We start from the raw sequence: 57,671 nt of genomic DNA, 5'->3' as shown, positions 1-57,671 counted from the left end.
CTGCCGCGTCGGCCATGTCATCGGGGCAGCGGTGGTCCGGAAGATGGCCGTCGACGGGGAAGCGCTGTCCGCCCGGCGGGGCGGAGTTGTCTGTAGGTGTCATAGCCGGGATGGTCCCGCACCACGGTGGGAGAAACTCGGGACGCCGCTGGCATGTTCCTGCCAACAGAGTTCTCTCCGGACACCGGTACCCCGCCCCCGGCCACCCGTCAGCGCAACTGCACCGAATTCCCCGCGGACCGGCAGGTCACGTACAGGTTCGGCAGAGTCTCCGGCACCCCGGCGGATTCCGGCACCGCCGGGTCACTCCTCTACGACGGAGTTCGCGCCCACGGCGTGGCTGAACAACCGGGGCAGGGTGCCCTCCCAGGCGGCGCGCGCCTCGGACACCGGCAGGGTGAACTCCGCTCCCCCGGTGGTCACGGAGATCACCTGACCTTCGACATCGGCGGCGTCACCGGTGACGACTGCGACACCTGCACGGAACACGGGCACGCCGTGGGCGGAGAGGATCTCCTCCGCCCCGGATACCCGGTCGTCACGGACAGTGAGGAGGACCCTCGTCGCGGTCTCCGAGAACAGGGCGGTGAACACGTCGGTGACCGGGTCACCGGTGGTGGCCTCCCCGGCCAGGACCGCGGTCGGGTCGACCGACACCCCTGCACCCGACTGCACGGCGAACTCGACGAGAGCCTGGGACAGTCCGCCCTCGGACAGGTCGTGGGCGGATGCCACGGTCCCGCGGAGCCGGGACAGTGCCTGACTGAGACGCCGCTCGGCGGCGAGGTCGACGCGTGGGGGAAGCCCGGCGAGAGTGTCATGCTCCACCTGCTGCCAGATTGACCCTCCGAGCTCGTCCAGGGTCGCGGCGCCGGCCAGCAGGAGGACGTACTCGCCTGCGGGGGCCTGGGCCGGGATCCTGGTGGCGACGTCGTCGACGGTTCCGAGCACGGCGATGACCGGGGTGGGGAGGATCGGTTCCGTTCCCGTCTGGTTGTAGAACGAGACGTTGCCGCCGGTGACGGGGATCCCGAGTTCCGCCGCCCCGTCGGCGAGCCCGTGGACCGCCTCCCGGAACTGCCACATCACGCCGGGGTTCTCCGGGGACCCGAAGTTCAGGCAGTTCGACAGTGCGACCGGGGTCGCCCCGGTGACCGAGACATTGCGGTACGCCTCGGCCAGTGCCAGGCGTGCCCCCGTGTTGGGGTCAAGTTCCGTGTAGCGGCCGGAGGCGTCGGTGGCCACGGCGATGCCCCTGCCGGTCTTTTCGTCGATCCTCAGGACGCCGGCGTCGGCGTCCTTCGCGAGCACTGTGTTACCCCGGACGTAGCGGTCGTACTGTTCGGTGATGTACGCGCGCGAGCACAGGGCCGGTGATGCCGCGAGGTCCAGAATCGTCCGCCTGAGCTCGTCCACGGTGGCCGGGCGCGCCAGGTCGACGTCCTTGTTGAGGGCGTCCTGGGACTCTGGCCGGGCGTAGGGGCGTTCGTACACGGGGCCTTCGTCCGCCATCGATGCGGCGTCCGCGTCGACGACGACCTGTCCCAGGTGCTCAATGACGAGGTGCTCGCCGTCGGTGACCTCGCCCAGGTCGGATGCGATGACCTCCCACCGGGCGCAGATCTCCATGAAGGCGTCGACGTTGTCCGGGGTGACCACCGCCATCATGCGTTCCTGGGATTCCGAGGACAGGATCTCCGCGGCGGTCATGTTCTCGGCACGCAGGTGCACGTTGTCCAGGTTGATGTGCATGCCACCGTCACCGGCCGCGGCAAGTTCCGCGGTCGCGCACGACAGTCCGGCTCCGCCCAGGTCCTGGATACCCACGACCACACCGGCCCGGTAGAGGTCGAGGCAGCATTCGATGAGGACCTTCTCGGCGAAGGGATCCCCGACCTGGACGGCGGGGAGCTTACGTTCGGCGCCTTCCTCGAAAGTGTCGGAGGCGAGCACGGATACTCCGCCGATGCCGTCGAGTCCGGTGCGTGACCCGAAGAGGATCACCCGGTTGCCGGTGCCGGACGCGAAGGCGAGTTTCAGGTCCTCGACCTTCAGGGTGCCCACGCAGAGAGCGTTGACGAGGGGATTGCCGGCGTAGGAGGGGTCGAAGACGGTCTCTCCGCCGAGGTTGGGCAGGCCGAGGCAGTTGCCGTACCCGCCCACTCCCGCGACGACACCGGGCAGTACCCGCTGGGTGTCCGGGGCGTCTGCCGGACCGAAGCGGAGCTGGTCCATCACGGCGACGGGCCGGGCGCCCATGGCCATGATGTCGCGGACGATGCCGCCGACACCCGTGGCCGCACCCTGGTAGGGCTCGACGTAGGACGGGTGGTTGTGGGACTCGACCTTGAAGGTGACGGCGTTGCCGTCCCCGATGTCGATGACGCCGGCGTTCTCACCGATGCCGGCCAGCATCCTGGACCGCATCTCCTCGGTGGTGGTCTCACCGAAGTAGCGGAGGTGGATCTTGGAGGATTTGTAGGAGCAGTGCTCGGACCACATCACGGAGTACATGGCGAGCTCTGCCGCGGTCGGGCGTCGGCCGAGGATCTCGCGGATGCGGAGGTACTCGTCCTCTTTCAGGCCGAGTTCCGCCCAGGGCTGCTCGAGATCGGGTGTGGCCAGGGCATCGGCGACGGTGTCGTTGACGACTGTGACGGCTTGTGCGTCGGTCATTGTGGTGCTACCTCGGTGCGGGTTCTAGGCGGCGACGGAGCCGACGGCGGACAGGAACAGCTGCAGACCGTCGAGCGACGGGCCGGTGAGGGTCTCCACGGCGTGCTCGGGGTGCGGCATGAGGCCGACGGTCCGGCCGTCGGCGGAGGTGACGCCGGCGATGGCGTTCACTGACCCGTTGAAGTTGTCTGTGTAGCGGAAGACCACCCGGCCCTCCGCCTCCAGTTCCGCGACGGTGTCCGGGGACGCCTGGAAGCGCCCTTCGCCGTGCTTGGCGGGGATGAGGATCTTCTGTCCGCTCTCCAGGCCGGAGGTCCACACGGTCCTGTCGTTGACTACTTCGAGCCAGGTGTCGACGCAGTGGAAGTGCAGGCCTTTGTTGCGTGTCAGGGCACCGGGGAGCAGTCCCGCCTCGGTGAGGATCTGGAAACCGTTGCAGATCCCGAGGACCGGCATTCCGGCTGCCGCCCGGTCGATGACGGACCGCATGACCGGGGCCTGGGCCGCGATAGCGCCTGAGCGGAGATAGTCACCGTAGGAGAATCCTCCGGGGACAATGACGGCGTCCACCTGCTTCAGGTCCGAGTCTGCGTGCCAGAGGGGGACGGGTTCTGCTCCGGCGACGGTCACGGCACGGGCCGCATCGACGTCGTCGAGGGTGCCGGGGAAGGTGATGACACCGATTCGGGCGGTCATTACTCTGCCACCTCGGTGACGACCCGGTAGTCCTCGATGACGGTGTTGGCCAGGAGGGTGGATGCGATGCGTTCGAGGTCCTCGGCGGTGACTGTGCTGTCGACCTCGAGCTCGAAACGCTTCCCCTGGCGGACATCGGACACCCCGCTGACGCCGGTGCGCCCCAGAGCTCGGACGACGGCCTGGCCCTGCGGGTCCAGGATCTCCGCCTTCGGCATGACATTGACTACGACACGGGCCACGGTGATTCTCTCCAATACGTCAGCGGTTGCTGTTCGGGTAGCTGAACGGGCACAACCTTACCGGGTGGTCCGGACAGTGCGAACCGGGACCGCCCCCTGCCCCTGACACTGTCAGGTGGCGGCGGGACGGCCCCGGTTGGCGGGGTCGGGAGCTGCGTCAGGGACGCCATACCTCGGTCGCCGGTTCCTGGACGGCGGGCTGGGGGTTCGCACCGACGATCTCGGGGACATCGTCGTCGTCGACGTACTCGAATTTCTTCTGTCCGTCGAGCACGGCATTGGCCTGTCCCAGGTCCAGGGACTTCGTCCACTTGCCGACGAGGAAGGTCGCCACGGCGTTGCCGGTGAAGTTGGTCAGTGACCGGGCCTCGGACATGAACTTGTCGATGCCCTGGATGTAGCTCACACCTGCGAGCAGTTCCGGCTTCTGGGACTCCAGACCGACGGCCAGTGTCGCCAGTCCGGCCCCCGAGACCCCGGCGGCACCCTTGGACGCCAGGATCATGAAGACGAGCAGTCCGATCTGCTCACCGATGTTCATGGACATGTGCATGGCGTCCGAGATGAAGATCGCGGACATGGTCAGGTAGATCGCCGTTCCGTCGAGGTTGAAGGAGTACCCGGTCGGGACGACGATACCGACGGTGGCCTTGTCGACTCCGGCGAACTCCATCTTCTGCATGAGCTGAGGAAGCGCGGACTCGGAGGAGGAGGTGCCCAGGATCAGCAGGTACTCCTGACCGAGGTATTTGAGCACCTTGAAGATGTTGAGTCCGGTGACCACCTTGAGCATGGTCCCGAGGATCACCACGATGAAGACGATGCAGGTGATCCAGAAGGCGAGCATCAGGGTGAGCAGGTCCAGGATCGCCTTGGCGCCGGAGTTGGCGATGAGCGCCGCCATGGCACCGAATGCGCCGACCGGGGCCACCCAGAGGATCCAGGACATGATCTTGAAGACGACCTTCTGCAGAAGCTCGATCGCGTAGAGGCAGGGACCTGCCACCTGGTTCGGCATGGTCTGGAGGACGAATCCGACGAGCAGGGCGACGAAGAGCGCCTGCAGGATCGACCCGCCGGTGAGGGAGGACATCAGGGTCGTGGGGATGAGGTCCATGACGAACCCGGCCACGCCGTCAAGATCGTGGGTCTTCTCCGAGTTCCCGATGAGCGCGCGGGCGGCACTGTCGTCTGCTCCGATGTTGAGGTGGCCACCGGGCTGGATGATGTTGCCGACGACCAGGCCGATGGCCAGGGCGAAGGTGGACATCACGATGAAGTACACCAGGGCCAGACCACCGGCCTTGCCGACGGTCGTCGCCTCACGGACGTGTCCGATGCCGATGACGATCGTGCAGAAGATGACCACGGGGATGACCATCTTGATCAGCGCGATGAACATGTCGCCGAGGAACTTGACTTCCTTTGCCGCCCCCGGTGCCACGAGCCCGAAGATCACGCCGGCGACGACGGCGATGATCACCGATATGTAGAGCCAGTGGGTGGCCCGGTTGGATTTCTTCTTCGGCACGGTGGCGACAGGTGTGGTGTCCTGTGCGGAGGACTCTTGACGGCTCATAGTAGGTGAAAGGTACCCCCGATCTGACCCCGCTCCAAAAGATTTTTCGCCGACCGCTCCCGCTCCCCCCACCGTTCAGGTATAAGCGGCGTCACATTGTTCATGGTTAACAGTATTCACACGCAAGGTCATCCCACAGAGCGGACCAAATACCCCATCCCGTGGAACCCCCGTCGCGGGTAAGGGTGGGCGGGGGTGGCTGAGGGCGTCCTTCTCAGGGCAGAAGTTCTGTCGCCCCCATGCGGTCGAGCTCCCATGCGATCTCGAAGGCGGTCTGCCGCCACTTCGCGTACCTGCCCGACACTCCCCCGTGCCCGGAGGACATGTCGGTCTTCAGCAGGATCTCCCCCGAGTCCGGGGACGCCGTGGCCCGCAGCGCCGCGACCCACTTCGAGGGCTCCACGTAGAGCACCCGGGTGTCGTTGAAACCGCTCACCGCGAGAATCGCCGGGTACCTCTGCGCGGTGACGTTCTCGTAGGGGGAATAGGACGCCATGTAGTCGTAGACCTCGGGGTCGTGGAACGGGTCACCCCACTCCTCCCACTCCGTCACGGTCAGCGGCAGGTCCGGCCGCAGCATCGACGTCAGGGGGTCGACGAAGGGCACCACCGCCTCGATCCCCGCGAACCTGTCGGGAGCGGCGTTCGCCACCGCCCCCATCAGCAGTCCCCCTGCCGATCCTCCCTCGGCGACCATGCGGTCGGGAGCGGTCATTCCGGAGTCGAGCAGATCGTCGGCCACAGCGATGAAGTCCGTGAAAGTGTTCTTCTTGTGCAGTCCCCTGCCCTGCTCGTACCAGGTACGTCCCATTTCTCCACCACCCCGGACATGGGCCACCGCGTACACGACCCCGCGGTCGAGCATCGACAGGCGGAACACGGAGAAGTACGGGTCCATGCACGCCTCGTAGGAGCCGTACCCGTACAGCAGCACGGGGTTGACCCGGTCCAGCGGCACATCGGTGCGGTGGACCAGGGACACCGGGATCCGTGCACCGTCCGACGCCGTGACCCACCGGCGGGACGCCGTGTACCGGGTGAGGTCCACATCTCCGAGGACCTCCTGCTGCCTGCGCAGCACCCGTCGTCCGGTGGACAGGTCGATCTCCCACACCTGTGCCGGTGTGACATAGCTCGTGTAGCTGATCCGGAGTACCGGGGACTCCCACTCCGAGTTGCCGGTGGTGCCCGCCGAGTAGAGCTCTTCATCGAATTCCACGGGTTCGAAGGTGCCCCAGTGCGCACCGTGTTCACCGAGTGTCATCAGCGACAGCTTCTCCACCCCGTTGTCGCGGGTGGCGAGCACGATGTGGTCGGAGAACACGTCGACCCCCTCCACACGCCGGTCGTCACGGTGGGGGACCATCACCTCCAGGGCGTCGAGGTCCCCTACCGTGCCGACCCTGCAACGTCCGAGCTCACCGTTGGGCCTGTGGGCGAGAGAGTCGTGGAGCACCAGCCACCAGTCTTCACCGTCGACCACGGCGTGGTCGACGTCGTACTGCACCCCCTGTTCCCGGGGACGCACACAGGTCAGTTCGCCCCCGGCCGAGTCTCCGGATGAGTCCCCGGCCGAGTCTCCGGCCGAGTCTCCGGCCGAGTCTCCGAGGTCGAGGTACCAGGTCTCGCTGGTGGTCTTCGACGCCGTGGACACCAGAAGGTAGCGTTCCGAGCGGGTCACCCCCACCCCGACCCAGAAGTGCTCGTCGTCTTCGTGGAAGATCCTCACGTCCTCGGAGACCGGGGTGCCGATCCTGTGACGCCACACCTCGTGGGGACGCCACGCCTCATCGACCCGCTGGTAGAAAAGCCACGAGTCCCCCACCCACGTCGCGCCGTAGGAGATTCCGTCGATCCGGTCGTCGAGAAGTTCCCCGGTGGAGAGGTCCTTCACACGCAGGTCGAACCGTTCGTCACCGGTCACGTCGACGGAGTAGGCCAGGTAGCGTCCGTCGAGTGTGACGGAGGCCGCCCCGAGGCTGAAGAACTCGTGTCCCTCCGCCAGGTCATTGCTGTCCAGGATGACCTGCTCGTCGGGGGCCGCATGCCCGGGGATGATCTCCGGGGGTGTCCAGGGGTCGGCGTCCCCGCTGTCCCGTACGGGGATGCGGCACATCGTGCCGTAGCTCTTCCCTTCCTCGGTCCTGGAGAAGTACCACCAGGGGCCCGAGCGCACGGGAAGGGACATGTCCGTCTCCCGGATACGTGACTTCACCTCGGTGAAGACGGCGTCCTCCAGGGGAGTCAGGTGACTGGTGCGGGCCCGGGTGTAGGCGTTCTCCTCGTCGAGGTAGGCGCGTACCGCGGGGTCGCCCTTGTCCCGGAGCCATTCGTAGTTGTCGACGAAGTCACGGCCGTGGAAGGTGCGGGTGTACGGGACCTTCGCCGCGACCGGCGGCTCCGGGGACGGTGTCGGGGAACTGTCGGGCCGGTGTTCGGAATCCATGGATCCCGATCGTAGCCCCGGACTCTGCACCGACCTCTGCACCGGCCTCTTCCCCGGAGTCCGCCCCGGCCCCTTTCTGGGCCTGCGGTCAGTATCCTGCGCAGGTGCCGATCCAGTCGGCGAAGCGCTTCCCCGAGATCCTCTCGTAGGCCTCGATATAGCGTTCGCGGGTGGCCTCGACGACGGATCCGGGCAGTTCCGGAGGGGGTGTCTGGGATTTCGGTGACCAGCCGGACTTCGGTCCGGTGAGCCAGTTGCGGACGTACTGTTTGTCGAAGCTCGGCTGGACCTTCCCCTCCTCGTAGGTGTCGGCCGGCCAGTAGCGGGAGGAGTCCGGGGTGAGGACTTCGTCGCCGAGGACGAGGTTGCCCGCGGCGTCCAGCCCGAACTCGAACTTCGTGTCCGCGAGGATGATCCCGTGGTCGGCGGCGATGGCCGCAGCCTGGCTGTAGATCTTCACCGACGCGGCGCGCAGTTCCTCGGCCCGCTCCCTGCCCAGGTCGGAGACGACCCTGGCGAAGGTCACGTTCTCGTCGTGGTCGCCGATCTCGGCCTTGGTCGCCGGAGTGAAGATCGGTTCGGGGAGCCTGGAGGCCTCGGTGAGACCCTCGGGGAGTTCCACCCCGCACACGGCACCGTTCTCCCGGTACTCGGCGAGGCCTGATCCGGTGAGGTATCCACGGACCACGCATTCGAAGGGGAGCATGTCCAGTTTCCGGCAGACCATGGCCCGCCCGACGACCTTTTCGGGGATCCGTTCGTCGTCCGCCCCGCCGGCGAGGTGGTTGGGGAAGTCGAGCGCGTCGAAGAAGAAGTCGCTCATCGCGGTGAGGACCCGCCCCTTGTCCGGGATGTCGGTGTCCAGGACGTAGTCGTAGGCGGAAATCCGGTCGGTGGCCACCATCAGCAGAGTTGTGTCGTCGATCTCGTAGATCTCGCGCACTTTACCTGCGGAAAAGTGCGTGTACTCGGACAAGTCAGGTCGCATGGGGGCAAAGTCTAGCCCGCCTGTGGACTGAACTCCACGTGGACACTCTCCGGTGGCGTGGCGGCCGTCACATCTTGTTCTCCCGGATGAATCCCCGGTGACTCCCTGGTAACTCTAAGGTGGCTGTGGTCCGCGTCTCACCACTGTCGGCGTCTCACCGCTGTCGGCGGCGCTGCACCGGAAGTCCAGTAACCCCTCACCAGATCCCTCCGACCTCTCCCACCCATGAAAGGCACACCATGAGTCACACCCGGCTCCCCGGGCACATACCCCGCCTCATCACGGCACTTTTCGCCTGTCTGTCCGTCGTGTTCGCCACCGCGGCCTGCGCGGACAACTCCGACCGGGTCCCCGACGAGTACATCAGTTTCTTCGGCGGTGAACCCCAGAACCCGCTGGTCCCGTCCAACACGAACGAGGTCAACGGCGGGCAGGTCATCGAGAACCTCTTCACCGGCCTGGCCGAATACACCCCCGACGGGGAGGTTCGCATGGGCGTGGCCGAGTCGATCACCCCCAACGACAACTCGACCTCCTTCCGTGTCAGGCTCCGCGACGACTGGACCTTCACGAACGGGGAACGGGTCACCTCCGACTCCTTCATCAACGCCTGGAACTGGGCGGTCCAGCCGGAGCACGCGCAGCTGCAGTCGGCCTTCTTCGCACCGATCAAGGGCTACACCGACGTTGCCGGGGAGACAGACGCCGACGGCAACGTGACCGTCGAACCGACCGCGGAGACCATGTCCGGCCTGCGGAAGATCAGCGACACCGAGTTCACGATCACCCTCTCCGCCCCGGACTCCTCCTTCGTCTCCCTCCTCGGTTTCTCCGCCTTCGCCCCACTGCCCTCCGTCGCCTTCGAGGACATGGACGCCTTCGGCGCCCACCCGGTCGGCAACGGACCGTACATGATGGACGGGGATGACGCCTGGCAGCACAATGTCTCCATCACCCTGCGCGCCAACCCGGACTACCCCGGTGACACCCCGGCGAAGAACCCCGGGATCGCGTTCGTCATGTACTCCTCACTGAACACCGCCTACGCGGACCTGCAGTCCGGGGATCTCGACCACATGCGTGAAAGTGTGTCACCGGAGGCGTACCCGACGTACACCGAGGATTTCCCCGACAGTCACGACGACAAGCCCTACGCCGCGATCCAGAACTTCACCATCCCGGAGAGTCTGCCCGGTTTCGGTCCCGACGAGGAGGGCAGGCTGCGACGCGCCGCGATCTCCATGTCCATCGACCGGCAGCTCGTCATCGACAAGGTGTACTTCGGTACCCGACGCATCGCCGAGGATTTCGGCGCCCCCACACTCGCCGGCGGACTCCCCGACATCCCGGGCAAGGAGGTACTGACCTACCAGCCCGAGAAGGCGAAGGAACTGTGGGCGCAGGCCGACAGGATCAGCCCGTGGGGCGGACAGAAGTTCGAGATCGCCTACAACGCCGACGGCGGTCACCAGCAGTGGGTCGAGGCGGTGACCAACAGCATCCGGCAGAACCTCGGTATCGACGCCGTCGGCAAGGCCTACCCGACCTTCAAGGCCATGCGTGACGACGTGGTCAACCGCACCGTCGACGCGGCGTTCAGGTCCGGGTGGAACGCCGACTACCCGTCGATCGCGTCCTTCCTCGTGTCCAACTACCGGACGGGGGACTCCTCCAACGACGGTGACTACTCCAACCCCGAGTTCGACCGCCTCCTGGCGGATGCCGCGGCACAGCCCGACGCGCAGCAGGCCCAGCCCGTCTACAACCGGGCGCAGGCGATCCTCATGAAGGACCTGCCCCAGATCCCGCTGTGGTACTACGCGGCGTCCACCGCCTGGAGCCCGAAACTGCACAACGTGCAGTCGGGTTGGCTGGGCATGCCCGTCTACACCGAGATCACGAAGGACGTGAACTGACATGTGGTGGTATCTCGGAAAACGTCTCCTCCAGCTGATTCCGGTCTTCCTCGGAGCGACATTCCTCATCTACGCGATGGTCTTCCTCACCCCAGGTGACCCGGTTCTCGCTCTCGCGGGGGACAAGGCCGCGGATCCCGCGGTGCTCGACTCCATCCGCGAGCAGTACCATCTGGACCGGCCGTTCATCGTCCAGTACCTGCTCTACCTCGGCGGAATCTTCCAGGGTGACCTCGGACTGACCTTCTCGGGCCGACCGGTCACCGAGGTCCTCGCCGAGGCCTTCCCCATCACCGTCAAACTTGCGGTGATGGCACTGGTCATCGAGACGGTCTTCGGCGTCGGCTTCGGCGTCGTCGCCGGTCTGAAGAAGGGCGGCTGGTTCGACTCCACCCTGCTGGTCGTCTCCCTGGTCATCATCGCCGTACCGGTGTTCGTCCTCGGCTTCGTCGGACAGTTCCTCTTCGGTATCCAGTGGGGCATCGTCCCGCCGACCGTCGGCTCCCACGGTTCCTTCACCCGCCTGTTGTTGCCGGCGTTCGTGCTGGGGCTGGTGTCCTTCGCCTACGTTCTCCGGCTCACCCGGTCGGAGGTCGCCCAGAACCTGCGCGCCGACTACGTCCGTACCGCCTCGGCCCGGGGACTGTCCCGCCCGAAGGTGATCACCGCGCACGTGCTCAGGAACTCACTGATCCCGGTCGTGACCTTCATCGGCGCGGACTTCGCGGCCCTGCTGGGCGGCGCCATCGTCACCGAGGGCATCTTCAACATCCACGGTGTCGGCGGACTTCTCTTCGAGGCCGTGAAGCTCGGGGAGTCCCCGACGGTGGTCAGCGTGGTCACCGTCCTGGTGATCATCTTCGTGCTCTCCAACCTTCTCATCGACCTGCTCTACGCCCTCCTAGACCCCAGGATCCGCTATGTCTGACCCGCACAGCACCACCACCGGTACCGGTCCCGGCAGTTCCACCGGTGCCGGAAGTTCCACAGCAACGACGCGTCCTGACCCGCTGCCCCGTGGGGGCAGATGGGTCGCCGAGGTCGAGACCTCCGACGTCCTCACCCGTGACCAGCGACTCCCCGACGAGGCCCCCCGGGGCTTCTGGGGGTCGGCGTGGCTCAGGCTGCGGCGCCGGCCCATGTTCTGGGTCTCCGTCATCATCATCGCCGTCGTCCTTCTCGTCACGGTCTTCCCCGGACTGTTCTCCGGGACCGACCCACGTGCCGCCCGGCTGGAGGATTCGTTGGAGGGCGCGGCCCCGGGCCACCCCTTCGGGTTCACCCAGCAGGGCTACGACGTCTACGCCCGCACGGTCTACGGTGCCCGCGCGTCGGTGACCACCGGCGTCCTCACCACACTCGCGGTGACCCTCGTCGGTATCATCGTCGGTTCCCTGGCCGGGTACCTCGGCGGCTGGGTGGACGCCCTGCTCTCCCGCATCACCGACATCTTCTTCGCCATCCCGCTGCTGCTCGCCGGCATCGTGCTCATGCAGGCCTTCGAGGTCCGCACCACCTGGACGGTGGTGCTGGTGCTGTCGCTGTTCGGCTGGCCGCAGATGGCGCGCATGGTCCGTGGGGCGGTGATGCAGGCGAAGAACAACGACTACGTCCAGGCGTCCCGCGCCCTCGGACTGTCCCGGGTCGCCATCCTCGTCCGTCACATCCTGCCGAACTGTCTGGCACCGATCATCGTGATGACGACGACCAACCTGGGTATCTACATCGTCGCCGAAGCGACCCTGTCCTACCTGGGCATCGGTCTGCCACCGGAGACGGTCTCCTGGGGCAACGACATCTCCACCGCCCAGTCGACCCTGCGGATCGCCCCGGAGATCCTCTTCTACCCGGCCGGCGCCCTGGCCCTCACCGTGCTGGGGTTCATCCTGCTCGGTGACACCCTCAAGGACGCCCTCGACCCGAAGGAGCGCACCCGATGAGTGACGCCACAGTCAACGACCACAGCACCTCCGGCGACTTCCCCCTCCTGTCGATGCGCGATGTCTCCATCGCCTTCGGTACTCCGAAGAACCCGCTGCCTACGGTCGCCGACGTCAGTTTCGACATCTGGCCCGGGGAGACCGTCGCCGTGGTGGGCGAGTCCGGTTCCGGGAAGTCGACGACCGCCATGAGCATCATGGGGCTGCTGCCGGGCGGCGGGCGGGTCACCGGGGGGACCATCACCTTCGACGGCCGTGACATCACCCATCTCAGTGAGCGTGGTTTCACGGAGATCCGTGGCTCGGAGGTGGGCCTGGTCCCCCAGGACCCCATGAGCAACCTCAACCCGGTGTGGTCGATCGGCCACCACATCAAGGAGGCTCTGAAGGCGAACAACGTCGCCACCGGTTCGGCCGCCCACACCCGGGCCGTCGAGCTCATGGAGGAGGCGGGTCTCACCGATGCGGAACGCCGGATCAACCAGTACCCCCACCAGTTCTCCGGTGGTCAGCGGCAGCGTGCCCTCATCGCCTGCGGACTGGCCGCCCGTCCCCGCCTCCTCATCGCCGATGAGCCGACCTCGGCTCTGGATGTGACGGTGCAGCAGCAGATCCTCGACCATCTTCAGGGGCTCACCCGGGAGCTGGGTACGGCTGTCCTGCTCATCACCCATGACCTGGGCCTGGCCGCAGAGCGCGCCCAGCGGATCATCGTGATGAGCCAGGGCAGGATCGTGGAGACCGGTCCCTCCCTGGAGATCCTGCAGGATCCACGGCACCCGTACACGAAGAAGCTCGTGGCGTCCGCCCCGTCGGTGGCGGCCCGCCGCGTCGACCTGAAGCTGGAGGAGCCGCTGAAGGACGCTGCCCCGGTGGCGCCGTCAGGCCCGGCAGGCACGTCAGGCACGTCGGGCACGTCGGGCACGTCAGGGGACAGCACACCGAACCTCATCGAGGTGTCCGGGCTGACGAAGATCTACGAGGTCGCCGGGGACCGCCCGTGGCGGAAGAAGCAGTTCACCGCGGCGGAGGACGTCAGTTTCTTCCTGCGGCGCGGACGCACGCTCGCGCTGGTCGGCGAGTCCGGGTCGGGTAAGTCGACCGTGGCACAGATGGTGCTCGGTCTGCTGGAACCGACGCGGGGCACGGTGACCTTCGACGGTACCGACGTCACCGGACTGGACAAGGCGGGGGAACTGGCGTTCCGCCGTCGGGTGCAGCCGGTGTTCCAGAACCCGTACGGCTCGGTCGACCCGATGTACTCGGTGTTCAACACCATCGCGGAGCCCTTGAAGGTCCACGGGGTGGGGTCTGCCCGGGACCGGGAGAAGCGGGTCCGTGAGCTGCTTGACCGGGTTGCGATGCCGTCGTCGATGTTGTCCCGGTACCCCGGCGAGCTGTCCGGCGGGCAGCGGCAGCGTGTCGCCATCGCGCGGGCGCTGGCCCTGGGCCCGGAGGCGCTGATCCTCGACGAGGCGGTCAGTGCACTGGACGTGCTGGTCCAGTCGCAGATCCTGGCACTGCTCAACGAGCTGCAGCGGGACACCGGGCTGACCTACCTGTTCATCACCCATGACCTTGCGGTGGTCAAACAGATCGCGGACGAGACCCTGGTCATGCGTAACGGCAGGATCGTGGAGAGAAGGGAGACGGACGCCCTGTTCGAGACGCCGGAGCAGGAGTACACGCGTCACCTCATCGACTCGATCCCCGGCAGTTCCCTGCCGCTGTACCAGGGCTGAACCGGGGGACGGCCGGCCCTCAACGGGTGCCGGCCGGCGGTCGTCACTTACCAGAGCACCTGCATTGTCCACCACCCCCGGCGCAGGAAAAGTGGGGAAATTCCGGCTCCGGCGATCTCGCCGGTGTCACCCGGTCAGGGCGCAGGGGTGGGACGCCACCGCACAGCGAGCGCACCGCCACCGCACCGCGAGCACAGCCCGAGCGCACCGCCACAGTTCCATCTCCCGGGTGAACATTCTCTGACCTGCACTGACATGGCACCTGGAATTCCCGGTCGGCGGTGTACGCGGCGGTGTGCCACCGTCCTCCCACCTTTTTCCACCACTCCCGACACCACACTTCCACAGCCCGGTCACAGCCCGGCCGGCGGCTGGCCGGTCCGGAAAGCCACCCGCAAAAGTGTGTGGCGCAACACTGTTAAAGCCCCTCTGTGACGCGTACTTCACCCCCGTGCTTATTTTCCCGGACAATTCTTTCGACAGCGGTGGCATAGTGGGATCCACATCACAGCATGTGTCACCCGTCACAAAGGAGAATCTGTTCCGTGGAGAATCACATCGTCCGCGTCCACCCGTCCGCCGAAGACTTCCCCCGAAGCGAACACCTCGCCTGGAAGATCGCACAGGTCGCCGCCGATCCGGTGGCCGTGCCCGCCGAATCAGCGGACATGGCGGTCAACCGCATCATCGACAACGCCTCCGTCGCCGTCGCCTCGGTACTCCGCCGACCGCCGTCGACCGCCCGTAACCAGGCCATGGCCCGCCCCATGAGCCCGGGCTCCACCGTCTTCGGCGTCCCGGGGACCTATGCACCGGAATGGGCGGCCATGGCCAACGGTGTCGCCGTGCGCGAACTCGACTACCACGACACCTTCCTCGCCGCCGAATACTCCCACCCCGGAGACAACATCCCCCCGGTCCTCGCCGTCGCCCAGCGGCAGGCCGCAGCCCGCGGCCTGACCGGTGAAGACCTCATCCGCGGTATCGTCACCGGTTACGAGATCCAGGTCGACCTCGTCAAGGGCATCTGCCTGCACGCCCACAAGATCGACCATGTGGCGCACCTCGGGCCCTCCGTCGCCGCAGGTCTCGGCGCCCTGCTCAGGCTCGACCCCGAAACCATCTACCAGGCGGTCGGCCAGGCACTGCACACCACCACCGCCACCCGGCAGTCGCGTAAGGGACTCATCAGTTCCTGGAAGGCCTTCGCCCCCGCCTTCGCCGGGAAGATGGCGGTGGAGGCCGTCGACCGCGCGATGCGTGGCGAGGGAGCCCCCGCCCCCATCTGGGAGGGTGAGGACGGCGTCATCGCGTGGCTGCTCGACGGGCCGGACGCCGAGTACACCGTCCCGCTCCCCGCACCGGGCGAGGGCAAGCGGGCCATCCTCGACACCTACACCAAGGAACACTCGGCGGAGTACCAGTCCCAGGCCCCCATCGACCTGGCCTTCCTCCTCCGCGACCGGATCGACGACCTCGACAAGATCAGGTCGGTCGTCCTGCACACCAGCCACCACACCCACCACGTCATCGGCACCGGTGCGAATGACCCGCAGAAGTTCGACCCCGACGCCTCCCGTGAGACCCTCGACCACTCGGTGATGTACATCTTCGCCGTGGCCCTCGAGGACGGTGTCTGGGACTACAGCACCTCCTACTCCCCCGAACGCGCCCACCGCCCGTCCACCGTCCGACTGTGGCGGAAGATCTCCACCGTCGAAGACCCGGAGTGGACCCGCCGGTACCACTCCAGTGACCCGGCGGTGAAGGCCTTCGGTGCCCGGGCGGTGGTCACCATGGAGGACGGGACCGTCATCGAGGACGAGCTCGCCGTCGCCAACGCCCACCCGCTCGGCGCCCACCCCTTCGACCGCGCCCAGTACGAGAACAAGTTCCGCACCCTGGCCGAGGGACTGGTACCGGACAAGGAACAGGACCGTTTCCTCGACGCCGCCCGCAACACGGCGTCCCTGGGCCCTGACGAGCTCGACCAGCTCACCGTGACCTTCGACGCCGACACCCTGGCCAAGGCGCCCGCGATCCCCGACGGGATCCTGTGATGTCCGGCCTGTACTCGAGCACCGTCCCTCCCACCGACCGTCGCCGGGCGCTGAGGGACTCCCTCACCTCGACACGGATCACCCGGCTCCCCGGCGCATTCTCCCCGCTCGTCGCCCGCGCCGTCCAGGACAAGGGCTTCGAGGGCGTCTACGTCTCCGGGGCGGTCGTCGCCGCTGACCTGGCACTTCCGGACATCGGCCTGACGACCCTCACCGAGGTCGCCGGACGCGCCCGCCAGATCGCCAGAGCCACCGACCTGCCCGTACTGGTCGACGCGGACACCGGGTTCGGCGAACCCATGTCGGCGGCCAGGACCGTGTCCGAGCTGGAGGACGCCGGGATCGCCGGCTGCCACCTGGAGGACCAGGTCAATCCGAAACGCTGCGGCCATCTCGACGGCAAGGAGGTCGTGCCTACCGAGGTGATGCTGCGTCGCATCGGCGCGGCGGTGAAGGAACGCCGGGACGACCAGTTCGTCATCTGCGCCCGGACCGACGCCGCCGGGGTCGAGGGCATCGACAGTGCCGTGGAACGGGCGAAGGCCTACGCGGACGCCGGTGCCGACCTCATCTTCACCGAAGCCCTCCGTACCCCGGCGGAGTTCGAGAAGTTCCGGGCCGCGGTCGACGTCCCGTTGCTGGCGAACATGACCGAGTTCGGGAAATCTGAGCTGCTCGGCGCAAAGACCCTGGAGGACCTCGGCTACAACGCCGTGATCTTCCCCGTGACCACCCTGCGTATAGCCATGGGCCAGGTTGAACAGGCACTGGGCGACATCGCATCCACCGGAACCCAGCGTGACTGGCTGGACCGTATGCAGCACCGGTCGCGACTCTACGAACTGCTGCGCTACCGGGAATACAACGAGTTCGACACCAGCGTCTTCACCTACTCCCCCGACACCTACGATCCCACCGCCTGACCGGCACACCACTTCCGTGAGAGGAGCCACCACCATGAACGCCACAGATTCCACCGCCACCGAGGTCCGCAAGGGTCTCAACGGCGTCATCGTCGACTACACCGCCGTCTCCAAGGTCGTCCCGGAGACCAACTCCCTGACCTACCGGGGCTACCCGGTCCAGGAGCTCGTCGAGCACTGCACCTTCGAGGACGTCGCCTACCTGCTGTGGAACGGGGAACTTCCGACCCCCGAACAGAAGGAGGAGTTCGAGAGGACGGAACGGTCCCTGCGCGGGATCCCGCAGGCCCTGGTCGACCTCGTCGACGGTCTGCCGCAGGACTGCCACCCCATGGACGTCTGCCGCACCGCCGTGTCCTGGATCGGTGCCCACGACCCGCAGGCCGGTGACCGGTCGGGCGACGGGGTCCGACGTATCGGCCTCAACCTCCTGGCGAAACTTCCCACCGTCGTCGCCTACGACATGCGCCGACGCCGGGGACTGGGCTTCATCGCCCCCTCCCCTGACCGTTCCATCGCCGAGAACTACCTGTACATGGCCTTCGGGGACGGCGAGGGGTCCCCGGCGACCCGTCCCGACGATGTCGAGGCCTTCGACCAGTCACTCACCCTCTACGCCGAGCACTCGTTCAACGCCTCGACCTTCACCGGCCGGGTCATCGCGTCGACGACCTCGGACACCTACTCCGCGGTCACCGGGGCGATCGGTGCGCTGAAGGGCCCGCTGCACGGTGGCGCGAACGAGGCCGTGATGCACAACTTCCTCGAGGTCGGTGACCCCGACCGGGCCGAGGCCTGGGTCCTGGACAAGGCGGACCGCAAGGAGAAGATCATGGGCTTCGGGCACCGCGTGTACAAGCGCGGTGACTCCCGGGTCCCGTCGATGGAGGCCGCGATGCGGCGCACCGCGGCCAACCACGACGGAGCGAAGTGGGTGGAGATGTACGAGAAGATGCAGGACGCCATGGAGAAGCGCACGGGAATCCTGCCGAACCTCGACTTCCCCGCAGGACCGACCTACTACATGCTCGGTATCGACATCCCGTTCTTCACACCGATCTTCGTGATCGCCCGGGTCGTCGGCTGGACCGCGCACATTGCGGAACAGAACGCGGACAATGCGCTGATCCGCCCGCTGTCCGCCTACAACGGCGAACCCCAGCGGTCGGTCAACGACCGTCCGGCCGCCTGAAAGGACCGGCCTCAGATGGCACTCCCCTCCTTCGACAGGATTCTCGTCGCCAACCGTGGCGAGATCGCCGTCCGCGCCTTCCGTGCCGCCTACGAGACCGGCGCCCGCACTGTCGCGGTGTACCCGCGGGAGGACCGCAACTCCTTCCACCGTTCCTTCGCCACCGAAGCGGTACGCATCGGGACGGACGGTTCCCCGGTCAAGGCCTACCTCGACGTCGACGAGATCATCCGGGCCGCAGAGCAGACCGGGGCGGACGCCGTCTACCCCGGCTACGGCTTCCTGTCGGAGAACGCGGCCCTGGCCCGCGCCTGCGCCGACAACGGCATCACCTTCATCGGGCCGTCACCGGAGACCCTGGAACTCACCGGGGACAAGGCGGCTGCGGTCCGGGCTGCCCGACGGGCCGGACTTCCCGTCCTCGACGACTCGGAACCCTCCGAGGACATCGACGACATCGTCTCCATGGCCGCGGGCCGCGCCTACCCGCTGTTCGTCAAGGCCGTGGCCGGTGGCGGGGGCCGGGGAATGCGGTTCGTGGCGTCCCCCGGAGAGCTGGCCGAGAAGGCGGCGGAGGCCTCCCGGGAAGCTGCGGCGGCCTTCGGCGACGCCAGGGTGTACATCGAACAGGCCGTCACCGATCCCCGGCACATCGAGGTCCAGGTGCTCGGTGACCGTGACGGCGGCGTCATCCACCTCTACGAGCGTGACTGCTCGCTGCAGCGACGGCACCAGAAGGTCGTGGAGATCGCGCCCGCCCAGAACCTCGACCCTGACCTGCGCGACCGTATCTGCAGGGACGCCGTGACGTTCTGCCGCGCAATCGGGTACCAGGGGGCCGGGACGGTGGAGTTCCTCGTCGACGCCGCCGGCAACCATGTCTTCATCGAGATGAACCCCCGTATCCAGGTCGAGCACACGGTCACCGAGGAGGTCACCTCGGTAGACATCGTGAAGGCCCAGATCCACCTCGCCGCCGGCGCCACCCTCGATGAGCTGGGACTGCGGCAGGAGGACATCGTGACCCGGGGAGCGGCCCTCCAGTGCCGGATCACCACCGAGGACCCCGCCAACGGATTCCGGCCGGACACCGGGACGGTCACCGCCTACCGTTCACCGGGCGGGGCAGGTGTCCGTCTCGACGGGGCGGTGAGCCTCGGCGGAGAGATCACGGCCAACTTCGACTCCATGCTGGTGAAGCTGACCTGCCGCGGCACCGACTTCGCCCAGGCTGTCGCCCGTGCCCGACGGGCCCTCAACGAGTTCACCGTCTCGGGTGTGGCGACAAATATCGGGTTCCTGCGCGCACTGCTGCGCGAGGACGACTTCCTCCACCGCCGGATCTCCACGTCGTTCATCTCCACCCACCCGTGGCTGCTGCAGGCGCCGCCGGCCGACGACGAGGCCGGACGACTGCTCGACTACCTCGCCGACGTGACCGTCAACCGGCCCAACGGTGACCGGCCGGCGGAGGTCATCCCGGCGCGCAAACTTCCGCCGGTGGTGAGGGAGAAGGACGCCCGCAACGGCAGTGACACCAACGGTGCCTCCCCCCTGCCCCGGGGTTCCCGGGACCTGCTGCGTGAGGTGGGGCCGGAGGAGTTCTCCCGTCGGCTCCGGAGCCGGGCCTCCCTCGCGGTGACGGACACGACCTTCCGGGACGCCCACCAGTCACTGCTCGCCACCCGGGTACGGACCAGTGCCCTGGTCGACGCCGCAGAGGCTGTCGCACGGCTGACCCCGGAACTGCTCTCCGTGGAGGCGTGGGGCGGTGCGACCTACGACGTCGCCCTGCAGTTCCTCCACGAGGATCCGTGGGAGAGACTCGACAGGCTGCGGACGGCGATGCCGAACATGAACATCCAGATGCTCCTGCGGGGCCGGAACACCGTCGGCTACACACCGTACCCGGACGTGGTGTGCCGCTCCTTCGTCGCGGAGGCGGCGGTGTCGGGTGTGGACATCTTCCGCATCTTCGACGCACTCAACGACATCGACCAGATGCGCACCGCCGTCGACGCGGTCCTGGAGACCGGGACGGCGGTGGCGGAGGTGGCGATGGCGTACTCCGGGGACCTCTCCGACCCTGCCGAGGACCTCTACACGCTGGACTACTACCTGCGCCTGGCCGAACAGATCGTCGCGACGGGGGCACATGTACTGGCCGTCAAGGACATGGCCGGGCTTCTCCGCCCCGCCGCGGTGTCCACCCTGGTGACCGCACTGCGGAGGAACTTCGACCTGCCGGTGCACATCCACACCCACGACACCGCGGGCGGGCAGTTGGCGACCTACCTCGCCGCAGCGCAGGCGGGTGCCGACGCCGTCGACGGGGCCAGCGCCGCGATGGCCGGGACAACATCCCAGCCCTCCCTGTCGGCGATCGTGGCGGCGTTCGCGCACACCGACCGGGACACCGGCATCGGGCTGGACGCCGTGAACTCGATGGAACCGTACTGGGAGGCCGTCCGAACCGTGTACCGGCCCTTCGAGTCCGGGCTTCCGGGCCCCACCGGACGGGTGTACACCCACGAGATCCCCGGAGGGCAGCTGTCCAACCTGCGCACCCAGGCTGTCGCCCTCGGCCTCGGTGACAGGTTCGAACTCATCGAGGACGCCTATGCCGGGGTGAACCGCCTGCTCGGACGCCCCACGAAGGTCACCCCCTCGTCCAAGGTCGTCGGCGATCTGGCGCTACATCTCGTCGGCGCCGGTGTCACTGTCGGGGAGTTCGCCGCCGACCCCCGCCGGTACGACATCCCGGCGTCAGTCATCGCGTTCCTCCGCGGTGAGCTGGGGACACCTCCCGGAGGCTGGCCGGAGCCCCTGCGCACGCTGGCCCTGGAGGGCAGGGGGTCCACCGCGTCCCGGGTGGTCGAGGTCCCCGCCGGAGAGGAGGAGAACCTGCGCGGTCCGGCCGATGCACCGTCCCGGGCGCGCAGGAGCGCCCTCAACCGGCTGCTGTTCCCCCGGGAGACGGAGGGATTCGAGGAGCACCGGCGCCGATTCGGTGACGTCTCCGTCCTCAGTGACAGGCAGTTCCTCTACGGGCTGAAGGAGGGTGAGGAGACTGCCGTGAGGATCAGAGGCAACACCGCGATGGTGGTACGCCTCGACGCGGTGGGCGAACCCGACGACAAGGGGATCCGACGGGTCGTCACCACCGTCGACGGTCAGATCAGGCCGGTCCGGGTACGCGACCGTGCGGTGGAATCTGTGACGGCTGCGGCGGAGAAGGCCGATCCTGCAGTCCCCGGCCAGGTTGCCGCACCGTTCGCCGGTGCGGTCACGGTCACCGCGAAGGTCGGCGACGAAGTCTCCGCCGGGGACGCCGTGGCCGTCATCGAGGCGATGAAGATGGAGGCCACGATCACCTCTCCGGTCGACGGGACGGTCACCCGGGTCGTGACGACCCAGCCGACGAAAGTCGAGGGCGGTGACCTGCTCGTCGTCGTCGAGTGACGGGCAGCGGAGTGACGGGCAGCGGAGTGACGGACCTGCCGTCAGAGCCTCTTCATGACCATGGTCGAGGTCAACCGCTCCACTCCGGGCAGCGTCCCCAGCACCGAGTCATAGAGTTCCTGGTAGCCGGTGAGGTCGCGGGTCAGGGTGCGCAGGATGTAGTCGGTTTCGCCGAAGACCCGCTCGGCGGAGACCACGGCGGGTTCGCGGGACACGGCGTCCTCGAAGGCGGCTACCGTGGCCTGATCGGTCCTGCCCATGGTGACGAAAACGAGCGCCTCAAAGGCCAGTCCGAGGGCGGCCCGGTCGATCTCGGCGTGGTAGCCCAGGATGACGCCGGTGCGCTCCAGTTCCTTCAGACGCCGGTGGCAGGAGGACACGCTGAGACGGACTGCGCCGGCGAGGTCGGTGACACTCATTCTCCCGTCATCCCGGAGCAGTGCAAGGATTTTCCTGTCGACGGCGTCCATGCGGAATATTATTGCACGGACAGGCGATGTCGGACGCAAAGTTCGAAACACATTCCCCTCATCCTGAAATAAGCTTGTGAGCTGTGGAAACAGCTCTCGTGCTCCAGTTCGCGCTCACGGCCGGCATCTTCGCCGTCATGCCCGGCGCCGACTGGGCCTACGCGATCACGGCCGGACTGCGCACCGGATCCGTGGTGCCCCCGGTCCTCGGACTCGCCGGCGGGTACATCGTCGAGGTCACCGTGATCGCCGGGGGTGTCGGAGCTGTCGTCAGCTCCCACCCTGACCTCCTCACCGTACTGACGGTGGTCGGGGCGACCTACATCGTCTGGCTCGGCGTGACCAACCTCCTCGAACTGCGCCGGGGCGTCCCCGCCCTGGTCTCTCCGGCCCCTGCCGCCGGCACAGGGACCGGCACAGGCGTGCCCTCCGACGGACTGCACCAGTTCCTCCGCGGCATGGGCGTCAGCGGGATCAACCCCAAGGGGCTCATGCTCCTCCTCGCACTGCTGCCGCAGTTCCTGACCCCCGGAGGATGGCACTCCGGGGTACAGATGGCACTGCTCGGCGGGATATTCGTACTCGAGATTCTCGTGGTCTACTCCGGCGTCGCGGTACTGGCCCGCTCCCTGCTGCGCAGCCGGCCACGCCTGGCGACGGCAGTCACGGTATGCTCCGGAATCTTCCTCACCGGCTTCGGAACCTGGATGCTCCTCGACGCACTGTTGTGAGGTGGGGGCCGTCCCCGGCGTGGAAATCACACCCGGGGACGCCTGGGGCGGTGACGCCTAGAGGATCTCACCCGGAGTGTAGGCCGCCGCCTCCGGATACTTCGCGACCACGGCGTCCACCCGTGCCAGGACGCGGTCCACCTGGTTCTCCGCGGCACCGATGAACGCGTGACGGTCAGCCAGAGCCTCCCTGAGCTGCTGCTCGTCGAGCGGGAAACGCTCATCGGCGGCAAGCCGTTCAACGAGGTCCTGACCCCCACCGTTCTCACGCATGTTCAGTGCGACGGCAACCGCGTTCTCCTTGATGATCTCGTGGGCGGTCTCGCGCCCCACCCCCGCACGCACCGCGGCCATGAGAATACGGGTCGTGGCGAGGAACGGCAGGTAACGCTCGAGCTCGCGGTCGATCATCGCCGGGAACACACCGAACTCGGACAGGACGGTGAGGAAAGTCTCGCACTGGCCGTCGAAGGTGAAGAAGGCGTCCGGCAGGGCGACCCGCCGCACCACCGAGCAGAAGACGTCACCCTCGTTCCACTGCGAACCTGCCAGGTCAGACACCATCGTCATATATCCGCGCAGGATGATCTGCATGCCCCCGACACGTTCACAGGACCTTGCGTTCATCTTGTGCGGCATGGCCGATGACCCGACCTGCCCCTCCTTGAACCCTTCGGTCACGGTCTCGTTGCCCGCCATCAGCCGGATGGTCATCGACAGGGAAGACATCGCGGCACCGGTCTCGACGAGAGCTGACAGGGCGTCGAAGTCGAGGGAACGGGGGTACACCTGCCCGACGGAGTCGAAGATGCGGGTGAATCCGAGCTCATCGGCGATCCTGCGTTCGAATGCCTCCAGCTTCCCGACATCTCCGCCGAGCAGGTCGAGCATATCCTGACTGGTGCCCATCGGGCCCTTGACTCCGCGCAGCGGGTAACGGTCCAGCAGGTTCTCGATCCGCTCGATGCCGATCATCAGTTCATCGGCGGCTGAGGCGAACCGCTTGCCGAGGGTGGTCGCCTGTGCTGCGACGTTGTGGGAGCGGCCGGCCATGACGAGGGTCCTGTACCGGGCGGCCCGCTCGCCGATGCGGGCGAGGACGGCGACGGCCTTGTCGCGGGCGATCTCCAGGGAGCGGCGGATCTGCAGCTGCTCAACGTTCTCGGTGAGGTCCCGGCTGGTCATCCCCTTGTGGATGTCCTCGTGGCCGGCGAGGGCGTTGAACTCCTCGATGCGGGCCTTGACGTCATGCCGGGTGACCTTCTCGCGCTCGGCGATGGAGACGGTGTCAATGTCGTCGATGACCCGTTCATAGTCTTCGATGACGCCGTCGGCGATGTCCACCCCCATCTCCTTCTGGGCCTTCATCACGGCGATCCACAGGCGGCGCTCGGCGAGGATCTTGTCCTCCGGGCTCCAGATTCGGGTCAGCTCCGGGGAAGCGTAACGGTCGGCCAGGACGTTGGAGATCTTCTTCTTGTCAGCCACGGCGTCCAGTATCCCACACCGCCCTCCCCTCGCCGGCCCGGTGCCTTCCCCTGCGCCTGTGGCAGGGATCCACGGGCACCCCACATTAGAACAACTGTTGCATTACATCAGAATTTCCTGTACAGTTCACCCCAGTGAACCACCGGGGGAAGGACGCCACCATGACCACCGCAGTACAGTCACCGCACATAGGCGGTGCCGAAGTCGCCAGACACGTCCGCGACAACATCATTCCACTGGCCAACCTGGGGGACATGCTCACCGTCGTCGGGCTGCTCGCCACCCCTGTGGAAGCCCGTATCGCCACCGCCCTGGCATGGCGCGGCCGTACCCGGGCAGATGCGGTCCGGTTCGGTCACGCAACAGACGTCGCCGAACGTATGCCCGAACTGTTCACCCTCGCCCAGGAATCCGGACGGCTGGCGGTGGACCATCTCGATCTTGTCTGGTCCAGGATCAACCGCCACATGTCCACTGTCCCCGTCAGTCTGACGGAGGAGACCCGTACAGGACTCGACCATGTCGTCGAGCCTGCGGTGGTCTCCTGGTTGTCGGAGAACGGCGAGGGAACCTGCACCGTCAACCTCGCGGATCTGCGGGATCTCATCGATGCGGTCCTCCTGGACAAGGCCCCCGGACTCTACGCCGAGACCGCCAGAGCAGAGAGAGATTCGGCGACACTGCACCGTCGGGGCAGGGTACTCTCACTTCACTGCGGCAACGAACTGACCGCCGCCGGCATCGACAGGGCACTCACGGACAAGGCGAAGCAGATGATCGCCGGCCTGCGGCACAGTCGCGACGAGGCCGATGACCCAGGGGCTCTTCCCCCGCTCCCGACCAGAAACGAGATCAAGGCCCAGATCCTGATGGGCATGCTCGGTGACGACCCGGAGACGTTGACCGTACGGGTCAATCTCTTCCGGGCCACCGTCGACGACGTCCACGGCACCGGTGCCGCCTACTCCCCCGAAGTCGGCTGGCTCGACGTGGAGGCGGCAGAACGTCTCGAAGATCTCGCACGCACCTCCCCGAACGGGACGGTTCAGGTCCTCCCCACCCGGCGCGTCGAACTTCCCTCCACGGAGGCGTACCGGTGGCCGGTGCTGGTGCAGATGGCCGCGGAATCCCGTGACGGTCACTGCAGGTTCCCCGGATGCACCGTTCCCGCGGTCCGATGCGAGAAAGACCACATCGAGAACTCACCCCACACCGATCCCACGTCCGACGGGGCAACTGAGCTGGAGAACGTCCAGAACCTCTGTCCCGAACACCACAGAGTCAAGACCACCCGGTTGTGGACATGCAACTCCCCCGACGGCGGTCACACAGTCTGTTGGACGGGGCCGAACGGGGAGGAGCACACCACCTACGCTGCAGGCCCCCTGTCACACTTCTACCGTGACGATCCCGACGGACCGGTCAACTGAACAGGCTGACAGACCGGGCACCAGTAGATCTTCCGCCCGGACAGCACACCGGTCTGCACCGGCGTGCCACACACCAGACAGGGCTGACCGGCGCGCCTGTACACATACACTTCGCCGCCGTGGTCATCCCTGCGCGGAGCCCTGCCCATCGCCTCCGGTGTGTGCCGGGGCCGGACCGTGTCGATACGACCGGTACGCTCACCGGCCTCCATGAGCAGGACCAGATCATCCCAGACAGCGGTCAACTCCCCGGACCGCAGCTCGCTGCCCCGGCGCTGCGGACAGATACCCTGCCGGAACAGCACCTCCGTCCGGTAGATGCTGCCCACCCCGGCAAAAAGACCCTGGTCCATCAACAGTGCGCCGACCGGTCTCGACGAGCACAGGGTCCGCCGCACCGTCGACTCCAGTTTCCCCCGGTTGAGTACGCCGACCCCCGCCGAACCGTGGACCGGCAGCAACGGGTCAGCTCCCAGTTTCGCGATCACGGCGTCCTCCTCCTCCGGAACCACCAGGGCACAGCTCTGCGGCCCACGGAGGTCGGCGACCTCGTGCCCGTCACTGATCCGCAACCGCACCTGACCATGGGGAGGCGCTGCAGGCCCGAAGCCCATGGTGCCGATCAGTCCGAGATGGATGTGCACCGTCCCCGCGGAGAAATGCACGAACAGATGCTTTCCCCAGGCCGTGGCGTCAGACAGGACTGAACCGTCGATCAACGCCGCCTCCGTGGCAAAACGCCCCTGCGGCGAGCTCACGGACACCACCCGACCACCGAAAGTCCTGACCAGTGCTGCGGCGAGCCGGTGGACCACGTGCCCTTCAGGCATCAGCTTCACCGGAGATCTCGGCCGCCATCAACCGCAGCATCTCACCGACAGCCCGACGGTCGCGGGAGACAGCGTCATCCAGTTGGGCGTCCGACAACCCGGAACCCACCGGACGGTGCACCGCACAGGTGAGAGTTCCCCGGTCGAAGACCGCGACGACCCCTCCTGGCAGCGTGTTCACCCGGTTGCACAAAGCTCTCAGCCACTCCTCCACGTCGTTCGTGTCATCGTCACTTTCCGGGCCACCTGATCCCGGCGAGCCCAGCGTCACACCATCCGTCACGGACAGAGTGCCGTCGTGAAGTGCCACGTCAGCCCCGGCAGCGAACCTGAGGTAGCCGTTTCCACGGCGTCCTGACGCCCCGGGTTCCCTGTGCTCGGTCCTGCCTTCCAGTGATGTCCCGATCCTCGCGAGCAGAACTGCCGGAGTCCGACCGCCCACGAGACCGAACCTGTTTCCCGGGGTGACGGCAGCCGTGACGTCACCGTGGGCGACCTCCTCCAGCACCGCGTCCACCAGCACCGCGTCCACCGGCACCGCGTCCACCGGCACCGCGTCCGGCTGGCGGTCTCCGGACTCACCGGCCCTGTCACCACCGGCCCTGTCACCACCGGCCACGGTCTGCAGTCCACGTTCGGCGAGGAAGCTGCCGAATGCACTGAATCCTGCCAGTGCGCGGCGCAGCCATTCGTCGAGCTGCTGCACGGTCACCCCGACCCCGCACACCAGTTCACTGTCCGCTGTGACCGTCACCCGGCCGGAGCGGTCGACGCCGACCTGCGCCCGCGGTACCGTGTGCCCGGCGTTCCAGGTGCCCGCCAGCGTGAGCAGCTTCCCGGAGTCGCTGTCACTCTGTCCTTCCCACAGCCCTTCGAGTGCGAATGTGAGCGGGGCCGTGCGCACTGTGGTGGCGACCGCGAATCCGCCGACCTGCGTGACGGGCCGGTCACCTCCGATCTCGGCGAGTACCCGGTGGAGCACTGCGGAGGCGGCGTGGGGGTCGACCTGTGGCGATGGGAGTATCTCTGTCTCGCCGGGGTCCGGGGCATGTCTCCACTGGCGGACCGTTCGCCGTGACCGGCCCGGGGCTTTTCTCCGACCGAACATCTAGTCCTGCCCCTCCATGACCTCGATAATGTGTCTGACCTGCTTTTCTGCCAGGTCGGTGAGGATCTGTGTGTCGGTTACCCCGGATGCGGCGATGCGGAAGTGGACTCCGTCGACGGTCCCTGTGATGGTGGTGACCAGTTCTTCCCCGGGTGTCACCGAGTCGCTGAGGACGGTGATGACTGTTGTGTCGTCCGGGGATGCCAGTGATGCTCTGCTCGAGTCCGCCCGGAAGTGTGTCACTGATCCGTCGTCCCTGGTCCTGGTGAAGTCACTGCACCGGTCCGCGCTGACTCTCCCTGAGGCGAGGCTTGCGGTGTCGCCGTCGTCGGAGGTGGAGACGACTGCGTCGACGACGGCGGGGTCGTTGGAGTCTTCGGGGAGGAACTCGACGGCCCCGGTGGTGTCCCCGTGGTCGTGGAGTTCGGCGATGATCGAGGTGGAGGTCGGCACGAGGGCGGCACAGTAGTCCGGTTCCACTTTCACGGATGCGGCCTCGGCGTCGATCTGCTGGCCGAGGTCGTCACCGGCGTCCCGCAGGACTTCGGCGACACTGTTCCAGGTGTATCCGGGTGGCGTGTCGTCCCTGGTCATCAGCATCGTGGACACTGAGGAGGTGTCCACCATCCGGTCACTGTCGGAGCCGCAGGCGCTGACGAAGGCGCAGGCGGTGCAGGTGAGGAGACCGGTGCATATCTCGGGAACGGTGGGGGCTCTGCGCGTCCTGGGCACTTCGGTTCTACTCCGGTACCTGTATGCGGCCTTCGACCGCGGCGAGGCCGATGTCCGACCGGTAGTGTCCGCCGGGCAGGGACACTGTCGCGAGTTCGCGGTAGGCGGCGTCCCGCGCGTCCTCGAGGGTCGCCCCGGTTCCCACGACGTTGAGCACCGGTCTCTTATTGGCGGCGACACCGGCGGCACGCACTCCGCGGGCTTCGTCGCCGGCGGCGGCACCGTCGAGGGGTACGCCTGTGACCGGGGCTTCCGGGTATCCTCCGGCGGCGAGTACCACGGTCACCGCGTACCCGTCCCTCCATGTCAGCGGGGGGAGTTCGGCGAGCCGGCCTTCCGCCACGGCGGAGAGCACTCCGCCCAGCGGGGTCTCCAGCAGTTCGAGCACCGCCTGGGTCTCCGGGTCCCCGAACCTGCAGTTGAACTCGACGACTGCGGGGCCGTCATGGCCCCAGGCCAGTCCCGCGTAGAGGAGTCCGGAGAACGGGCATCCCTCTTCGACCATCTGCCTGGCCACGGGGGTGCACACCTCGTCGACGATGCGCTGCACTCCGTCGGCGGGCAGCCACGGCAGGGGTGTGTAGGCTCCCATGCCACCGGTGTTGGGCCCCTCGTCACCGTCTCCGACCCGTTTGTGGTCCTGGGCCGGCAGCAGCGGAACCACTGTCGGTCCGTCGACGAGGCAGAAGAGGGAGATCTCGGGCCCGTCGAGGAAGCTTTCGAGCAGTACGGGGTTGCCTGCTGCGTGGACGGCGCGTATGTGTGCCCGCGCCTCGTCCCTGTCGGTGGTGACGACCACCCCCTTACCCCCGGCCAGGCCGTCGTCCTTGACCACCCAGGTGGGGCCGAACCGGTCGAGGGCGGCTTCGATGTCGGCGTCTCCGGCTCCGGTGCCCACGGTTTCGGCCCGTGCCGTACGGACACCGGCGGACGCCATGACGCCCTTGGCGAAGGCTTTGGAGCCCTCGATGCGGGCGGCTGCACCCGAGGGACCGAAAACGGCGAACCCTGCCTCACGCAGGGCGTCCGCCACTCCCGCGACGAGGGGGATCTCCGGGCCGACGACCACCAGGTCCGGGGCCAGGGCGCGGGCCAGGTCGACCACGGCCGCGGCGTCCTCCCCCCGTGTCTCCGGGTGCAGGGTGGCGACTGCGGCCATTCCGGGGTTGCCGGGGGCCACGTGCACCTCCGTCACCTGGGGGTCCTGCGAGAGCGAGTAGGCGAGGGCGTGTTCACGGGCTCCGTTGCCGATGACGAGTGTGCGCATGGTCAACGATCTTAACGGGTCGCTACGATCGGACCCATGGCCTCCGTCTTCAGCAAGATCATCGCCGGTGAACTTCCCGGCCGTTTCGTGTACCGCGACGACACCGTCGCAGCGTTCCTGACCATCGAACCCGTCGCCTACGGGCACACTCTCGTCGTCCCGGTCGAGGAGGTGGACCGGTGGACCGACCTCGACCCCGCTCTGTGGGCCCACCTCAACGAGGTGGCCCAGCGCATCGGCGCGGTCATCGTCGACGCCTTCGACGCCCCGCGTGCCGGCTACCTCATCGCCGGGTTCGAGGTCCCCCACACCCACATCCATGTCTTCCCTGCCGCGGACATGTCCGGCTACAACCTCGCCACGGCCCTGGGCATGGACGAGACCGACCCGCAGAGGATGGATGACGCCGCGGAGAGGATCCGCGCGGGTCTGCGGGCCCGTGGTGTGGAGAACGTCCCGGGATAGGACTGTCACCGTGAAGGACAACGGGAACAGTGACGGGGTCCCTGAGGACCTGACCTCCTACATCGACGCTCTCACCGCCGCTGCGGCCGCCGAGGCCGCCGACCCTGGCCAGCATTCCTGGTCTGAGCAGCTCGCCTCGTTCTCCGACGGGTTGCGCAACACCCTGGGTTTCACCTCCCGGCTGGTGAAGCTGGCCCCCGCCCCGCCGGGTGAGGACGCCGTGCCCATCGGCGCGCGGCAGAGTTTCGCCGGCTACGTCGACGACCTCTGGTGGGCCCGGCCTGTCGACCGTCGTCCCTGGCCGGTCGTTCTGGTGCACGGCACCATTTCCTCGAAGGCGGTGTGGCAGAACCTCGTCACCCGACTGCGTGACGACGGTTTCGTGGTCTTCGCCCCGGACTACGGACGCCACGGTACCGGTGAGATCCGCCAGTCGGCGATCGACGTGGGCGCGTACATCAACCAGGTGCTGCGGGCCACGGGGGCGGAGAAGGTTGACATTGTCGCCCATTCCCAGGGTGGGCTTCTGTCGCGCTACCTCATCAACGAGATGGGCTTCGACGACCGGGTCCACCATCTCGTCACCTTGTCGGCCCCCCACCACGGTACGTCGTTGAACGCGCAGCTGACGTCCCTGCTGTCCACCAATGAGCTGGCGGCGAAGGTCGCCGAGGCGACGGTGGTCCGGATGATGGGGGTCGCCGGGATGCAGCAGGTGGTCGGTTCCCCCCTGCTCAACGACCTGTCGTATTCGCCGGAGACCCGGCCGGGGGTGCGTTACACCTGTCTGGTGACGAGGGTGGACACGACGGTGGTCCCCCCGGAGTCGGGGTTCCTCACCGGGGACAGCGGCGGAGAGACCGAGGTGACGAACCGTTATGTGCAGGACCTGGGGGCCGGGCGTGTGCTGCACAATGAGATGCCCTCCGACCCGGAGGTGCAGCGCATCGTCCATGAGGTCCTGGTCGCGGGTCTCGGATGACTGTCGGGGCGCGCGTGGCACAGTAGGTGCCGTGACTGACCCTGAACGTGTTCCCTGGATCGGCCGGCTCCTCGACCGTCTCCCCGACGACGCCTGGGAGGAGTCGCCTCACCGGCGCCCCTACCCGCGCAGTGACGACCCCTCCACCCGCCCGGTGGTGCTGGTCCACGGGGCTGCCGGGTCCCGCAGCAACTTCACCGGAGTGGTCCCTGCTCTCCGTGCAGCGGGTCACCCCGTGCTCTCGGTGTCCTACGGCCACCACGGCACCACCGGTCTCCGCACCAGTTTCACCCGCGTCCGCGCCCTGCTCACCGGGATCGTCGCGGACGCCGGCAGGGTCGACCTGGTGGGTCATTCCCAGGGCGGACTCATCGCACTCGCGGCGTCCGGCACCCCTGAACTCCGTGGGAAGGTCGGCAGGGTGGTCGGTATCGCCGGCAATTTCCGTGGAGTGTGTCGCCCACGGTTCCTGCCTGCCCGGCTACCTCTTCCGGTTCCCGCCTGGTCGGACAACCTTGTGGGGTCGCCCGCGCTCGCCGCTGTGCTGGACTACACCCGTCGCTCCACAGTGCCGGTGGTGCAGGTCCTGTCGACGGCCGACCGGATCGTCCCGGTCGACCGGGCCCGGGCCTTCCTGTCCGACGACCCGGTCAGCGGGGTGCCCGCCCACCGCGGTCCGGTACGTGTCCTCACCGTCACGGGGACCGCCCACGAGAACCTGCCCTACAGCCGGGAGGTCGGTGAACTGGTCGCCGGGGTGCTGGGGTGACAGGGTGCCGGGGTCTAGCTGCGGCCGCCTGTGTCCCCGAGGTCCCCGGCGTCACCGAGGTCCCCGGAGTCACTGAGGTCCTCGAGGTCTTCAATGTCCCTGTCGTCGAGCATTTCCGCGGCGGCGGGCAGCCGGACCCGGAAGGTGGTTCCCTCACCGAGTTCACTTTCCACCGTGATGGTCCCGCCGTGAGCCTCCACCAGGCTCTTCACGATGGAGAGGCCGAGTCCCGAACCTCCTGAGGCTCTCGAGCGTGACACGTCGGCCCGGTAGAACCGTTCGAAGAGGTGGGGGACGTCGGCGGCGGGAATGCCCGCCCCGTCGTCGGTCACGTCGAATCCGACGGTCGCCGGTTCAGTCCCGGCGGGGGACCTGGTGAGTGTGAGTGTGACCCGGGCGTCCTCACCGCCGTGTCTGAGGGCGTTGGTCAGCAGGTTGCCGATGACCTGGTGCAGACGGTCAGAGTCACCGATGGTCAACGGAATCGACCCGGTCCCGTTGACGAGGGTGATCTCCCGGCCCGGGAAACCGGCGCGCGCATTCTCGACCGCGGCGACGCCCAGGTCCAGCAGGTCGACCGGGTCGCGGCGCATGGGACGGCCCTCGTCCATCCGCACCAGGGTGAGAAGGTCCTCGACCAGCAGGCTCATCCTCCCCGCCTCCGAGGAGATCCGGTCGATGACCATGTCGGCGTCTTTCGTGGCACCGGACTTGTAGAGGTCTGCGTAGCCGCGGACACTGGTCAGCGGGGTCCGCAGCTCGTGGGAGGCGTCCCCGATGAATCTGCGCATCGACGCCTCGGCCTCACGCGCCTGGCGTTCGGAGTTGTTCATCGCGATGAACGCGCCCTGGATCTGGGCGAGCATCCGGTTCAGTGCCCCCGACAGCCGGCCGACCTCGGTGTTGGGGGACCATTCGGGGACACGTTCGTCGAGCTGCCCCTTGGCGATCCGTCCCGCTGTCCGTTCCACCAGGTACAGCGGCTGCAGGGCCCGTCGTATCAGGTAGAGGCTCGCCACGACGAGAAGCACCAGTACCACCAGCCCGATGGTCACCAGCACCACGATCAGCTGGCTCATGATGTGGAACTCGCCCTCCATCGGCAGTGCCACGACTGTCACGGACCCGGATTCGTTGATCACCGCGGCGGCGCGCCACGGTGTCGTCGACGAGGAGCCTTCCCTGGCGGGGACCGTGACCGGCGGGGTCTCCTCCGTGAGACTGGACACGTCCGGGGCTGAGGTCCAGGACGCCGGGATGTTGACGTAGACCGTGGTGCCCCTGTCGATGATGCTGACGTAGAACTGGCTGGGCGGGCGCGAGGGCCCGGGCTGGGTGTCACTGCCCGTGGCGGAGTCGCCGAGGGAGGAGTCGGTGGGACGGTTGGCCCACTCGCGTGTCGCGGTGGTGAGCTGCTCATCGACCCGGTTGACGAGGAACTGCTGCATCATCCCGGTCACGACGGCACCGGAGACGGCGAGACCGAGGGCGGCGAGGGTCGTCATCACGATGACGAGCGACACCCTCAGCGGAAAATGGGACAGGAAGACCCCGGGGTACCGCCGCCGGGTGCCTTCCCGCATGCCGGAACGGATACCGGATCTGCCGCCGGCTCTGGTACTCGCCAAAAGTCAAGCTCCCGTCGGTAGTCCTGTCGTCTGCCGGGTCAGTTCCGCGGAAGACGCAGGACGTAGCCCACACCACGGACGGTGTGGATCAGTCGCGGGTCCCGGGTGTCGATCTTGCGTCGCAGGTAGGAGACGTAGGACTCCACGACGTTGCCGTCACCGCCGAAATCGTACTCCCACACCGCGTCGAGGATCTTGGCCTTGGAGACCACCACTTCGGCGTTGATCATGAGGTAGCGCAGGAGCTTGAACTCCGTCGGCGACAGGTCCACGACCTTCCCCGCCTTCGTCACCTCGTGCATGTCGTCGGAGAGTGTCAGGTCGGCGTAGGTGATGAGGGACTCGTCCTCCTTCTCCTCCGGCTGTACGCGGCGCAGGATGACCCGCAGCCGGGTGATGACCTCCTCGAGGGCGAAAGGCTTGGTGACGTAGTCGTCCGCGCCGAGGGTGAGGCCGTGGATCCGGTCGTCGACGGCGTCCTTCGCGGTGAGGAACAGGACCGGGGCGTCGTCACCGGCTTCTCTCAGCCTGTTGAGGAGGGTGAACCCGTCCATGCCGGGCATCATGACGTCGAGGATGTAGGCGTCGGGGTGGAACTCACGGGCTATCCCCAGTGCCGTGGCACCGTCGTTGGCGGTGCGGACCTCGAAGTCCTGGAACTCGAGGCGGGCCTTGATCAGGTCGGCGATGTTGGCTTCATCGTCGACGACGAGCACCCGGGTGCCGTGGGCGGAGACATTCTGGTGGTTCTGGTGGGTCAGGGGCACGGTCATGGGTCCTAGTCTGGGGAGGCAGTCCGGAAATCAGGTGCAATGCCGCTGTATTTTACCTGTGGAACTGCCACGTGTTCCCCGGTAGGTCGGGAAATCCCGTGGACGGCGGGGCCGGCAGGTAGAATTGTCGCCGTGACGAACAACTACACCTACCGCGGACGCCACCGCGCGACCACTGCGCAGACTGTGACCACCCGGACCCGCCGGAGCATCGCGCTCGCCGGCGCCTCGGCCGCCGCCCTCGCCGGGCTCGGTGCCGGGCCCGCGGCCGCTGACCCCGTCGACGATCTCCGTGCCGGGATCACCGACGGCGCGCTCAACGCCCACGACAGTGCCCTCGCGGCGCTCGACACCCTCGACGCCCTCGACACAGTCCCCGAGATCCCGCAGGAGGTGCGTGACGTCTACGGTCAGGGCGTCACCGACCTGACCGACGCCGTCGCCCCCGGGGCCCTCGCCCAGCGTGAGGCCTGTCCCTTATCCACTTCCAGCTGTCCATACGAGACAGGTGCGCCGACGCCGCCACGGCGGAGCAGTCCCGCAGGGACGCCTGGAACGACACCTCCTCGACCCCGTGCCCTGTGACCGCGGACGCCTGCGTCGACCTCGACGGCAGGCGGGCCTGGCTGCAGGACGGCGGGAACACCGTCTACGGTCCCGTCTACATCTCCTCCGGCGCACCCGGGGCGGACACCGAAACCCCGCGCGGGACCTTCCACGTCACCTACAAGGTCCGCGACGAGGTCAGCCGGGAGTTCAACAACGCCCCCATGCCGTACTCCGTGTACTTCACCAACTCCGGGCACGCCTTCCACGAGGGTGACCCCGACGTCGAGTCGGCCGGCTGCATCCACCTGTCCGGGCCGGATGCGGTGGCCTTCTTCGACGCCCTGGAACCCGGCGACGAAGTCTTCATCTACTAGAACCGGAACTGTCCGGCAACGGGGCCCGGCCGGGTGTCCCCCGCCCTGTCTCGAGCCTCTCGAGGACGTTTTCGGCGCTGATGAGACACATCGGCACGCCGACGCCGGGGGTGGTCGTCGACCCGGCGTAGAACAGGTTCGACACCGCCCGTGACCGGTTCGTCCCCCGCAGGAACGCCGACTGCCGCAGGGTGTGCGCCAGTCCGAGTGCCCAGCCGTGCCAGGAGTTGTACCTGTCGGCGAAGTCCGCCGGCCCCAGGGTGTGGCGGACCACCACCCGGGACGCCAGGTCCGGGATTCCCGCACGGTCGGCCACCAGTTCGGTGACCCGGTCCGCGATCCGCGCCACCCCTGCCGATTCCACGGACCCCTCCCCGGCGTGGTCGCCGTGGCCCAGCGAGGGATCCGCGGCTGCGGGGACCAGGATGAAGAGATTCTCGTACCCGTCGGGGGCCACGGCCGGATCCGTGGCAGACGGCCTGGACACGTACACGGACTGCGAGACCCCCTGCCCGGCCGGGGTGCCGCCGCCGTCGAACACGGCGGCGAAGTCGGGTCCCCAGTCCCTGCTGAAGATGAGTGTGTGGTGCGCGAGTTCCGGCAGTGCCCCGCGGACGCCCAGCATCACGACCACGGCACCCACCCCGGCGTCCACCTTCCTCCAGTGTCTCTCCGGGTAGGTGCGCAGTCCCTCCGGGACCAGGGTGGTCTCGGTGTGGTGCAGGTCGGCCGCACTGACGACGACATCGGCGGGCACCACGGTGCCGTCCGCCAGTTCCACGCCCGTCGCCCGGGCCCGGGCCGGCCAGATCCGGCCGAGACCCGGCACCCGGCGAAGGGGGTTGGCCCGGGGCCGGTCGGTCCTGACGGACGTCACCTCCGCCCCGGTCCGAACCTGTGCACCGTTGCCGACGGCCAGGCGGTGGAGGGAGTCGACGACGGCGGCGAAACCGCCCACCGGGTACTTCACCCCCTGGACCAGGTCGGTGTAGCTCATCAGCTGGTACATGGCGGGCAGCGCCGAGGGCCTGGACGAGAGGAACACCGCCGGGTACGACAGGATCTGGCGCAGCCGCCGGTCGTTGAACCTTCGGTCCACCAGGTTCTCCAGGGACCCGGTGAGCAGCCGGGCGAGGCGTCCTGAACGTTTCAGCACCTCGGGTGCGAGGAACGGTGCCGGGGAGGTGTAGCTGGTGTAGAGGAAACGGTCGACGGCGGTACGGTAGGTGTCCCCCGCCTCCCTGAGGTAGCGGCGGACCTCGTGGCCCGCGCCCGGTTCCAGGGACTCGAAGAGGTCGGCGACAGGGTCCTCCCCCACCGGCACGTCGACGGGGGGAAGTCCCTCCGACAGCACCCGGTAGCCCGGGGACAGGTCCACCAGGTCGAGTTCGTGGGCGGTGTCCGTCCCCATGAGGGAGTAGAAGCGGTCGAACGCCTCGGGCATCAGGTACCAGCTCGGGCCGGTGTCCCACCGGAACGCGGTCCCGCCGTCCCAGGGTGTCGTCAGCGACCCTGCCCGGCCTCCGAGGTCGTCGTTCCTTTCCAGGAGGGTCACGGAGTACCCGTGGCGGGACAGGAGTCCCGCGGTGGCCAGCCCTGCGACTCCTCCGCCGACCACGACAACACGGACAGGGTCTCCGCTGCCCCGGGCCGTCACGACAGCACCGCCCTTCCCGCAGCCTTTGCCGTGACCAGCGCCTTCACCGGCGCCGGGACGCTCACCCGGACCGCGCGGGGGCCGGTGAGATCGTCGACGGGCGTGGCACGCAGGCGGTCGAGGAGTTCCCGGTACAGTGCCGCGGCGTACAGTGCCGCGGCCGCGGCGACGCCCGCCCTCGCGCCGACGGGCAGGGCGGGGATCCGGGTGCATCCGACGTCGAGTTCGTCGGCGCATTCGTCGAGAAGCCGGTCCCTGGCGTCCCCGGTGAACGGTTCGGGCAGGTAGCTGCGGTGCAGGACGGAGGTGTCCGCGCCGATGTCACGCAGGAAGTTGATCTTCTGGAACGCCGACCCCATCGATGACGCCCCCTCACGCAGCCAGTCCCGGTCAGCCGTGACCGAACCGTGCGTGATGAAGATGTCCAGGCACATCAGGCCGATGACCTCCGCGGACCCGTGGATGTAGGACGCCAGGGACCGCCTGTCGTGCACGACCGGGTCGAGGTCACTTCGCATGGAGGTGAAGAAGGCCTCCATGTCGGCGGGGTCCAGCCGGCAGCGCCGCGCCGTCCCCGCCCAGGCGTGGAGCACCGGGTCGGTGTGGAAACTGCGTCCGGGGGCGGATGTCACCGCCTGCGCGTACGCGTCGAGCAGTTCCCGGACGCGCTGCGGGGATTCGCCTGCCGTGGTCGCGGCACCGTCGACGATCTCGTCGGCGACACGGACCACCGCGTAGAGGTTGCGGATGTCACGCCGCACCGGCCGGCCGAGGAGCCTTGTGGCGAGGGTGAAGGAGGTCGAATAGCGGGACATGACGCCGGCGGCGACCCTGTCCGCCAGGTCGTCGTACAGGGTCCCGGGTTCCAGCCTCCACCGTGATTGCACGGCTCAACTCTAGCCGGTGGGGGGACAGGGTACCGACGGAACACGGGGAAGAGGCGGGGATGTCCACGGCGGACGCCGTATTCTCGTGACCATGAGCGCACCCGCCCCCGCCGCAGACGCTGTAGTGTCGTCCGTCCACCGCACCGACCGTCGGACCGTCACCGCATGGGCTTTCTGGGACTTCGGTTCGGCGGCCTTCAACGCCGTCCTGGTGACCTTCATCTTCTCGGTGTATCTCACGGATTCGGTGGGGGACTCGGTCTCCGGCACGGTCGGTGCCTCGACCTGGTACGGCGTGGCCATGGCGCTGGGCGGGGCCGTCATCGCTCTGACCGCACCGGTGGTGGGACGCCGTTCTGACGCCCGGGGCCGGCGACGACGGGCGGTGCGGACCTGGACCCTCGTCACGGTGGCCCTCATGGCGGTCCTCGTCGTCGTCGGTGACGACGCGCCCGGCTACTTCTGGTTCGGGGTGACCGTCATGGCGGTCGCCTCGGTGACCTTCCAGTTCGCCGAGGTCGGCTACTTCGCGATGCTCAACCAGGTCTCGGTTCCCGGGACCGTCGGCAGGGTCAGCGGTTTCGGGTGGGCGATGGGCTACTTCGGCGGGATCATCCTCCTGCTCCTGTGCTACGTCGGTTTCATCGCCGGCGAGGGTGACACGCGCGGGCTCCTGGGCCTCCCGGTCGAGGACGGGTGGAATGTGCGCGCTGTCGCACTGTTCGCGGCGGTGTGGTTCCTCGTGGCGTCCCTCCCGTTGTTCCGTCGTATCCCCGAGGTGCCCGCCACCGTGGGTGGTGCGGCGGGTGTCGGGTGGCGGGACTCCTACCGTGCACTCTTCCGTGACCTCGGGATGCTGTGGCGCACCGACCGCCGGGCGGTGTGGTTCCTCGTCGCCTCAGCGGTCTTCCGTGACGGTCTGGCCGGCGTGTTCACCTTCGGTGCGATCCTCGCGGTGTCCGTCTACGGGTTGTCCGACTCTGATGTGCTCCTCTTCGGTGTGGGTGCCAATGTCGTCGCTGCAGTGGGCGCACTGGTGGCCGGCCGGGTCGACGACCGGGTGGGACCGGTGCCGGTCATCGCGGTGTCGCTGGTGCTGATGGTGGCGGACGCCCTGGTGCTCTTCCTCGTCGACGGTCCCGCCATGTTCTGGGTGTTCGGGCTCGTCCTCTGCCTGTTCGTCGGACCGGCACAGTCGGCGTCCCGGTCGTGTCTGTCGCGGATGTGCCCGCCCGGGCGGGAGGGGGAGATGTTCGGTCTCTACGCCACCACGGGGCGGGCGGTGAGTTGGCTGGCTCCGGCAGCCTTCGCCCTGTTCACCGGGGTTTCCGGCAGTGACAGGGCGGGGATTCTGGGCATCGCGCTGGTGCTGCTGGCAGGTGTCGCCCTGCTCCTGCGGTTGGCGAGGTAGCACCGTCGTCACCTGAGGTTTTACGTGGCTTTTACCCTGGGTGGCCATCCCCGGGGTGCGACCCGGCTGAGTGTCCCATAACGTGAAAAACCTTACCGGAGTTGCGTAGAGTGCAACCCGTTGCGCTTTACGATGAGACACCCACGGAGAGAAGACCGCCATGTCCCACCAGGAAACCGCCGAACTGCTCGATGAACTGCGCCGGTCCAGACGACGACGCCCTTTCCGACTTCCACCCCGACTGGACCCCTGGGTCTTCGGCTTCGCCGCCGTACTCGCCGTAGCCTTCGTCATCTGGGGGTTCACCTCCCCCGACAGCCTCGGCTCCGTCGCCTCCTCCATGCTCGACTGGACAGTGTCGAAACTCGGCTGGCTCTTCGTCATCGCAGCCGCAGTCATCACCCTGTTCATCCTCGTCGTCGCACTGTCACGACGGGGACGGATACCGCTGGGCCGCAACGGCGAACCCCCCGAGTACCGGACCCTGTCGTGGATCTCGATGATGTTCGCCACCGGCATGGGCATCGGACTGGTGTTCTACGGAGTCGGGGAACCCCTCTTCTTCTACATGTCCCCTCCCCCGGACACCGTCGCCGCCCAGACCCCCGAGGCCGGGGTCACAGCCATGGGGACCGCCCTGTTCCACTGGTCACTGTTCCCCTGGGCGATGTACGCGCTCGTCGGCCTGGGAATCGCCTACGGGACCTTCCGGCTCGGCCGCACCCAGCTGTTCTCCTCGATGTTCGAGTCGCTGTTCGGCCGCGGCGTCGTCAACGGCCCCGGAGGACGGGCGATCAACATCCTCGCCATCCTCGCCACCCTCTTCGGGTCCGCCTGTTCCCTGGGCCTGGGCGCACTGCAGATCGGAGGCGGAATCGTCTCCGCGGGCATCGCCGACTCCGTCGGCAACTCCCTGCTCATCCTCATCATCGCGATCCTCACCGCATGCTTCGTCGCCTCCGCCGCCTCCGGAATCTCCCGGGGCATCCAGTGGCTGTCGAACATCAACATGGTGCTGGCACTGCTGCTGGCGGTCCTCGTCTTCATCGGCGGGCCGACCTTGTTCATCCTCAACATCATCCCGCAGACGGTCGGCAACTTCATCGACCAGCTGCCGCACATGGCGTCCCGCACCCCCTCAGACGACCAGCCCGAACTCAAGGAGTGGATGTCAGGGTGGACGGTGTTCTACTGGGCCTGGTTCATCTCCTGGACCCCCTTCGTGGGCATCTTCATCGCCAGGATCTCCCGCGGACGGACCATCCGCCAGTTCGTCGCCGGCATCCTCATCGTCCCCTCCGTCGTCTCCCTCATCTGGTTCGCCGTCTTCGGCGGCGGGGCGATCGGACTGCAGGAACGGGCGGAACGGGCCGGTGACGTCTCGGCGATGCTGTCGAAGGAGGCCGAAGGCGGGGACATCAACTTCGACACCGTCCTGTTCGACATGCTCGGGCAGCTCGGCCTGCCCGGGGCCGTCCTCACAGTCGTCACGGTGATCACCGTGCTCCTCATCGCCATCTTCTTCGTCACCGGCGCCGACTCCGCCTCCATAGTGATGGGCGGACTGTCCGAGAACGGTGCGGTGGACCCCTCCCGCAGGACGGTCATCTTCTGGGGTGTGGCCACCGGAGCGGTCGCGGCGGCCATGCTGCTCGCCGGAGGAGACGACCCCTCCGCCGCCCTCACCGGACTGAAGAACATCACCATCGTCTCCTCCGTCCCCTTCCTGTTCGTGCTGCTCCTGCTGTGCGTCAGCCTGTGGCGGGACCTCTCCCGCGACCCCATGGTCATCCACTACGACCTGGCTCGGGTGGTCCTGGAGAACTCCGTGCACGAGGGTGTGGAGGAGCACCACGGCAAGCCGTTCATCATGCAGTCGGTGGAGGCGGAGTACGTCGAAGACCCCGAAAAACTCGTCGAACACGGAGATCTCGACCGCAGACGGCCCCGGGAGTGACCTCCACCGTCCTGCGCTGCAGATGTGAGACCATGGTCCCATGCGCTCACTGCCACTGGAACCGGAGAACCGCCGTATCGAGATCGGTGCCCGGCTCCGCGCCATCCGGAAGGCCCGCTACCTCACCATCGACGACGTCGCCAAGGTCAGCGGCCTGACCAAGGGGTTCATCTCCAGGATCGAGCGCGACCAGGTCTCCCCGAGTCTCAACACCCTCGTGGAACTGTGTGACGTGCTCTCGATCCAGATCGGTTCCCTGTTCGAACCGCTGGAGGTCCAGGTCGTCAGGGCCGGCGAAGGCCCGCACCTCGAGCTCGGGGGCATCGAGGCCGAGGAGCGGCTGATCTCTCCGCGGCACGAGTCCCGGGTGCAGGTGATCCGCTCCACCATCGGCCCGGAGGGACGCTCCGGCGACGAGCTCTACTCCCTGTCTGCGGACGTGGAGCTGATGCACGTGCTCAGCGGAGAGGTGGACGCCATCTTCTCGGGGGACAGCTGGCGCCTCGGCCCCGGCGACACCGCCACATTCAAGGGGACCGAACCGCACAGCTGGTCGGTCGCCAGCCCCGGGGGCGCCGAGGTCATATGGGTCCTCGTCCCGGCACTGTGGAAGCTCTGACGCAAGCTCTGACCTCCCGATCTCTAACCTCCCGGACACATTTCCGGAACACCGGGGTAAACAACCCTGCCTATTTTCAGTTCACGAGGCCGGGAAACCCCCGGTCTATTCGTCGTTTCCACATGATGTGACGCACGACATTCCCTCTTGACAGTGTGATGCACCTCTACTAATTTCGCCCCTGTCAGGCTTACTGTCAGACATCATCTGTTTCCCGTTAGGCAACTTCGGAGGTTGTTCCCTTGTCCACTCCCATCGGTCCCGTCGACAGTTCCAGAGTCCCCCGCTACAGCGGCCGCGACGGTTTCGCCCGACTGCCACGCCTGGACCAGGTAGACCACGCAGACATCGTGCTCGCCGGCGTCCCCTTCGACACCGGCGTCTCCTTCCGCCCCGGAACCCGGTTCGGGCCGACCCACATCCGTGAATCCTCCCGCCTGCTGCGCCCCTACAACCCCGCCATGGACGCCTCCCCCTTCGAACTCGTCCAGGTCGCCGACGCCGGAGACATCCCCGTCAACCCGTTCGACATCCGTGAAGCCGTCGACGCCGTCGAAGACGCAGCCTTCGGACTCACCTCGGACGGAACCCGGCTGATCACCCTCGGCGGTGACCACACCATCGCACTGCCCCTGCTGCGCGCCGCCGCCCGCCGCCACGGACCTGTCGCACTTCTGCACTTCGACGCCCACCTCGACACCTGGGACACCTACTTCGGCGCCGAGTACACCCACGGCACCCCCTTCCGCCGGGCCTTCGAGGAGGGCATCCTCGACACCGAGGCACTCTGCCACGTCGGCACCCGCGGCCCCCTCTACGGCAAGCGTGACCTCGAGGACGACCGTCGCTTCGGCTTCGGCATCGTCACCAGCTCGGATGTCTTCCGCCAGGGCGTCGACGAGATCATCGCCAAGCTCCGGGACCGCATCGGAACCCGCCCCGTCTACATCTCCGTCGACATCGACGTGCTCGACCCCTCCCACGCCCCCGGCACCGGCACCCCGGAAGCCGGCGGCATCACCAGCCGGGAACTCCTCGAGATCCTCCGCGGTCTGCGGGGACTCAACATCGTCGCCGCCGACGTCGTCGAAGTCTCCCCCGCCTACGACCACGCCGACATCACCGGTATCGCCGCCTCACACGTCGCCTACGACCTCGTCACCCTGCTGGCGCTGCGGCGCAGCGAAGAACGCGCCGCAGAGCAGGCCTGAGACCATGGCACACGTCCACGTCACCGACACCGGAGGACTTGACGTCACGCCCGCCGTCGACCTGCTCACCGCCGCAGGTCACTCGGTGACCCTGCCCGGCACCGGCACCGGCACCGGCACCGGCACAGACCACGCCACGGCCGGAGCACCCGCGGACACCGAAGCGCTCATCGTCAGCTTCGCCAGGATCGACGCCACCGTCCTCGACGCACTCCCCCACCTCCGGGTCATCGCCACGACCACCATGGGAGCCGACCAGATCGACACCCGAGCCGCCGCCGTACGCGGTGTGGAGGTCCACACGCTTCCCCCGCTGTCCGCCGAAGATGTCGCCACCCACGCGCTCGCCGGCACCCTCAGCCTCCTGCGACGACTGCCGCAGGCCCGGGCAGCCGCACCGGAATGGGATTTCACCCGGATCCCCGTCCCGCCCCGGATCAGCGGACTCACCGTCGGGATATACGGGATGGGCAGAATCGCCGGACTCTACGCCCGGTACGCCCGACCCCTGTTCGGTCACGTCGCCGCCTACGACCCCTACCTGCCCGCAGACGCCTGGCCGGAGGGGATCGACCGGGTCACCGACCCCGACGACCTGTTCCGCTGTGCCGACGTCCTCACCCTGCACGTGCCCCTGACAGAACAGACCAGGCACACCGTCAACGCCCGCACGCTGGCCCTCATGCCGGCCGGATCCCACATCGTCAACGTCTCCCGCGGGGAACTCGTCGACGCGCAGGCGCTGATCCGTTCCCTCGACAGCGGCCACACCGCCGGGGCCTTCCTCGACGTCCTCGAGGACGAACCACCGGCCCCGGACAGTCCCCTGCTCCACCGGGACGACGTCACCGTCACCCCGCACACCGCGTTCTACAGCTCCGCCACCGCCCGGAGCTACGTCACCACCCCGGCGCGCGCCGTCGCGGACGCCCTGGAACGCACACAGAACCACAGCCCGTCCCCGACGCCCAACCCCGACGCCCACCCAGGACGCACCATGAACGAACGCACCATGAACGAACACACCCAGGACACACCATGAACGAACACACCCGCACCGGCGGCGACGTCGTCGTCGAGACACTCACACGTCTCGGCGTCACCGACGTCTTCGGCATACCCGGACAGCACGCCCTCGGACTCTTCGACGCCCTGGGACGCAGCGACATCCGGTTCATCAGCTCCCGGGTGGAGAACAACTCCGCCTTCAACGCCGACGGTTACGCCCGGGCCACCGGCAGGGTGGGCGTCCTCCTCGTCTCCACCGGACCGGGGGCACTGACCACACTCGGAGCACTGCAGGAGGCCTACGTCACCGGCGTACCCGTCCTCGTCATCTCCAGCCAGGTGCCCCGGCGCGGTCTCGGAGGCACCCGCAACGGGCTCCTCCACCAGCTCGACGACCAGCAGAAGAGCGCGCAGAACGTCACCCGGTACACCGCCGTCGCCCGCGACGCCTCCCACATCCCCACCCTCCTCACCGACGCCTGGTCCGTGGCGACCACCGCGCCCGCCGGACCGGTGTGGGTCGAGATCCCGGAGGACGTCCTCCTCGGCCCCGCCGACATTCCCCCGGTGACCGACATCCGGCCCCGGCCGACACCCCGGCCCGCACGGTCCGAGCTCACCGCCGAAGCTGCGCGGCTGCTGGCGTCCTCCCGACGCCCTGTCATCCTCGCCGGCGGAGGAGTCCGCCGGTCCCCCACCGGGAGCGGGGGCCTGCGCCACGTCGCCGAAGCTCTCGACGCCCCCGTCGTCTCTACTGTCGGAGGCAAAGGCGCGTTCCCCTTCGACCACCCGCTCAGTGCGGCATCCTGGATCGAGGACCGGTACACCACAGACCTGCTCGAGGATGCCGACGTCCTCCTCGCCGTCGGAACCTCACTCGGCGAGGTGACCAGCAACTACTTCACCCTCAGCCCGCGCGGTACCCTCATCCAGATCGACGCCGAACCCCGGGTCCTGTCCTCCAACCACCCGTCGCTCGGGATCCCCGCCGACGCCGGCGAAGCGCTCAACGCCCTCGCCGACGCACTCGCCGACAGGCAGACGGGGCAGAGGTGTCCCCGCCGGGGCCCCCGCCCACCCAGGGGGGAGGATACCCATAGAGGGGGGGCGCCCCGTCCCGGGACGGGGCCCGCTCTTATAACCACGCTAAGTGGGGAAAAGAGGACGGCCCCGACCCCCCCGCCGAGACGCCCGCCGACACACCACGCCGGGACGGCAGCACCGTCGCCGCGGAACTGAGGCAACGGGTCGGGCAACGGCTCGCCGACCAGGACCTCGCACCGGAGCAGGGTGTCCTCGCCGACATCCGCGCCGCCACCCCCGCCGACACGGACACCTTCTGGGACATGACCATCGCCGCCTACTGGGCGTGGTCGGCCTGGGACCCCCGCGAAGGTGGATTCCACTCCGCCCAGGGCTCCGGCGGACTGGGGTTCGCCTTCCCGGCCGCCCTCGCGGCCGCCGTCGGCTCCGGCCGTCACACCCTCGCCGTCTCCGGTGACGGCGGGGCGATGTACGGCATCGCCGAACTCGCGGCCGCCAGACAGCACGACGCCGACGTCACCTGGCTCATCGTCGACGACGGCGGATACGGCATCCTCCGCGAGTACATGACAGACGCCTTCGACAGGACAACCGCCACCGAACTCGCCCGACCCGACTTCGTCGCCCTCGCCGGAGCCTTCGGAATCCCCGCCCGCCACACCGACCCGGAACACCTCCGCGACACTCTCGCAGAAGCCCTCGCCACCCCCGGACCGTCTGTCGTCGTTCTCGGAGCGACCCTGCAGATGTTCGCCCCCACCCACCTTTCCTGACCACCCGGACCACACCCGTTAGGTGCACCACCATGACCCTCGACATCCTCATCATCATCGCCTACCTGCTCTGTATGCTGGCCTTCGGCTTCTGGGGCAAACGCAGGACCCGTAACTCCAGTGACTACCTCGTCGCCGGCAGACGCCTCGGACCCGTCTTCTACACCGGCACCCTCGCCGCCGTCGTCCTCGGCGGCGCATCCACCGTCGGAGGGGTCGGACTGGGCTACCGGTACGGGATCTCCGGCATGTGGCTCGTCATCGCCATCGCCACCGGCGTGATCGTCCTCAGCCTCGTCTTCGCCGGACCCATCCAGAAACTCCGCGTGTTCACCGTCGCCCAGGTGCTCCAGCTGCGCTACGGCGTCAACGCCACCGGCGCCTCCGGGATCGTCATGGCGTTGTACACCCTGATGCTCACCGTCACCTCGACCATCGCCTACGCCACCGTCTTCAACGTCCTGTTCGACACCCCCCGCTGGGTGTCCATCATCATCGGCGCGGCCACGGTCATCATCTACTCCACCATCGGCGGGATGTGGTCGATCACCCTCACCGACATGGTCCAGTTCATCATCAAGACCGTCGGCGTGTTCTTCCTGCTGCTGCCCGCCGCATGGCACAGGGCCGGGGGACACGACGGCATCGTCGAGAAGCTCGGGGACGCCGGTGAGGCGCACTTCGACATCATGAGCATCGGCGGGGCGACGATCATCACCTACTTCGTCGTCTACACCTTCGGCATGCTCATCGGGCAGGACATCTGGCAGCGGGTCTTCACCGCACGCACCCCGGGCACCGCCAAGTGGGGCGGCACCGCCGCCGGCGTGTACTGCCTCCTCTACGGTGTCGCCGGAGCGCTCATCGGCACCGCCGGCGCGGTGATCCTCCCCAGCATGGAGATCAACGACGACGTCTATGCCGCGATGGCGGAGACGGTCCTTCCGGTCGGACTCTCCGGCCTGGTTCTCGCCGCGGCGGTCGCGGCGATGATGTCCACGGCGTCCGGCGCGCTCATCGCCTGCTCCACCGTCTGCCGTACCGACATCGTCCCCCTGCTGCGCCGCCTCACCGACCGTTCCTCCACCCCCGCGCCCGTCGTGGACCCGGAGAGCGACGTCAGGAAGAACCGGGTGTGGGTCCTGTGCCTCGGCGTCATCGCCACGGTGATCGCCATGCTCATGGATGACGTGGTCGCCGCCCTGACAGTCGCCTATGACATTCTCGTCGGAGGACTGCTGGTCGCCATCCTCGGCGGGTTCTTCTGGAAGCGTGCGACCGGAGCCGGCGCACTGGCCTCCATGGCAGTCGGCACCGTGGTCACCCTTGTGACGATGGCGCTCACCGACGTGCTCGCCAATGAACCGATCTACTTCGGACTCGCCTCCGCCCTGGTCACCTACATCGTCGTCAGCCTGGCGACCAGGCCGACCGACCCGGCCGTGCTGGAGGTGTGGAACGGCCGGCTCGCCGGAACAGAGGTCGCCGAATCAGACAACCCGGAGGACGCCGTGCGCTCCCGCGGCACCACCCCCGCAACGCAGGGGACCCCGGTCGGGCCCGTCGACTGACGGGTGTCAGCCGCCTGTCGGCGGATTGCCGGCAAGCAGCCGGCGCCCCTCCCCGAGCAGGGCGGCGAACTCGTCCTCCGGCACGAGCGAACCGCCGGTCAACCAGGCGACGTGGGTACCCTGCGTCTGCACCTGACCCTGCCCGACCGCTCCCGCGGCCCTGAGTCCCGCGCACGCGGACGGCTCGAGCTTCAGCCCGGCGACATCATGGGCCAGCGCGAGAGTGCGCAGCAGATCGTCGTCCGTGACGGTGACACAGGCGTCCACGAGATGCCCGACAGCTTTCCCGACGAGACCGGAGGGACGCCCCACTGCCAGACCGTCGGCCAGGGTCCGGCCGCTGAGCCCCACCTCCGCGACACTGATCCCGTCGTCACGGCCGGTCAACCTTCCCAGCAGGAAAGCCGGGGCAGCCACCGGCTCAACGAAGACGGGGCGGACCGCATCCCCGAACACGCTTGACAGTGCACAGGTGATTCCGCCCGGGGCACCGCCCACACCGCAGGGCAGGTACACGTACAGCGGGTGTGCCCCGTCCACGGTGACGGACAGGGCGGCGAGCTGGCCCGCCAGTCGGCGACCCGCCACCGCGTAGCCGGCGAAGAGGCTGAGTGAACTTTCGTCGTCGATGAAACGGGCGTCCGGGTCAGCTGCCGCGGCCGCACGTCCGGCCCGGACCGCCCCGGTGAAGTCAGTGCCGTGTTCGACCACCTCCACCCCGGAACCGCGCAGCCGCTCCTTCTTCCACTGCCTGGCGTCCCTCGACATGTGCACGGTGACGCTGAAACCCAGGGCCGCGCCCGTCAACCCGATCGACATACCCAGGTTGCCGGTCGAACCGACGACAATCCGCCTGGTCGACATCACCTCACGAACCTCGGGGTCGAGGAACACGACCGGACCGCGCCCCAGGTCCACGCCCAGTTCACGGGCGGCCCCCAGCGCCGTTTCCAGCACCTCGTGGACCCCACCCCGGGACTTCACCGACCCGCTCACCGCCAGGACATCATCTCTCTTGACCCACAGGTTCCCGGGCACCCTCCACCCCGCCCCACCGAACTGACCGTCCAACGCCTCCGCAAGCGCCCCGACCTTCACCAACGGAGACTCGAGAATCCCACCGGTGCCCGCGGTCTCCGGGAAAAGCTCCTCGAACAACGGGGCGAACCAGCGGAAACGGTCCTCCGCGGCGTCCACCAGATCCGGAGGGACAGTCTCCCCCGCGACCGCGCCCGACCGGTCCGGAGACCACACGGTAGGACGCCCGGACACCACATCGTCGAAAACCTGGCGTGCCTGCCCTGCGGGAAGCTCACTTCTCAACCTGTCCAGCACCGTCTGCACCATGAGCAGAGGCTACAACGCGGAAGGGCGGTCGGTGGCGTCCCCGGGGTGCGCCGCACCACCGAGCGGTCCGGTCAGGGAACCGTCAGACCGTACCTGAGGAAGATGGCGTCCGCGAGTGCGAAGTCGGTGACATAGTCGGAGTCACCCGGGGAGCTGGAGAGGAACCCGACCAGCAGTGCGGTGTCCGGACCGGTCTTGACGTACGCAGGGGAACCGGAGTCACCGCCGACGCTGTACGTTCCGGCCCTGATGTACGTGTCCGTCAGGGCGAGAACCTCGCCGCAGGTCTCCCCGGTACGGCTTCCGAACTTGCAGATTTCAGTGCCGGGTTCGATGGTGTCGGAGTCCGCGACTCCGGTGACGGAGTACTTTCCGGCGATGCGGGGGTCGTAGCCGACGCCCTTGTCCGCGGTGCTGATAATCGAGAAGTCACTGACGTCGGTGTACGTGGGTCCGACGGGGTCTCCACGGTACTCGGAGACGACCGTCGTACCGATACGCCGGTCTCCAAGGGAGGTGTCGTCCCGGTAGACGGAGCCTTCCACACCGCAGTGTCCGGCGGTGACCAGCACCCGCTGCCCGTTGCGCTCGGCGAGGGCACCGAGAGTGCACAGGGAGTGCTTCCCGGTGTCCGCCTTGATGACGTTGAGGGACTCTCCGGGAGTGGTGAGGGGGAAGGCGGTGTAGTCACGGACTTCACCCTGCATGCCCTGGGTCACAGCTCTGCCGAGGAGGTCAGCCTGGTACCTGTCCGAGGAGAAGTGCTCCGCGAACGTGGGAACTCTGTCATCGTCGACCGGGGAGGAGGAGCTGACGGTGGTGGGGAGGTCGCCACCCGGCTCAACAGTCGGTTCAGCAGTTGGTTGAGCAGTCGGTTCAGCAGTCGGTTCAGCAGTCGCTGCGGCAGACAGTACCGCGTACAGTTCCGGAGACAGCTGACCCTGGTCAGAACAGGACGACAGCACTGCCACAGTGAGAATCGCAGAGACAACTTTCAGCTTTCGGCCCATCATACTCCTCTGAGGGAAACCAGTTTCCGCACGGTACTTTCATACTGTCCGGACGTGGAACACGCTCCGCCGAGAGTCGGTGCGCGAGGTCCGTAGGTGTGACACCGCGGGAAGCGCACATGTTCCCCTCCGACGGGCTCTCACAGTCAGTGACACCCGGTACACCCCCGACCGTCCCCCACCTGTCCCTGACTGTCGGGCCTGCCTGAGGTGCACGCCAGAGGCATGTTGCCGCGGCATCGTCCCGCAGGGTCTTCCCGCAGTGTCTTTGCCTGACGCGGACAAGTAGCTGCACCGGGGGCACAACCACTCGCGAAGTCCACTGCCGACAGGCGGCCGTGTCCGTTTCACGGACCCGTCGTTCGTCTTCCCGTGAGAATCTCCCGACAGTGAAGATGCCGGGGCGCGTCAACAGCTGGTTCATGCATCGCCGGCTCGACGGTCTCTGCTCGACTAACCCCTGGCCCCACCACTGCTCTTCAGCACATCACCACGAACGGCCCCACCCCTGGTGGACCCTGGGTCGACCCCGCAGACCCCACTGTCACCGCCTACATTCACCCGAGCAACTGAAAAGGTCACAGACATGAAGGCAGGGGGACCTACACCTAGCGCGACAGACGGACTACCCGGCCCCTTTTCCGCATCCTTCCACGCCCGGATGCGCAAGTCTTACATCGCCTTCCCCCTGTACAGCTTGACAGGAAGCTCAGTCATGCCGACTGTGCACTCATTCTCAAAGTCGACGATGACGGTTGCCAACATCCTCGACTTACTGCACCAAGAGCCCTTACCAGTTATCAGTTCCCCGCGCCGTGAGACAGTGCCGATTTCAGCAGGGAATGGGCCCATCACGAGATTTGTATGGATACAGCGGATGCACAGGACAGAGGCTACAGCGGATGCAACAATACCCCATGGGCAGATATGACCAGAGTTTGAAAGATAACGCATACGAATTCCTGGTATACTTTTCATGAGTCGATCATCAACACAGCTAGTAGATATTTTCAGGCAGTTGCCGGAACTCATCTTACCGGACTATAGATAAGTGTCACATAGTAATGGAGGAAATTATGAAAATAAGGAACCTATCTCCCATGCTAGAACTATCCTTCATTGGAGTTGGCTTTATATCGCTAATCATCGGAATTCCCTCTATAAGCAGCTCCCCGCAAGCTTTCGCGATTGGCATCTGTGGCGTACTTGTGGGAACAATCGCTATTGCGACGACCGCCGCAACGCGAAGCTTGTCGAACACGGTAATGACAATAATTCTAGCAGTATCCGCAGTCGCCTTCATTGTCGGATTCATCTACGTTGCCAACAATAGAGACGGTATACTGACAACATATATCCCACTGATCGCAGCCGGCATTTTACTGTCCAGTGGTAGTCAGACAATCTCCCGACGCATTTCAAGAACTTCAGGGAGGTAATACTACGGGAAACCTCACCGCCACCCATATCCGGCGAACGATGCCGACCCGCCGCAGCCTGGTCACCCCGGCCCGTGCCGAATGTCTTGATGAGGTCCTCACTGCTGGTGAGCATGTGGCGGCGGCTGTGACGTGGGACTTCTATCGGGAGATCGTCGCCGCCGACGACGAACCAGTCCGGCGAGCCGGCAAGAAGAGAATGGTCAAGCTGGTCAAGCAGACCCGGACCGGGGTAGCGCAGGGGCTGACGACGCTGGCGACGTTGGGGTGGACATTGTGACGCCGGCGGGCTGACATCCTCGCGTACTTCGACACCAGGGCGTCCAACGGGCCGGTTGAGGCGATCAACGTGAGGTTGGGGAATCGGCGCGGCATCGCCATGGGATTCTTCGACCCTGACCCACAATATTCTGCTGTCACTGATCCACTCAGGAGGGCTGGCGGAGCAATCAACGCACGTTGAAAGCCGAAGAGCCGGATAACCCTCTGCCCTGCGGAAACATGAACCGGTCACGCTAGCCTGCGCGGTGCGTTGACCAGCAGAAAGCCCCACCAATGAGGTGGAGTTCAGCTATGTCCGAGGTTACTTGGCAGACGCATGAAGGCTGTCGAGATCCACCACGGGATCCATCGCGGCGTAGTCTTCAACGCCGTCAACCACGCCGTCGGAGATCGGCGGGCCATCACTGTACTCGGCGAGCATGACCGCGAGGAACCGACGTTTCAACTCAACGGGGAGGACGGCGCGGGAATCCACCAATTCAGTCAGCAGGATGTAGTCCTCCATGTCCTGCACGTTCGCCCGGTTGTACACGGCAGAAGGGGAAGCCTCACCAGCAACCCGACGCATCAGGTCATTCATCCCGGTCATAAGGAGTCAATTTCCCACGTCATCGTAATGATCTTCATCCTACATGTTCTGACCTGCACACATCCGATCGAATGATCATCTCGCAGAGCCGTTCGGGGGCGCACACGGGTACGCACCGCGCCCGCACAACCCGTCTACGAACCACAACACGAGACCAGAAAACCCAGGTCGAGAAGTACACCGACCATGGGCACCGGTATCCGCGATTCAGAATGCCCCGGGGAGCAGCAACTAGCTGTGCACTCGACCCGGACCCGGTCACCGTGTCGGGGGGTTACCCGGTCAGTCCCGAAAACTACCGGGCAACCGAAACCGGGAAGCAGACCGTGAGCGAATCGGGAGGAGTACCGAATCAACATCACGGGCGGAAACGAGACCGCCAACCAGTTCGGGGAGGTCATAGCACGTTTCCACGCACACCACCGTGCCCCTGTCGGATTCGAACCGACACTGTGCCGGCGTATTGCTGGCACCGAGCCCCCGCTGTGACCGTCACCCTCGGTGGGGTTTCGTCATGTGCGGGTCTCACCCCGGCTAAGCAAAGCGCCTTTGGATGGCGTTCGGATCACCTTGCCACTGAGTCAGTTCGCTCCCGAGTTCTGGCAATATCTGGAGGATTACCGCCTCCTGGAAAGCTACAATCGCCACGAGATCCCCAGCTAAGGTTGTCACTGCCTGCAGCTGCTCGACGTCGTCGACGTGATCCAAAATATTGCTCGCATCGTCAGTATGCGCAAACTGGGAGTACACCACTCTATCTGCGATATCCCCGTCCCACGCTCCCCCCTTGGGAAACTGAGTGGTACCCTTTGGGTCAATTAAATCTATTCGATACCGATTAGAACGAGAATTGCGCCAAAGATGCTCCAGCTGCGTGACAGCCGCCGATTCAATTTCTGTCTTCGCGAACCTATGCAGGGATTTCACCAGCTTTTCATAGTGCACTTCTTCCTGACTCAGGAGAAAAACCCTGGCTGTACCCGCTGTATCCATGACAACAGCCCTCGTAACGCGAGTGTCTGTGCGGTTGACCATCGATACATGCGGCGCAGTGCCATCAGCGCCAGGCACGATTTCAACTTTGAACTCTGGAAGCCCGGCAGTGACCGCCCCCTCGGACTGGGCGAACTCCAGGGACAACACAAGCCGACACCGCTCCAAGGCTCTCTCAACCCGAGTGCGGTGTCCCTCGTCGGTGTCCGGCAACTCCGGCGGCTTCCTCGACCTCCGACGTCGCTTCCTCGAATCGGTCATCACCGGTCTCCTCTCGGAAAAGGTGGACACTTAATGGACTCCTCACCGGACATGCCCATCAAGTCCGCCACTCACTTCTGGTAAATGACCTGCTAGTTGAGCTGGAGACGAGACTTGAACTCGCAACCTACGGTTTACAAGACCGTTGCGCTACCGATTGCGCCACTCCAGCGGGTGAAAGAACACCGTCGGAGACTTTAGCAGGCCCGGTACCGTTCCCGTGTGTCAGCCCCCGGAGGCTGTGTCGTAGGGTGGCCACATGACCGGCATCGTCACCCGGATGCGCACCCGGGCCCGTTCCGTGCGCAACGCGGCAGTCGACCTGCTCGCAGGGGGAAACAGATCGACGATCGACACGATCCGGATGGCTCCCCCGCCGTCACCCCTGGCCCCTGTGGACCTGACCGATCCCCTGGCCGTCCACAGGGTCACCGACGTCGCCGCGCGCATCGGTGATCTCCTGCTGGGCTCGGGTACCGGCAATTCGGACACCAAGGCCCAGATCCTCGCCGTCACCTCCGCCTACGGGCTGTACGGCTGCCATGTCGACATCACCCTCAACACCATCACGGTCTACACCCGCAGCACCGACCACGCCGACCCTCCGGTCATCACTTTCCGGGTCGTGAACGCTCTCAACACGGATTTTTCCCGCCTCACCGAGGTGGACCGGCTGATCCGGTCGATCGTCGGCGGTGCCACACCTGTCGAGCAGGCGGCGTCGATCGTCACGGAGATCGAGAGGAGTCCCCTGCCCTACCGGCTGCGGTGGGTGCCCCCGGCCTGGGGCGTTTTCGCCGGGTTCGTCGCACTGCTCCTCGGCGGAGGCCCGGTCGTCGCGGTGATCTCGGTGGTGACCACCACCATCATCATGGCGGTGAACATGTGGCTCAGCGGCAGGCGCCTGCCGTTGTTCTTCCAGAACGTCATCGGCGGGGTGATAGCGACCGTCCCCGCTGCGGTGACCTACAACTTCGCCCGGATGCTGCACATCAGTCTGTCCCCCTCCCTGGTGATAGCCGCATGTATCGTCGCGATGCTGGCCGGTCTGACCCTGGTCCAGGCACTCCAGGACGGGGTCACCGGCGCCCCCGTGACCGCGTCTGCACGCTTCTTCGAGACTGTCCTCATGACCGGCGGCATCATCGCCGGAGTCGCCGTGGGTATCCAGCTGATGAGCAGAATCGGCATGACCCTGCCCCCGATCGATACCTCGACGCCTGACCTCGGCGGTGTCGGGGGCGTGGCCCTGCGGATTCTGGGCGGCGTCGGTGCGGCGGCGTTCTTCTGCGTCGCCGAATTCTGCGACAGACGGGCCCTCGTCGTCGCCACCTTCACCACTTTCGTGGCATTCACCGTCCACCAGCTGGCCATGCCGGTGGTGGGCCTGGACTCCGTGTCCGCGGCAGGTGCGGTGGCTGTGCTGATCGGACTGGCCGGCGGCCTGCTGTCGCGCCGCTACCTCATCCCCCCGCAGATCACCGCCATCTCTGCCATCACCCCCCTGCTGCCCGGTCTGTCGCTCTACCGGGGCATGTACTCACTGCTGTCCGACCAGCTTGTCCTCGGCCTGTCCAGTCTCGGTATCGCACTGGCCACGGCGACGGCCCTGGCTGCCGGGGTGACCTTTGGGGAGTGGGTCGCCCGCCGTCTGCGACGGCCCCGGATCCTACACCGGGATCTGGGCCTGCGGCGTCCCCGGGTACACCGGGCACCACGCCACTGGAAAGTCCGGGCGGATCGTGCGAGGCGTCGACGCCGCAGGTAGAATGGTGCAATTGCAACCGCATGTCTATCTCAAGAGGGAGCACCAGTGCCGCCGAAGGTCACCGACAGTCAGACCACCAGCGCAGAATCCCTGCACACCGTGGAAAGCGAGACCGCTTCCGCAGCCCGGCGTATCGTCGCCACCTATTCGACCGACAACCTTGACGCCGCAACCCTGATGTGCATGCTGGGCGTGGAGCCGGAGGGCCTGATCCACCGCAAGGTCGCCGCCGAGTTCGCCCCGCCGGAGCCGGAGAAGAAGTCCCGGCGCAAGACGACGAAGAAGACCACCAAGAAGGCCGCGGCGAAGAAGACCACGGCAAAGAAGTCCGCCGGGAAAGCGGCAGGTAAGTCGGCTGACCAGTCCGCCGCGTCGAACACCTCCGACGAGAGCTGACCTGCATGCCCGTCACCCCGCGAGACATGGTCGTCGTCGCCAACCGCCTGCCGGTGGACCGGACCGTCGACCGCAACGGAGAGACCGTCTGGACCACCAGCCCGGGGGGCCTCGTGACCGCACTGCGCCCGGTGCTGGAGGCCGACCACGGGTGCTGGGTCGGCTGGCCCGGCACCACCGCGGACACCCACGACCAGGAGATCGTCGCCGAGGACATGCCCGGGGGTGCCATCACCCTCCTGCCGGTGAACATCTCCACCGAGGAGTTCACCTCCTACTACGAGGGGTTCTCCAACGACACCCTCTGGCCCCTCTACCACGATGTCATCGTCCACCCGGAGTTCCACCGCTCCTGGTGGCGCTCCTACCGGACGGTGAACCGGCGTTTCGCGGAAGCCGCCGCCGAGGCTGCCGCGCCCGGGGCCACCGTGTGGGTGCAGGACTACCAGCTCCACCTGGTCCCCGGGATGCTGCGGGAGATGAGACCTGACCTGCGTATCGGGTTCTTCCTGCACATCCCCTTCCCCGCTCCCGAGCTTTTCCGCCAGCTGCCCTGGCGGTGGGATGTCCTGCTCGGCACCCTCGGTTCCGACCTCATCGGGTTCCACACCCCTGATTCAGCCTGGAACTTCCTCTACACCCTCCGCGCCCTCGGGGCGGACGTGTCCTTCGCCAAGGTCGGCGCCGGTGACGCCTGCGGGGCCGATGACGGGGCTTCCGGCACCGACGAGGAGGGGGTCTCCTACATCCGTGGTGCCCGTCTTCCGCGACGGGACGCCGTGGCCGGGACCGTGCACGTCGAGGGCCCCGACGGTCGGACGCGCCACGTGAAGGTGGGCGTCTTCCCGATCTCCATCGATTCCGCGGAAGTGTCACGTACCGCCTCGTCACCGGAGACCATTGCCGCGGCAACGGCGCTGCGACGGCGTGTCGGATCACCCGGTATCCTGCTCGCCGGCGTTGACCGGCTGGACTACACCAAGGGCATCCTCCAGCGTCTGAGGGCGCTGGAACAGCTGCTCGACCGGGGCCAGCTGGACGCCGACGATGTCTGCCTGGTCCAGGTCGCCACCCCGTCGCGTGAACGGATCGACTCCTACCAGCGCACCCGGAACGACGTGGAGCTCGCCGTGTCCCGTATCAACGGCCGGCACGGCAGTCTGGGCCACACTGTGGTGCACTACACCCACGCCGGGCTTCCGTTCTCCGAGGTCGTGGCCCTGTACGCCGCCGCGGACGTCATGCTCGTCACCGCCCTGAAGGACGGGATGAATCTCGTGGCGAAGGAGTACGTCGCCGCCCACTCCGACGGCTCCGGGGCCCTGGTGCTGTCCGAGTTCACCGGGGCGGCGACCCAGCTCACAGAGTCCTACCTGTGCAACCCCTATGACGTGGAGTCCACGGCCGGGGCGATCATGAAGGCCATCGAATCCCCCGAGGAGGACCGGCGCGCCCGCATGACAGCCATGTGGGACGAGGTCCGCAGGCATGACGTCCACGCCTGGGCCCACAGGTTCCTCCGTGAACTGGAGCGCCGGTGAGCATCACCCGCTCCTGCCTGGTGGTCCTCCCGGCCGCCGCAGTTCTGCTCAGCTCCTGCGGGGCCGACGACGGGCCGGACCGGGTGACCGGTGTGGACTGGCAGGTCACCTCCGTCGGCGACCAGAACTTCGACGCCCCCGAACAGGCCACGACCCGGCTCACCCTCGGTGCGTCGTCGTTCACCGGGGCGTCCGGCTGCATCCACTTCAGCGGGAACGTCACCTGGCACGGGTCCGGTGATTCGGCGACAGTCACGCTGACAGACCTGCAGACGACCGTCGAAGGCGACTGCGGCCCCGCCGACCGCTACAACGCCGATCAGCTCACCGACCGCGAGTACCAGAAGATGCGGGACCAGGGCCTGGCCATCCTCCGCGCCGTCGGCGTCGACACCGGCGGATGCAACATCCAGTTCGCCGTCAACCCCGAGGACGGCCGCCTCATCACC

General features: G+C 67.1%; 50 protein-coding genes, 1 tRNA gene and 1 pseudogene (1 of these 52 only partly in view). 29 read left to right on the top strand and 23 right to left on the bottom strand.

Going from position 1 to position 57,671, the window contains the following annotated elements; translation table 11 throughout:
- The 7 genes from BN3906_RS05790 to BN3906_RS05760 all read right to left on the bottom strand — a co-directional run.
- Positions 1-16 carry the beginning of a bifunctional glycosyltransferase family 2/GtrA family protein gene (locus BN3906_RS05790; RefSeq protein ID WP_066585275.1) on the bottom strand. The gene continues 1,283 nt to the left of window position 1, outside the view, so 16 of the gene's 1,299 nt are visible here — the first part of the coding sequence; it begins with the start codon at positions 14-16; its stop codon lies off the left edge, out of view.
- A 287-nt stretch (positions 17-303) separates the two neighbouring features.
- Positions 304-2,676: a phosphoribosylformylglycinamidine synthase subunit PurL gene (gene purL / locus BN3906_RS05785; protein WP_066585273.1), complete on the bottom strand. Its 2,373-nt coding sequence runs from the start codon at positions 2,674-2,676 to the stop codon at positions 304-306.
- 24 nt (positions 2,677-2,700) lie between these two features.
- Positions 2,701-3,372: a phosphoribosylformylglycinamidine synthase subunit PurQ gene (gene purQ / locus BN3906_RS05780; protein WP_066585269.1), complete on the bottom strand. Its 672-nt coding sequence runs from the start codon at positions 3,370-3,372 to the stop codon at positions 2,701-2,703.
- Positions 3,372-3,614: a phosphoribosylformylglycinamidine synthase subunit PurS gene (purS, locus tag BN3906_RS05775; RefSeq protein WP_066586205.1), complete on the bottom strand. Its 243-nt coding sequence runs from the start codon at positions 3,612-3,614 to the stop codon at positions 3,372-3,374. Before purS ends, purQ begins: the two co-directional genes overlap by 1 nt.
- A 157-nt stretch (positions 3,615-3,771) precedes the next feature.
- Positions 3,772-5,193, bottom strand: coding sequence for a cation:dicarboxylate symporter family transporter (locus tag BN3906_RS05770; RefSeq protein ID WP_078057157.1), 1,422 nt, complete (start codon positions 5,191-5,193; stop codon positions 3,772-3,774).
- Positions 5,194-5,407: 214 nt separating this feature from the next.
- Positions 5,408-7,639, bottom strand: a complete 2,232-nt coding sequence (locus BN3906_RS05765) for a S9 family peptidase (RefSeq protein WP_066585267.1) — start codon at positions 7,637-7,639, stop codon at positions 5,408-5,410.
- Positions 7,640-7,727: 88 nt separating this feature from the next.
- Positions 7,728-8,627: a phosphoribosylaminoimidazolesuccinocarboxamide synthase gene (locus BN3906_RS05760; protein WP_066585264.1), complete on the bottom strand. Its 900-nt coding sequence runs from the start codon at positions 8,625-8,627 to the stop codon at positions 7,728-7,730.
- Between the two features lie 239 nt (positions 8,628-8,866).
- Between BN3906_RS05760 and BN3906_RS05755 the strand changes: the two genes are divergently transcribed.
- The 8 genes from BN3906_RS05755 to BN3906_RS05720 all read left to right on the top strand — a co-directional run bounded on the left by BN3906_RS05755 (position 8,867) and on the right by BN3906_RS05720 (position 21,862).
- Positions 8,867-10,543, top strand: coding sequence for a peptide ABC transporter substrate-binding protein (locus tag BN3906_RS05755; protein ID WP_078057155.1), 1,677 nt, complete (start codon positions 8,867-8,869; stop codon positions 10,541-10,543).
- Position 10,544: 1 nt separating this feature from the next.
- Positions 10,545-11,471, top strand: coding sequence for an ABC transporter permease (locus BN3906_RS05750; RefSeq protein ID WP_066585263.1), 927 nt, complete (start codon positions 10,545-10,547; stop codon positions 11,469-11,471).
- Positions 11,464-12,483: an ABC transporter permease gene (locus BN3906_RS05745; protein ID WP_187119893.1), complete on the top strand. Its 1,020-nt coding sequence runs from the start codon at positions 11,464-11,466 to the stop codon at positions 12,481-12,483. The genes BN3906_RS05750 and BN3906_RS05745 overlap by 8 nt, the downstream gene beginning before the upstream one ends.
- Positions 12,480-14,225 (top strand): dipeptide ABC transporter ATP-binding protein, encoded by a 1,746-nt coding sequence (locus tag BN3906_RS05740; protein ID WP_066585262.1) that lies wholly within the window; start codon positions 12,480-12,482, stop codon positions 14,223-14,225. Before BN3906_RS05745 ends, BN3906_RS05740 begins: the two co-directional genes overlap by 4 nt.
- 545 nt (positions 14,226-14,770) lie before the next feature.
- Entirely contained in the window at positions 14,771-16,285 is a 1,515-nt protein-coding gene (locus BN3906_RS05735; RefSeq protein ID WP_066585259.1) for an MmgE/PrpD family protein, read from the top strand.
- The gene (prpB, locus tag BN3906_RS05730) at positions 16,285-17,208 is read left to right on the top strand and encodes a methylisocitrate lyase (protein WP_066585251.1); all 924 of its coding nucleotides are present in this window, start codon (positions 16,285-16,287) and stop codon (positions 17,206-17,208) included. Before BN3906_RS05735 ends, prpB begins: the two co-directional genes overlap by 1 nt.
- Before the next feature lie 34 nt (positions 17,209-17,242).
- On the top strand, positions 17,243-18,400 hold the full coding sequence (locus BN3906_RS05725; protein WP_066585248.1) for a bifunctional 2-methylcitrate synthase/citrate synthase: 1,158 nt from the start codon (positions 17,243-17,245) through the stop codon (positions 18,398-18,400).
- Positions 18,401-18,415: 15 nt separating this feature from the next.
- Positions 18,416-21,862 (top strand): pyruvate carboxylase, encoded by a 3,447-nt coding sequence (locus tag BN3906_RS05720; RefSeq protein ID WP_066585242.1) that lies wholly within the window; start codon positions 18,416-18,418, stop codon positions 21,860-21,862.
- 41 nt (positions 21,863-21,903) lie between these two features.
- Here BN3906_RS05720 and BN3906_RS05715 read toward each other — a convergent pair whose 3' ends face one another.
- Entirely contained in the window at positions 21,904-22,332 is a 429-nt protein-coding gene (locus BN3906_RS05715) for an Lrp/AsnC family transcriptional regulator (protein WP_066585241.1), read from the bottom strand.
- Between the two features lie 83 nt (positions 22,333-22,415).
- Here BN3906_RS05715 and BN3906_RS05710 point away from each other — a divergent pair, with 83 nt between their 5' ends.
- Positions 22,416-23,063 carry a LysE family translocator gene (locus tag BN3906_RS05710; RefSeq protein WP_066585239.1) on the top strand — a complete coding sequence of 216 codons (648 nt, stop codon included), beginning with the start codon at positions 22,416-22,418 and terminating at the stop codon, positions 23,061-23,063.
- 57 nt (positions 23,064-23,120) lie between these two features.
- Here BN3906_RS05710 and purB read toward each other — a convergent pair whose 3' ends face one another.
- The gene (gene purB / locus BN3906_RS05705) at positions 23,121-24,560 is read right to left on the bottom strand and encodes an adenylosuccinate lyase (RefSeq protein ID WP_174217170.1); all 1,440 of its coding nucleotides are present in this window, start codon (positions 24,558-24,560) and stop codon (positions 23,121-23,123) included.
- Between the two features lie 152 nt (positions 24,561-24,712).
- Here purB and BN3906_RS05700 point away from each other — a divergent pair, with 152 nt between their 5' ends.
- A complete protein-coding gene (locus BN3906_RS05700) occupies positions 24,713-25,981 on the top strand; it encodes an HNH endonuclease signature motif containing protein (RefSeq protein ID WP_066586192.1) in 1,269 nt (422 codons plus the stop codon).
- On the opposite strand, the gene BN3906_RS05695 is transcribed toward BN3906_RS05700, so the two are convergent.
- Genes BN3906_RS05695 through purD form a run of 4 tightly spaced genes read right to left on the bottom strand, consistent with a single transcriptional unit; the run spans position 25,948 to position 29,918 of the window.
- Complete coding sequence (locus tag BN3906_RS05695) at positions 25,948-26,811, bottom strand: Fpg/Nei family DNA glycosylase (RefSeq protein WP_066585235.1); 864 nt, start codon at positions 26,809-26,811, stop codon at positions 25,948-25,950. The genes BN3906_RS05700 and BN3906_RS05695 overlap by 34 nt on opposite strands.
- On the bottom strand, positions 26,804-27,919 hold the full coding sequence (locus BN3906_RS14670; RefSeq protein ID WP_066585232.1) for a YbjN domain-containing protein: 1,116 nt from the start codon (positions 27,917-27,919) through the stop codon (positions 26,804-26,806). The genes BN3906_RS05695 and BN3906_RS14670 overlap by 8 nt, the downstream gene beginning before the upstream one ends.
- Positions 27,920-28,651 (bottom strand): hypothetical protein, encoded by a 732-nt coding sequence (locus BN3906_RS05685; protein ID WP_261796859.1) that lies wholly within the window; start codon positions 28,649-28,651, stop codon positions 27,920-27,922.
- Positions 28,652-28,658: 7 nt separating this feature from the next.
- Entirely contained in the window at positions 28,659-29,918 is a 1,260-nt protein-coding gene (purD, locus tag BN3906_RS05680) for a phosphoribosylamine--glycine ligase (protein ID WP_066585223.1), read from the bottom strand.
- Between the two features lie 36 nt (positions 29,919-29,954).
- Between purD and BN3906_RS05675 the strand changes: the two genes are divergently transcribed.
- The 3 genes from BN3906_RS05675 to BN3906_RS05665 are packed head-to-tail and all read left to right on the top strand — an operon-like array spanning position 29,955 to position 32,134.
- Positions 29,955-30,383, top strand: a complete 429-nt coding sequence (locus BN3906_RS05675; RefSeq protein WP_066585220.1) for an HIT family protein — start codon at positions 29,955-29,957, stop codon at positions 30,381-30,383.
- Between the two features lie 10 nt (positions 30,384-30,393).
- Positions 30,394-31,365, top strand: coding sequence for an esterase/lipase family protein (locus BN3906_RS05670; RefSeq protein WP_237559764.1), 972 nt, complete (start codon positions 30,394-30,396; stop codon positions 31,363-31,365).
- 31 nt (positions 31,366-31,396) lie between these two features.
- Positions 31,397-32,134, top strand: a complete 738-nt coding sequence (locus tag BN3906_RS05665; protein WP_261796858.1) for an alpha/beta hydrolase family protein — start codon at positions 31,397-31,399, stop codon at positions 32,132-32,134.
- Positions 32,135-32,148: 14 nt separating this feature from the next.
- Here the strand turns inward: BN3906_RS05665 and BN3906_RS05660 are convergent, their stop codons facing one another.
- Together BN3906_RS05660 and BN3906_RS05655 are read right to left on the bottom strand one after the other, a co-directional pair.
- On the bottom strand, positions 32,149-33,717 hold the full coding sequence (locus BN3906_RS05660; RefSeq protein WP_078057152.1) for a sensor histidine kinase: 1,569 nt from the start codon (positions 33,715-33,717) through the stop codon (positions 32,149-32,151).
- An 83-nt stretch (positions 33,718-33,800) separates the two neighbouring features.
- On the bottom strand, positions 33,801-34,535 hold the full coding sequence (locus BN3906_RS05655) for a response regulator transcription factor (RefSeq protein ID WP_066585211.1): 735 nt from the start codon (positions 34,533-34,535) through the stop codon (positions 33,801-33,803).
- A gap of 132 nt (positions 34,536-34,667) precedes the next feature.
- Here BN3906_RS05655 and BN3906_RS14455 point away from each other — a divergent pair, with 132 nt between their 5' ends.
- Together BN3906_RS14455 and BN3906_RS14450 are read left to right on the top strand one after the other, a co-directional pair.
- Entirely contained in the window at positions 34,668-35,120 is a 453-nt protein-coding gene (locus BN3906_RS14455; RefSeq protein WP_147592808.1) for a hypothetical protein, read from the top strand.
- A complete protein-coding gene (locus BN3906_RS14450) occupies positions 35,117-35,458 on the top strand; it encodes a L,D-transpeptidase (RefSeq protein WP_315969030.1) in 342 nt (113 codons plus the stop codon). Before BN3906_RS14455 ends, BN3906_RS14450 begins: the two co-directional genes overlap by 4 nt.
- Here the strand turns inward: BN3906_RS14450 and crtI are convergent.
- The gene (gene crtI, locus BN3906_RS05645; RefSeq protein WP_066585209.1) at positions 35,448-37,115 is read right to left on the bottom strand and encodes a phytoene desaturase family protein; all 1,668 of its coding nucleotides are present in this window, start codon (positions 37,113-37,115) and stop codon (positions 35,448-35,450) included. The two genes, BN3906_RS14450 and crtI, sit on opposite strands and share 11 nt — an antisense overlap.
- Positions 37,112-38,002, bottom strand: a complete 891-nt coding sequence (locus tag BN3906_RS05640; protein ID WP_261796857.1) for a phytoene/squalene synthase family protein — start codon at positions 38,000-38,002, stop codon at positions 37,112-37,114. Before BN3906_RS05640 ends, crtI begins: the two co-directional genes overlap by 4 nt.
- A gap of 91 nt (positions 38,003-38,093) precedes the next feature.
- Between BN3906_RS05640 and BN3906_RS05635 the strand changes: the two genes are divergently transcribed.
- The 8 genes from BN3906_RS05635 to BN3906_RS05600 all read left to right on the top strand — a co-directional run bounded on the left by BN3906_RS05635 (position 38,094) and on the right by BN3906_RS05600 (position 47,596).
- Positions 38,094-39,413 (top strand): MFS transporter, encoded by a 1,320-nt coding sequence (locus BN3906_RS05635; protein ID WP_078057229.1) that lies wholly within the window; start codon positions 38,094-38,096, stop codon positions 39,411-39,413.
- 160 nt (positions 39,414-39,573) lie between these two features.
- Entirely contained in the window at positions 39,574-41,370 is a 1,797-nt protein-coding gene (locus BN3906_RS05630; protein WP_066585203.1) for a BCCT family transporter, read from the top strand.
- Positions 41,371-41,410: 40 nt separating this feature from the next.
- Positions 41,411-41,989: a helix-turn-helix domain-containing protein gene (locus tag BN3906_RS05625; protein WP_066585201.1), complete on the top strand. Its 579-nt coding sequence runs from the start codon at positions 41,411-41,413 to the stop codon at positions 41,987-41,989.
- 242 nt (positions 41,990-42,231) lie between these two features.
- Positions 42,232-43,200 (top strand): agmatinase, encoded by a 969-nt coding sequence (speB, locus tag BN3906_RS05620; protein ID WP_066585198.1) that lies wholly within the window; start codon positions 42,232-42,234, stop codon positions 43,198-43,200.
- Between the two features lie 4 nt (positions 43,201-43,204).
- A complete protein-coding gene (locus tag BN3906_RS05615; RefSeq protein WP_066585196.1) occupies positions 43,205-44,242 on the top strand; it encodes a C-terminal binding protein in 1,038 nt (345 codons plus the stop codon).
- Positions 44,239-45,447, top strand: a complete 1,209-nt coding sequence (locus BN3906_RS05610) for a thiamine pyrophosphate-binding protein (protein WP_078057151.1) — start codon at positions 44,239-44,241, stop codon at positions 45,445-45,447. The genes BN3906_RS05615 and BN3906_RS05610 overlap by 4 nt, the downstream gene beginning before the upstream one ends.
- 107 nt (positions 45,448-45,554) lie before the next feature.
- Entirely contained in the window at positions 45,555-46,025 is a 471-nt protein-coding gene (locus BN3906_RS05605; RefSeq protein ID WP_261796855.1) for a thiamine pyrophosphate-dependent enzyme, read from the top strand.
- Between the two features lie 32 nt (positions 46,026-46,057).
- Positions 46,058-47,596, top strand: coding sequence for a sodium:solute symporter family protein (locus tag BN3906_RS05600; protein ID WP_066585194.1), 1,539 nt, complete (start codon positions 46,058-46,060; stop codon positions 47,594-47,596).
- A 6-nt stretch (positions 47,597-47,602) separates the two neighbouring features.
- On the opposite strand, the gene dsdA is transcribed toward BN3906_RS05600, so the two are convergent.
- The 3 genes from dsdA to BN3906_RS14445 all read right to left on the bottom strand — a co-directional run bounded on the left by dsdA (position 47,603) and on the right by BN3906_RS14445 (position 51,214).
- Positions 47,603-48,943 (bottom strand): D-serine ammonia-lyase, encoded by a 1,341-nt coding sequence (gene dsdA / locus BN3906_RS05595; protein WP_147592804.1) that lies wholly within the window; start codon positions 48,941-48,943, stop codon positions 47,603-47,605.
- Positions 48,944-49,014: 71 nt separating this feature from the next.
- Entirely contained in the window at positions 49,015-49,956 is a 942-nt protein-coding gene (locus tag BN3906_RS05590) for a S1 family peptidase (RefSeq protein ID WP_147592802.1), read from the bottom strand.
- A gap of 1,051 nt (positions 49,957-51,007) precedes the next feature.
- On the bottom strand, positions 51,008-51,214 hold the full coding sequence (locus BN3906_RS14445) for a hypothetical protein (protein ID WP_147592800.1): 207 nt from the start codon (positions 51,212-51,214) through the stop codon (positions 51,008-51,010).
- Positions 51,215-51,432: 218 nt separating this feature from the next.
- On the opposite strand from BN3906_RS14445, the gene BN3906_RS05585 reads away from it, so the two are divergent.
- Entirely contained in the window at positions 51,433-51,672 is a 240-nt protein-coding gene (locus BN3906_RS05585) for a hypothetical protein (protein ID WP_066585188.1), read from the top strand.
- A gap of 15 nt (positions 51,673-51,687) precedes the next feature.
- Positions 51,688-51,855 (top strand): transposase, encoded by a 168-nt coding sequence (locus BN3906_RS14440; RefSeq protein ID WP_147592844.1) that lies wholly within the window; start codon positions 51,688-51,690, stop codon positions 51,853-51,855.
- 120 nt (positions 51,856-51,975) lie between these two features.
- Here BN3906_RS14440 and BN3906_RS05580 read toward each other — a convergent pair whose 3' ends face one another.
- The 3 genes from BN3906_RS05580 to BN3906_RS05570 form a co-directional block, all read right to left on the bottom strand.
- The gene (locus BN3906_RS05580; protein ID WP_066585185.1) at positions 51,976-52,263 is read right to left on the bottom strand and encodes a hypothetical protein; all 288 of its coding nucleotides are present in this window, start codon (positions 52,261-52,263) and stop codon (positions 51,976-51,978) included.
- A 534-nt stretch (positions 52,264-52,797) separates the two neighbouring features.
- Complete coding sequence (locus BN3906_RS05575; protein ID WP_147592798.1) at positions 52,798-53,517, bottom strand: hypothetical protein; 720 nt, start codon at positions 53,515-53,517, stop codon at positions 52,798-52,800.
- A 99-nt stretch (positions 53,518-53,616) separates the two neighbouring features.
- Positions 53,617-53,689: transfer RNA gene (locus tag BN3906_RS05570), tRNA-Thr, on the bottom strand.
- An 87-nt stretch (positions 53,690-53,776) separates the two neighbouring features.
- On the opposite strand from BN3906_RS05570, the gene thrE reads away from it, so the two are divergent.
- From thrE to BN3906_RS15555, 4 genes and pseudogenes are all read left to right on the top strand, one after another.
- Positions 53,777-55,285: a threonine/serine exporter ThrE gene (thrE, locus tag BN3906_RS05565; protein WP_066585177.1), complete on the top strand. Its 1,509-nt coding sequence runs from the start codon at positions 53,777-53,779 to the stop codon at positions 55,283-55,285.
- A 45-nt stretch (positions 55,286-55,330) separates the two neighbouring features.
- Positions 55,331-55,681, top strand: coding sequence for a hypothetical protein (locus BN3906_RS05560; protein ID WP_066585174.1), 351 nt, complete (start codon positions 55,331-55,333; stop codon positions 55,679-55,681).
- 5 nt (positions 55,682-55,686) lie between these two features.
- A complete protein-coding gene (locus tag BN3906_RS05555) occupies positions 55,687-57,222 on the top strand; it encodes an alpha,alpha-trehalose-phosphate synthase (UDP-forming) (RefSeq protein WP_066585171.1) in 1,536 nt (511 codons plus the stop codon).
- A 323-nt stretch (positions 57,223-57,545) separates the two neighbouring features.
- Positions 57,546-57,671: pseudogene (locus BN3906_RS15555) on the top strand (ATP-binding protein); the annotation flags it as partial.

This window comes from Corynebacterium provencense (assembly GCA_900049755.1).
GTDB lineage: Bacteria > Actinomycetota > Actinomycetes > Mycobacteriales > Mycobacteriaceae > Corynebacterium > Corynebacterium neomassiliense.
Note: the sequence above shows the minus strand (reverse complement) of the source record. Positions and strands in the feature narration are given on the sequence as shown.

Excerpts from the sequence above, each read along its gene's own strand:
- purL (WP_066585273.1), bottom strand. The coding sequence starts at position 2,676 with ATGACCGACGCACAAGCCGTCACAGTCGTCAACGACACCGTCGCCGAT.
- purQ (WP_066585269.1), bottom strand. The coding sequence starts at position 3,372 with ATGACCGCCCGAATCGGTGTCATCACCTTCCCCGGCACCCTCGACGAC.
- BN3906_RS05770 (WP_078057157.1), bottom strand. The coding sequence starts at position 5,193 with ATGAGCCGTCAAGAGTCCTCCGCACAGGACACCACACCTGTCGCCACC.
- BN3906_RS05765 (WP_066585267.1), bottom strand. The coding sequence starts at position 7,639 with ATGGATTCCGAACACCGGCCCGACAGTTCCCCGACACCGTCCCCGGAG.
- BN3906_RS05760 (WP_066585264.1), bottom strand. The coding sequence starts at position 8,627 with ATGCGACCTGACTTGTCCGAGTACACGCACTTTTCCGCAGGTAAAGTG.
- BN3906_RS05755 (WP_078057155.1), top strand. The coding sequence starts at position 8,867 with ATGAGTCACACCCGGCTCCCCGGGCACATACCCCGCCTCATCACGGCA.
- BN3906_RS05750 (WP_066585263.1), top strand. The coding sequence starts at position 10,545 with ATGTGGTGGTATCTCGGAAAACGTCTCCTCCAGCTGATTCCGGTCTTC.
- BN3906_RS05745 (WP_187119893.1), top strand. The coding sequence starts at position 11,464 with ATGTCTGACCCGCACAGCACCACCACCGGTACCGGTCCCGGCAGTTCC.
- BN3906_RS05740 (WP_066585262.1), top strand. The coding sequence starts at position 12,480 with ATGAGTGACGCCACAGTCAACGACCACAGCACCTCCGGCGACTTCCCC.
- prpB (WP_066585251.1), top strand. The coding sequence starts at position 16,285 with ATGTCCGGCCTGTACTCGAGCACCGTCCCTCCCACCGACCGTCGCCGG.
- BN3906_RS05725 (WP_066585248.1), top strand. The coding sequence starts at position 17,243 with ATGAACGCCACAGATTCCACCGCCACCGAGGTCCGCAAGGGTCTCAAC.
- BN3906_RS05720 (WP_066585242.1), top strand. The coding sequence starts at position 18,416 with ATGGCACTCCCCTCCTTCGACAGGATTCTCGTCGCCAACCGTGGCGAG.
- BN3906_RS05715 (WP_066585241.1), bottom strand. The coding sequence starts at position 22,332 with ATGGACGCCGTCGACAGGAAAATCCTTGCACTGCTCCGGGATGACGGG.
- BN3906_RS05700 (WP_066586192.1), top strand. The coding sequence starts at position 24,713 with ATGACCACCGCAGTACAGTCACCGCACATAGGCGGTGCCGAAGTCGCC.
- BN3906_RS05695 (WP_066585235.1), bottom strand. The coding sequence starts at position 26,811 with ATGCCTGAAGGGCACGTGGTCCACCGGCTCGCCGCAGCACTGGTCAGG.
- BN3906_RS14670 (WP_066585232.1), bottom strand. The coding sequence starts at position 27,919 with ATGTTCGGTCGGAGAAAAGCCCCGGGCCGGTCACGGCGAACGGTCCGC.
- purD (WP_066585223.1), bottom strand. The coding sequence starts at position 29,918 with ATGCGCACACTCGTCATCGGCAACGGAGCCCGTGAACACGCCCTCGCC.
- BN3906_RS05675 (WP_066585220.1), top strand. The coding sequence starts at position 29,955 with ATGGCCTCCGTCTTCAGCAAGATCATCGCCGGTGAACTTCCCGGCCGT.
- BN3906_RS05660 (WP_078057152.1), bottom strand. The coding sequence starts at position 33,717 with ATGCGGGAAGGCACCCGGCGGCGGTACCCCGGGGTCTTCCTGTCCCAT.
- BN3906_RS05655 (WP_066585211.1), bottom strand. The coding sequence starts at position 34,535 with ATGACCGTGCCCCTGACCCACCAGAACCACCAGAATGTCTCCGCCCAC.
- BN3906_RS05635 (WP_078057229.1), top strand. The coding sequence starts at position 38,094 with ATGAGCGCACCCGCCCCCGCCGCAGACGCTGTAGTGTCGTCCGTCCAC.
- BN3906_RS05630 (WP_066585203.1), top strand. The coding sequence starts at position 39,574 with ATGTCCCACCAGGAAACCGCCGAACTGCTCGATGAACTGCGCCGGTCC.
- BN3906_RS05625 (WP_066585201.1), top strand. The coding sequence starts at position 41,411 with ATGCGCTCACTGCCACTGGAACCGGAGAACCGCCGTATCGAGATCGGT.
- BN3906_RS05615 (WP_066585196.1), top strand. The coding sequence starts at position 43,205 with ATGGCACACGTCCACGTCACCGACACCGGAGGACTTGACGTCACGCCC.
- BN3906_RS05610 (WP_078057151.1), top strand. The coding sequence starts at position 44,239 with ATGAACGAACACACCCGCACCGGCGGCGACGTCGTCGTCGAGACACTC.
- BN3906_RS05605 (WP_261796855.1), top strand. The coding sequence starts at position 45,555 with ATGACCATCGCCGCCTACTGGGCGTGGTCGGCCTGGGACCCCCGCGAA.
- BN3906_RS05600 (WP_066585194.1), top strand. The coding sequence starts at position 46,058 with ATGACCCTCGACATCCTCATCATCATCGCCTACCTGCTCTGTATGCTG.
- dsdA (WP_147592804.1), bottom strand. The coding sequence starts at position 48,943 with ATGGTGCAGACGGTGCTGGACAGGTTGAGAAGTGAGCTTCCCGCAGGG.
- BN3906_RS05590 (WP_147592802.1), bottom strand. The coding sequence starts at position 49,956 with ATGATGGGCCGAAAGCTGAAAGTTGTCTCTGCGATTCTCACTGTGGCA.
- BN3906_RS05585 (WP_066585188.1), top strand. The coding sequence starts at position 51,433 with ATGCCGACCCGCCGCAGCCTGGTCACCCCGGCCCGTGCCGAATGTCTT.
- BN3906_RS05580 (WP_066585185.1), bottom strand. The coding sequence starts at position 52,263 with ATGACCGGGATGAATGACCTGATGCGTCGGGTTGCTGGTGAGGCTTCC.
- BN3906_RS05575 (WP_147592798.1), bottom strand. The coding sequence starts at position 53,517 with ATGACCGATTCGAGGAAGCGACGTCGGAGGTCGAGGAAGCCGCCGGAG.
- thrE (WP_066585177.1), top strand. The coding sequence starts at position 53,777 with ATGACCGGCATCGTCACCCGGATGCGCACCCGGGCCCGTTCCGTGCGC.
- BN3906_RS05555 (WP_066585171.1), top strand. The coding sequence starts at position 55,687 with ATGCCCGTCACCCCGCGAGACATGGTCGTCGTCGCCAACCGCCTGCCG.